The organism is Saccharopolyspora erythraea NRRL 2338 (assembly GCF_000062885.1).
Classification (GTDB): Bacteria; Actinomycetota; Actinomycetes; order Mycobacteriales; family Pseudonocardiaceae; genus Saccharopolyspora_D; species Saccharopolyspora_D erythraea.
Genome location: NC_009142.1, coordinates 4,002,972 through 4,056,958, shown reverse-complemented (window position 1 = coordinate 4,056,958; position 53,987 = coordinate 4,002,972). Strand labels below are relative to the sequence as shown.

Below are 53,987 nucleotides of genomic sequence, written 5' to 3'. Positions count from 1 at the left end.
AGATGATGGCGAAGGGGACTTACGCGGGCCTCCTGCTGGCGACCAAGGATCTCGACGGCACGTTCGAACGAGTTCAAGGCGGCAATGCCGAGGTCGTCCAGGAGCCTGCCGAGCAGCCGTACGGTGTGCGTGACTGCGCCGTCCGCGATCCCGCGGGCAACCTGCTGCGGATCCAGGAGCTGCGCTGAGTCGAGCTGCCGGATCGCGGGGAGAACCGGACATACTGCTCGATTCTGGTCGGATCGGGCCGGGCGATGCAGGCGGGCCCACGAGGGTGGCCTCGCTTCACAAGATGGAGAGACGATGAGCAAGGCCGTGAGGACCGACGAGGGGTCGCCTGTGCTGCACGCTGCTGACAGCCACGATCTGATCAGCGTTCGGGGCGCTCGTGAGAACAACCTGAAGGACGTCAGCGTCGAGCTTCCGAAGCGCCGGCTGACGGTGTTCACCGGTGTTTCGGGTTCGGGCAAGAGCTCGTTGGTGTTCGACACGATCGCCGCGGAGTCGCAGCGGCTGATCAACGAAACCTACAGCGCGTTCCTGCAGGGGTTCATGCCGACGCTGGCGCGGCCCGAGGTCGACGTGCTGGAGGGATTGACGACGGCGATCATCGTGGATCAGCAGCGGATGGGGTCGGATCCGCGTTCCACGGTCGGTACGGCGACCGACGCCAACGCCATGCTGCGCATCCTGTTCAGCAGGCTCGGGCAGCCGCACGTCGGTTCGCCGAACGCGTTCTCGTTCAACGTTCCGTCGGTTCGGGCCAGTGGTGCGATCACGGTCGAGCGGGGTGCGGGAAGGACCGTGAAGCAGACGTTCTCCCTCACCGGCGGCATGTGTCCGCGGTGCGAGGGCCGGGGTTCGGTTTCCGACATCGATCTGACTCAGCTCTACGACGATTCCAAGTCGTTGGCGGAGGGTGCTTTCACGATTCCGGGGTGGAAGTCGGACAGCTTCTGGACCGTGCGGGTGTACGCCGAGTCGGGGTTGCTGGATCCGGACAAGCCGATTCGTGAGTTCACGAAGAAGGAGATGCGGGACTTCCTGTACCGGGAGCCGACGAAGGTGAAGGTGGAGGGGGTGAACCTGACCTTCGAGGGGCTGATTCCCAAGATCCAGAAGTCGTTCCTGTCCAAGGACAAGGAGGCGATGCAGCCGCACATCCGGGCGTTCGTGGAGCGGGCGGTCACCTTCGCCGAGTGCCCGGACTGCGGTGGTACCCGGCTCAGCGAGGCGGCCAGGTCGTCGAAGATCGGCGGGGTGAACATCGCCGATCTGTGCGCGATGCAGATCAACGACCTGGCGGAGTGGGTGCGGGGGTTGGAGGAGCCGTCGGTCGCGCCGCTGCTGGCGGCGTTGGGGCACACGCTCGACTCGTTCGTGGAGATCGGGTTGGGGTATCTGAGCCTTGACCGGCCGGTGGGGACGTTGTCGGGTGGTGAGGCGCAGCGCACCAAGATGATCCGGCACCTCGGTTCGTCGCTGACCGACACCACTTACGTGTTCGATGAGCCGACCACGGGTCTGCACCCGCATGACATCCGGCGGATGAACGATCTGTTGCTGCGGTTGCGGGACAAGGGCAACACGGTGCTGGTGGTGGAGCACGAGCCGGAGACGATCGAGATCGCCGACCACGTGGTCGATCTCGGTCCTGGTGCCGGTGCGGCGGGGGGTGCTGTGTGCTTCGAGGGGACTGTCGAGGGGTTGCGGGCCAGTGGGACCGTCACCGGGCGTCATCTCGATGATCGGGCGGTTCTCAAGGAGGCGGTGCGCAGGCCTGCTGGGGCGTTGGAGATCCGTGGTGCGTCGACGCACAACCTGCGGGATGTCGATGTCGACGTTCCGCTCGGGGTGCTTGTGGTGGTCACCGGTGTTGCCGGGTCCGGGAAGAGTTCGCTGGTGCAGGGGTCGCTGTGCCGGCAGTCGGGGGCGGCCGGTGAGGGTGTGGTGTCGATCGACCAGACGGCGATCCGCGGGTCGCGGCGGAGCAATCCGGCGACCTACACGGGGCTGCTGGACCCGATCCGCAAGGCGTTCGCGAAGGTCAACGGTGTGAAGCCGGGGTTGTTCAGCGCCAACTCGGAGGGTGCCTGTCCGAACTGCAACGGTGCGGGTGTGATCTACACCGATCTGGGGATGATGGCCGGTGTGTCCACCACGTGCGAGGAGTGCGAGGGCAAGCGGTTCCAGGCGTCGGTGCTGGAGCACCGCCTGGGTGGTCGCGACATCAGCGAGGTGCTTGCGATGTCGGTGGACGAGGCGGTGAAGTTCTTCGGCGGTGGTGAGGCGCGCACGCCGGCGGCGCATCGCATCCTGGGGCGGCTGGCTGATGTCGGGTTGGGTTATCTCAGTCTTGGTCAGCCGCTCACGACGTTGTCCGGTGGTGAGCGGCAGCGGCTGAAGCTGGCGACGCACATGGGTGAGAAGGGTGGGGTGTACGTGCTGGACGAGCCGACGACCGGGCTGCACCTGGCCGACGTGGAGCAGTTGCTCGGGCTGTTGGACCGGTTGGTGGACTCGGGTAAGTCGGTGATCGTGATCGAGCACCACCAGGCGGTCATGGCGCACGCGGACTGGATCATCGATCTCGGGCCGGGTGCTGGTCATGACGGTGGGCGGGTCGTTTTCGAGGGCACGCCGGCCGACCTCGTCGCGGCGCGTTCCACGCTGACCGGTGAGCACCTCGCGGCTTACGTGGGGGCGTGACCGGGCCGCTCCCCTGCCCGATGTGCTGCTCCGGCGCCTGCGGGTATGCCTGTCGGGTGTCCTCTCGGTGGAGGGATCATGGCCAGGGCCGATGTCGATCCGCGGCGGCATCGCGCGGTGCTGGTGGACGGTGGACTCGTGGGCGGCCGGGGCCGGGCTGGTGAGGGTGGGGCCGATCTGATCGAGGCGCTGCGCCGCTGCGACGTGCGCATTGCCGTGGTGTCGGCGGTTCGCGACTCCCCTGTGCTGGAACGCTCGGGCACCACGGGGGCGCTCGACGCGTCGGGTGCCGGGCCTGATCCGGGGCCGTGGGTCGAGGCCGCTCGCCGGCTTGGGGTCTCTGCGGTGGAGGCCGTGGTGGTGGCGGGCGTTCCCGCTGCTGTCGAGGCTGTTCGGGCTGGTGGTTTCGGGCTTGTCGTCGGGGTCGGTGGTGAGCAGGATCGGTTGTGGCGTGCCGGTGCTGATGTGGTGGTGGGGGCGTTGCGGGAGATCTCGGTCGGTGGGGTGCAGCCGGGGGCGCGGCCGATGTCGGAGGTGCCCGATGCGCTGGAGCGGTGGGATGAGTTCGCGGCTCGGTTGCGGCGGGGGCGGGTGGTGTTGTTGTGCGACTTCGACGGCACGCTCGCCCCGATCGGCGATGTTCCGGGTGAGGTGGCGTTGCCGGTGCGCACGCGGGAGGTCCTGGAGGAGCTGGCCCGCCACTGCCCTGCCGGTGTGCTGAGCGGGCGGGATCTCGATGATGTCCGCGGCCGGGTCGGCATCGGTGAGCTGTGGTACGCGGGGAGTCACGGTTTCGAGATCGCTGGGCCGGCGGAGCAGGTTTTCGCGCATCCCGCGGGTGAGGCGGCGTTGGGTGATCTGGACGAGGCGCAGCGGCGGGTGTCGGAGAGCCTGGCGGGTGTGCCGGGTGTGCTGGTCGATCGCAAGCGGTTCGGGTTGGCGGTGCACTACCGGATGGTCGAGGCGGGGATGGCCGATCACGTGGTGTCGGTGGTGCGCGGGATCGGTGATGACCTGGCGCATTTGAAGATGAAGCACGGGCGGCTCGTGGCGGAGTTGTTGCCGGATGTGGATTGGCACAAGGGCCGTGCGTTGAGTTGGTTGCTCGAGGAGTTGGGCGCGGTGGGTGCTGAGGGGTTCGTGCCGGTGTTCGTGGGTGATGACTTCACCGACGAGGACGCGCTGCGGGTCGTCCGCGACGGTGGTGTGGGTGTGGTGGTGCGCAGCGGTGAGCACGGTGACCGGCCGACGTGGGCGCACTACGCGGTGGCCGGGCCGGAGTCGCTGGGTGCGTTGCTGGGGCGGGTCGCGGAGCTGGTGGGCGGGTCCGCCCGGTAGTGGGTGACACCATCGGGTGGAAGTGCGGGTTCCGCCGTGTCGTCGGTTCCGGGGCTGGTGAGGGTGGGACCAGTACCGAGCTGATTGCAGGAGGACACCATGGACATGCCGATCGTGAACAAGTGCACGGCTGACTCGTGCGCGTACAACCAGGAGCACACGTGTCACGCGCTGGCGATCACGGTCGGCGAGCCGACGCATCCCCAGTGCGACACGTTCACCACCGCTTCGGTGCGCGGGGGTGATGCGTCGGCGACGGGGCACGTCGGTGCGTGCCACATGGGCGACTGCCAGCACAACGTGGATCTGGAGTGCCAGGCTCCGGGCATCAGCGTGGGTTTCCACGAGAACACGGTGGACTGCCTGACGTATCAGCCCGCGTGAGGTCGGCCGGCGCGGCCGGGTGAGCCGGGTTTGGTGCCGATGACGACGGTGGCGTGCAGCTCGTCGCAGTGGCTGATGTCCGGTGTGAGGCCGTGGCGGGCGAAGGTGGCGGCGGCTTCGGGTGCCTGCTCGGTGCTGGTTTCGATGAGCAGGTGCCCGCCGGGCGCCAGCCAGGCGGGTGCCTGGGCGGTGACGCGTCGTTGGACGTCGAGGCCGTCGCCGCCGCCGTCGAGGGCGTGGCGGGGTTCGTGGATGCGTGCTTCGGGTGGCAGCAGGTCGAGTGCGTCGGTGGGCACGTAGGGCGTGTTGGCGACGAGGATGTCGATGCGGCCGCGCAGTGCGGTGGGCAGGGGTTCGTAGAGGTCGCCGTGGTGGACCTGTCCGCCGGCGGGTTCGAGGTTGCGGCGGGCGCAGCGGACGGCGGCGGGGTCGATGTCGGCGGCGTGCAGTTCGGTGCCGGGGTGGGCCGCGGCCAGTGCGGCGCCGACCGCGCCGGTGCCGCAGCACAGGTCGACCACGACGGCGTGTGGGCGGGTGAGGTCGGCGGCTTGGCGGGCCAGGTGCTGGGTGCGGCGGCGGGGTACGAACACGCCGGGGTCGACGGCGATGCGCTGGTGGCAGAACTCGGCCCAGCCGAGGACGTGTTCGAGTGGGAGGCCGGCGGCGCGGCGGGCGACCATCTCGTCGAGGTCGGCGGCGGTGGGTGCGGTGGCCAGCAGCAGGTCCGCCTCGTCCTCGGCGAAGACGCAGCCGGCGTGGCGGAGCCGGGTGATGAGGGCGGAGCGGGTGCGGGCGTGCGGGGATGCTGACATGGGCGCCTTTCGGGATGGCCGATGTGGGCGCTCTGCGGGTGGCCGCGTCAGCGTGTCGCGGGGCCGCGGGTGGTGAGCACCCAGCCGGGACGTGCGGGGATGGGTCTCACCTCCTCGGTCGGTTTGGTGTCGGGCATGGCCACGATATCGCTGCGCGGCCTCCGGGTGCTGCTCCCCCGGGTGCTCGCGCCTGCGCGGCGCTGTGCGCTGGGTTTCGCCGCGCTGCCGGTGTCGGTGGGCGCTGCTAGCTTCGCCGCATGGTCAGACGGATTTTCGTGAACCTGCCGGTGCGCGACCTGCGCAAGTCCATCGAGTTCTTCAGCGCTCTGGGGTTCGAGTTCAACCCGGACTTCACCGACGAGAACGCCACGTGCATGGTCGTCAGCGATGAGGCGTTCGTGATGCTGCTGGTGGAGGAGTTCTTCAAGTCCTTCAGCAAGCGTGAGATCGCCGACACCGCCGCGAGCAGCGAGGTGATCATGGCGATCTCTGCCGGTGGCAGGAGCGAGGTGGACGAGTTGGTCGACAAGGCGCTGGCCGCCGGTGGGCAGGCCGCGGGTGAGGTCATGGACGAGGGGTTCATGTACTCGCGGAGTTTTCGCGATCTCGACGGTCACCAGTGGGAAGTGGTCCACATGGACATGTCGGGGCAGTAGTTCCTTCTGCGCTGCCGCGTTGGACCGCGGTCTGGGTGGTGCGCGGGCGTGAGAGCAGCACGCTGGCGGTGTTGGCGGTGACGATGGCGGCGATGCCCAGCCACTGGCTCCACTGCAGCGACTGCCCGAGCACCAGCAGGCCGGCGCCGGCGGCCAGCACGGGGTTGACGCTCATGAAGATCCCGAAGAAGTGCGCCGGGACGCGGCGCAGTGCGAGCATGTCGGTCAGCATCGGTACCGCCGAGGACAGCATGCCTGCGGTGGCCGCGCAGGCCAGTGCGGCCAGTGTCGGCGGGTGCACGACCAGCAGGGTGATGCCGACCGGCAGGTAGAGCAGTGCGGAGACCCCGGCGGCCGCGGCGGAGCCCTCGGCGCCGGGCAGGCGGTGTCCGACGGTGCGGTTGAGCAGGATGTAGCAGGCCCAGCAGGTCGCGGCGAGCAGGGCCAGCGCGATGCCCGCGTAGTCGGTGCTGGGTTGCGGGCGGGTCAGGGCGAGCACGCCGACGGCGGCCACCGCGCCGCAGACGAGGTCCGGTGCGCGGCGTGAGGAGAGCAGGGCCACCGCCAGCGGTCCGAGGAACTCCAGGGTGACGGCCAGGCCGAGCCCGATGCGGTCCACGGCGCTGTAGAGCGAGAGGTTCATGGTGGCGAACGCCGCGGCCAGCAGCAGCACGGGGCGCCACTGGCGGCCGGTGAACGAGCGCAGGCGGGGGCGTCCGACGGCCAGCAGCACGGCGCCGGCGATCCATTGGCGCACGGCGACCACTCCGGTGGGGCCGAGCACGGGGAATGCCAGGGCTCCTACGGCGGCGCCGAGTTGGTTGCACGATCCGCTGGCCAACATCAGCGCGACACCGGCGGAGCGGGCGGTGTCGCGGCGTGTGTGCGGGGTGTGGGGCTCGCACTGGGTGTGCTGCATGTCTGCGAGCATGCGGTCTGCCGACGCATCCGCAAAATGCATAAAGCGCGCCATCTATACGCTGGGGTCATGGATCTGGAGTTGCGGCAGCTGAGGTGCCTGGTCGCCATCGTCGACACCGGCACGTTCACCGACGCCGCCATCGAGCTGGGGGTCTCGCAGGCCGCGGTGTCGCGGACGCTGGCCTCGCTGGAGTCGGCGCTGGGGGTCCGGCTGCTGCGCCGCACCAGCCGGGAGGTCGTGCCCACCGCTGCGGGGACGCAGGTGCTGGCGCGGGCGCGGCGGCTGCTGGCCGAGGTCGACGACCTGGTGCGTGAGGCCGCCAGCGGGCACGCGCGCCTGCGCATCGGGCACGCCTGGTCGGCGATGGGCCGTCACACCGTGGAGTTCCAGCGCCGGTGGGCCCAGCAGTGCCCGGACGTGGAGCTGCGGCTGGTGCGCACCAACTCGGCCACCGGCGGCCTGGCCGAGGGGGCCTGCGACATCGCCGTGGTGCGCACCCCGCCCGACGAGCGGCGCTTCGAAAGCGTGGTCGTGGGCCTGGAGCGGCGGTTCTGCGCGATGGCCGCCGACGACCCGTGGGCCCGCAGGCGCTCGATCCGGCTGGCCGAGTTCAGCGACCGCACGCTGGTCATCGACCGCCGCACGGGCACCACCACCACAGACCTGTGGCCGCCGGGCAGCAGGCCCGAGTTGGAGCACACCCAGGACGTCGAGGACTGGCTGTCGGTGATCGCCACCGGTCGGTGCGTGGGCATCACCACCGAGAGCACGGTCACCCAGTACTCGCGCCGGGGCATCGTGTTCCGGCCGCTGCGCGACGCCGCGCGCATCCCGGTGCGGGTCATCTGGTGGCGCGACGACCGGCATCCCGCGGCGACCTCGGCGGTCGCACTGCTCAGCGAGCTGTACCGCGAGCGGGACTGACCGCGCTCAGGCGGGGCGGGCGCGGTCGGTGGCCAGGTGCACGGCCAGCCCGGCCAGCACGCCGCCCATGACGTGGCGCTGCAGGCGCAGCCAGACCGGTCGGCGGGTGAGGAATGCCGCCAGCGTGCCCGCGGTGAGCACGATCGCGGTGTTGACGGTGAGCGCGACGCTGATCTGCACCAGCCCGAGCAGCAGGCTCTGGGCGGCCACCGCGCCGAGCGCGGGGTCGATGAACTGCGGCAGCAGCGAGACGTAGAGCACGGCGATCTTGGGGTTGAGCAGGTTGGTCACCAGGCCCATGGCGAACAGCCTGGCCGGGCGCTCGGCGGGCAGCGCGGCGGGGGCGAACGGGGTGGTCCCGCCGGGGCGCAGCGCCTTGCACGCCAGCCACAGCAGGTAGGCGGCTCCGGCCAGCCGCAGTGCGGTGTGCAGGGCGGGCACGGTGCTGAACACCGCGGCCAGTCCCGCGGTCGCGGCGGCCAGGTAGACCGCGAAGCCGGTGGCCACGCCCAGCAGGGAGACCAGTCCGGCGCGTCGTCCCTGGGTGATGGTGCGCGAGACGAGGTAGACCATGTTGGGGCCCGGGGTCAGGACCAGGCCGAGGGCGACCAGGGCGATCGCGGCCAGGGACTCGATGCTGATCATCGCACCTGCTCGGTTCGGTGGGATGGTGGACGAGCAGGACGTTAGGTTCGAGGACCGCGGTGGGAAACGGCCAATCCGCCGGCACTGGCCGCTGTGCTGTCTCAGCCGGGTGCGGGGCTTTTCAGGAGGACTGGCGGGCGCGCATGCGTTCGACGGCGGCGGTGACCAGTTCGGCGTTGTCGGCGGCGATCTGGCCGTCGGGCAGTTGCAGGGTGTCCTCCAGGCCGATGCGGGTGTCCAGGTCGCGGCGCAGCGCCAGGGCCAGCACCGGCCAGGCCCCGGCGGCCTCGCCGTGCAGCAGCACCGGCGCCGGGGCGGGATGCAGCCGCCGCAGCAGGGCCTCGGCGGTGCCCGCGGCGCCGCGGGCGGTGCGGTCGGAGACCTCGGCCAGCACCCGAAGCACGTGGTGGCGCAGCGGTGAGTTCAGGAACGGCTCCTCGGCGCCGGTGCCGGAGTAGATGCCGGCCTCCACCGCGACACCCCGCTCCAGCAGCGCCTGGGCGACCTGCTCGGCGCCGGGCTCGTGCCAGTTGACCGAGGCGTGGTCGGGCAGCACGCTCCACGAGCGGATCAGGCGGATGCGGTCCTGCGGGTCGGGGGTGGTCCAGGCGCCGGTGGTGATGCCGATCGGGGTGCCCGGCGCGGCCGCGCGCACCGCCCGCAGCGTGGCGGCCACGATGTGCGGGTCGAGGCTGTCGAACCCGCCCGGTGCCTTGGGGTGCAGGTGGATGTCCTCGGCGCCGGCGGCGACGCTGGCCGCGGCGGCCGCGGCGAGTTCCTCCGGGCGGACCGGGAGGTGGTGGTGCTCGCGGGGAGACCGGGCGCCGTTGAGGCAGACCTGCAGCATGCTGGGATTGTCTCCCGATCCGGGGCCCGGGGGTACTGCGGCGGAGGGGGTCGTTGGCGTCTCGTGATCATCGCCCTTTCGGCCTGCGCTGGGCCGACGGTGCGGGTCAGGCCAGCCGCCGCCACTCCTGGCGGGTCAGGGCGTGGACGTGGCAGGGGTGGCCGTCGTCGTCGGTGAAGTCCAGGCGGTGGGCCATGCCGAGCTTGGTCATCACTTTGCCGGAGGCGTCGTTGCCGCGCTGGTATCCGGCGTAGAGCAGGTCGGTGTGGGCGAAGGCGGCGTCGCGGGCCGCGCGCACCGCCTCGGTGGCCACGCCCTGGCCCCACGCCGCCGGAGCCACCCACCAGCCGAGTTCGATGGCCGGTTCGGCGAGTGCCGACTCCTCGGCCGTGCGGTGGGTGACCGACACCAGGCCGACCGCCTCGGGGCGGTCGTGGAAGCCGATGGTCATCCATCCGATGCCGTGCTCGGCCCAGTGGGCCAGCGCCGCGGCGTGGCGGCGGGCGACCACCTCGGGGCTCCACGGCCGGCGGTTGCCCACGAAGCGCACCATCCGGTCGTCACCGGCCAGGGTGCGCAGCAGGTCGTGGTCGCGGGTGCTCCACTCGGCCAGTCGCAGCCGCGGGGTGGTGAGGGTGAACGCCACGGTGGTCCTTTCGGGTCGCACTGGTGACGGCGCAACACGGTAGTCGGCCCGACCGCGGCGGTCGCGTGGTTTGTGCGCGAGAAAACGGCTTGCCACCGAGGCGCGGTGCGGTGAGGGTCGGCCGATGGCACCGAGTCGACTGGCCGAACTGCTGTGCGTGCGCGAAGGCCACTTCCGCTTCGAGTCCGGGCACCACGGCCGGCTGTGGCTGGATCTGGACCGGTTGTTCCTGCGCCCCGCGTCGGTGCGGCCGCTGTCGGCCGCGCTGGCGGGCCGGCTCGCCCGGCACGGCATCACCGCGGTGTGCGGGCCGCTGACCGGCGGCGCCTTCGTCGCCCAGCACCTCGCCGAGGCTCTGGACCTGCGGTTCTTCGCCGCGCAGCGCCACCAGCACCACGACCGCGTCACCTACCGGCTTCCCGCCGGCGTGCACCAGGTGCTCACCGGGCAGCGCATCGCGGTCGTCGACGATGTGCTCAACGCCGGGTCCGCGGTCGCCACGACCGCCCGCGAACTGCGCCACCGCGGCGGCGAGGTGGTCGCCGTCGGCGGACTGCTCGCCCTCGGCGACGGGGCTCGGCGCACCGCCGAGGACCTGGCGGTGCCGCTGGAGGTGGTCGAAACCTGGCCGCACGAGTTGTGGAGCGCCGAGCAGTGCCCCCGGTGCGCGCGGGGCGAGGCGCTGACCGATCCGCCGTGAGCCGCGTGCGGCCACCGGCTAGCGTGGGCGGGTGTTGTTGAGCAGCCGGGTCCTGCGCGGCGTGGTCGACGGCCGGATCACCCTGGCCTTCCGCCGCTGGGCCAGTCCGCAGGCCAGGACGGGTTCGCGGATGCGCACCGCGGCCGGGGTCATCGCCATCGGCGCGGTCGAGGCGGTCGAGCCCGAGACGATCACCGACGAGCAGGCCCGGCGCGCCGGTTTCGACACCGCCGCCGGACTGCGCAGCTCGCTGGACAAGCACGGCACCGGCCGGGTCTACCGCATCGAGATCGGCTACGCGGGCCCGGACCCGCGCGTGGCACTGCGCGAGCAGGCCGAGCTGTCCGCCTCCGAGCGCGCCGACCTCGACCGGCGACTGGCCAGGATGGACACCTCCTCGCCGCGCGGCCCCTGGACCCGCCGGATGCTGGAACTGCTGCGCGACAACCCCGGCGTGCGCGCCGCCGAGCTCGCCGCGACGCAGAACCGCCCGGTGGCGCGGTTCAAGTCCGACGTCTGGAAGCTCAAGGAGCTCGGCCTCACCGAAAGCCTGGAGGTCGGCTACCGCCTCTCGCCCCGAGGACGCGGCTACCTCGACTCCCCCACCTGAACCCCGCGGCCGATCTTGTGCGCACCCGTGGTGATGGCCAAAGCTGGCACGATCGACGAGTGCGAGGAGGCGGCGTTGCCGCAACAGCAGTCCGTGGCCGCGATCTACCGGGGATACCTCGACGGCGCCGCCCCGGCCGAGATGACCGATCAGGTCACCGGCGCCGACAGCGCCCTGCAGCTGGCCGTGTGGAGCCATGCGGTGGGTGACCGCGACACCGCGCACGCCTGCGCCGTGCGGGCCGCGGAGCTCGACCCCGCACGCGAGTTCGCCCGCCTGCTCGTGCGCTTCACCGCCGGGCCCGGCGCCGGCGACGTCTACGACTCCCCCGCGGCCTTCCAGGCCTTCATCCGCGGCGGCGGCAACATCGCGCTCTACGAGGCGACCTCCGCGGCATTGCGCCGCGCCCACCGGCGCCACAGCCCACGCCGGATTCTCGACATCGGCGCAGGCGACGGCCTGGCCCTGCTGCCCGCGCTCGACGACGACGCACCGCACGTCGACGTCGTCGAACCCAGCGCCGACCTGCTCACCCACACCCGCGACGCCTTGCGCGACCGGGGCATTTCCCACCAGGTCTGGAACGACACCGTCCAGGACTTCGCCACCGCCCACCCCGACCGGCAGTGGGACCTCGCGCAGTCCACCTTCGCGCTGCAAAGCGTCCCGCCCCACCAGCGGCCCGCCATCCTGGAATGGCTCGCCCAGCACACCCGGACCTTCGTCCTCGTCGAGTTCGACGCGCCCGAGGTCCCCGAACCCCTGGCGCCGGACTGGTTCGGCGAGTTCCTGCGGCGCGTCGAGCGCGGCGTGCGCGAATACGCCCACGACCGCGACCTGGTCGGACTCGGCTTCATCCTGCCCGTCGTGCTCGGCAAGTTCACCACCACCGACCGCACCAACCACGAACAGTCCATCCAGGACTGGACGGCACAACTGCGCGCCGCCGGATTCGCCCACGTCACCGCACACCAGCTCCACGACTACTGGTGGCAACCCGCCCACGCCGTCGAAGCCCACCACTGACCCACCACACCCGTGGTAGCAACGACCACGACCGTGGTGGTCGGCTCGCTGACCTGCACCAACACCACGGGAAGAGGCAATTGAGCTCATATGGTCAGCACACGGCCGGCAGCACCGTCAGCCACGTGTCGGTGATCTCGAACCCCAGCTTGCGGTAGAGGTGGCGGGCCGGGTTGGACGTGGTCACCGCCAGCCCGACCGCACCGTGGCCGTCGCGGGCCAGCTCGGCCATCGCGCGGCGCAGCAGCAGTCCGCCGAGCCCGGCGCACTCCGGCTCCGGCAGGCGGAAGACGTCGCCGACCCACGGCGTGCCGTCGCGGTCGTTGACCACCAGGCCGGCCACCACCCGGTCGCCGCCGTCGACGACCAGCGCGCTGCACGGCAGCAGCGGCCCCAGCACCCGCCCGGCCAGCAGCGGGGCGATCATCCCCGCCACCTGCTCGTCGGTTCCCCCGTGGGCGTCGGGATGTCCGGGCGGGAACGCCGCACGCCAGGCCGGCACCAGCTGGTGGGCCGGACGATCGCAGGCCACCAGCCGCAAACCCCGCCGCAGGGCCGCATCCGCCCACTGCGGCGGTGGCGGATCGGCACGCAGATCCCGGCGCATCCCGTGCGCCCGCCTGCCCGGCCGGCCCCCGCGTGCCACCAGCTCCTCGCCGAGCCGGACCGGGGCGATGACCGTGTGGTCCGACAGCCGTGACCACACCAGATCCGCCGCGCCGGGCCCCTCGGCGTCCAGGATGCGCACCCGTCCGGCTCCGGCACCGACATAGGACACCGTCGTGCCCCCGGCCGAGAGCACCGACACCTGCTCGCCGCTCACCACGCGTTCCCCGGTCCGCTCACAACAGCACACTCTCGGATCACCGCCGCTGCCGCGCAAGCACTTTCGCCGAAGCACCGTCCGATGTGGCCGACCGCTCCCGCCGGCGTCCTTGCGCCCGCCGGCGGGAGCGAGCTACCGTGAGCTTAGTTGTTTTAGAGCTAAAGGAGATTGTTGTGCGACAGATCGTCGTCACCGGAGCGGGCAGCGGCATCGGGTATGCCATCGCCGAGCACTTCGCCGCCTCCGGTGATGCGGTGACCATCACCGGACGGCGACCCGAGGTCCTGCACCGCGCCGCCGACACCCTCGGCGCCCGCGCGGTGCCCTTCGACGCCACCGACCCCGACGCGGTCGAGGCGGCACTGGAGTCGCTGCCCGACCACGTCGACGTCGTGGTCAACAACGCCGGCGCCAACACCGACTTCGAACGCCCCGAACCCGACGGGCTGCGCGCGCTGGCCCAGCAGTGGGAAGCCAACCTGGCCTCCAACGTCCTCTCGGCGGTGCTGGTCACCGCCGCGCTGACCCCGCGACTGACCGACGGCGCCCGCGTGGTCACCATCGGCTCGATCGCCGCCCGCCAGGGCGCCGGCTCCTACGGCGCGGCCAAAGCCGCCGTGGAAGCCTGGACCGCCGATCTGGCCGGACAGCTCGGACCGCGCGGCATCACCGCCAACGTCATCGCACCCGGGCTCACCGAGCACACCGGGTTCTTCCAGAACGGCCTGCCCGACCACGTGCGCCAGACGCTGGTGGCCGCCACCCGCAACCAGCGCGCGGGCACCCCGGCCGACATCGCCGCGCTGACCGGGTTCCTGGCCTCCCCGCAGGCCGGGCACATCACCGGCCAGGTCCTGCACGTCAACGGCGGCGCCTACCTCGGTCGCTGAGCCCACTTCGGCGCCGGCGACCGCTCACGGCCGGTCGTCGGCGCCGAAACGCCTGGTCAGATCGCTGAGCAGGATCCGCAGCAACCCGGTCAGCTGCTCGCGCTGAGCCGCATCCAGCGACGCCAGCAGCGTCTCCTCGTGGCGCAGCAGGTCATCGACGCGGTCCTCGATCAGCCGGTGGCCCTGCTCGGTCAGCTCCACCTGCACCGAACGCCCGTCGGCACCGCCCTTGGTGCGGCGCACCAGCCCCCGCTGCTCGGCCCGGGTCAGCCGCTGCGAGATCGCACCCGCGCTGACCAGGCACTGCCGCGCGATCTCCCCGGCCGAAAGCCGGTAGGGCGGCCCCGAGCGGCGCAGGGTGCTCAGCAGGTCGCGCGTCGGCGCGTCCAGACCGATGCGCGCGTCGGTGCGGCGGCGTTCGTCGTCGAGCAGCTTGGCGATCCGCCAGACCCGGGTGATCACCCCGATCGACTCCACCGGCATCCCCGGCCGCTCCCGCTGCCACGCCCGCTGGATCCGATCCACCCCGTCCTCGCTGGGCGGCACCGCACTGTCCGACATGGTCACTCAGCCTAACCCCGGACCATGTGGATCCGGAGAAAAAACCGGTGGACCTCCTCGCGGACGCGGTGGCTATACTCGGCGCCACTATGAAGAACTGACATCACCACCGCCCGCGTCCGCGGCCCGCGCGCCGATTCCGCATTCCGCGCGCCCCGAAGTGCCCGGCGGGCACCGTTTCCGGATTCCTCGGTGGGTGATGTCCTATTTCCGCTCTGCTCGCACGCGATCTCGTCAAGTCCTACGGCGACCGCCGCGTCCTCGACGGCGTCTCGCTGACCGCCTCCCCCGGCCAGCGCCTCGGCCTGGTCGGGGAGAACGGCGCGGGCAAGTCCACGCTCCTGCGGCTGCTGGCCGGCCGCGAGGACCCCGACGTCGGCGAGGTCACCGGCCCCGCGGATCTCGGGTTCCTGCACCAGGAAACGCCGTTCGCCGACCGGGCCACGCTCACCGGGGTGCTCGACGAGGCCCTGGCCGACATCCGCGCCGCCGAAGCACGCCTGACCGAGCTCACCGAAGCCCTGTCCCGGAACCCCGACGACACCGCCCTGCTGGCCGACTACGGCGAGGTGCTGGAGTGGGCCCACGACCACGACCTGTGGAACGCCGACCACCGCGCCGAAATCGTCCTCGACGGCCTCGGCCTGGGCGGCCTGCCCCGCGACCGGCGCGTCGGCGAGCTCTCCGGCGGGCAGCGGGCGCGGCTGAGCCTGGCGGTGCTGCTGCTGCGTCGTCCCCGCGCGCTGCTGCTGGACGAACCGACCAACCACCTCGACGAACCGGCGATCCGATTCCTGCAGGACCACCTGCGCGCACTGCCGGGCGTGGTCGTGCTGGCCAGCCACGACCGGGTGTTCCTCGACGAGGTCTGCACCGACATCGTCGACCTGGACCCCGCCGTGCACGGCATCACCCGCTACGGCGGCAGCTTCACCGACTACCTCACCGCCAAGCACGCCGAACGCGTGCGCTGGCAGCAGCGCTACGCCACCGAACAGGACGAGCTGCGCGACCTGCGCCACGCCGCCACCGTCACCGCCCACCAGCTCGGCCACTTCGCCCCGCGCGGCAACACCAGCAAGCTGGCCTACGACTTCACCGGCTCGCGGGTGCAGAAGCAGATCTCCCGCCGCGTGCGCAACGCCCGCCACCGCCTGGAGGAGCTCACCGGCAACCAGGTGCGCAAACCACCCGAGCCGCTGCGCTTCGCCGCCGCGGTCACCAGCACCACCAACACCGCCGAGGTCGTGGTGCAGATCCGCGACGCCACGATCCGCCAGCGGCTGCACGTCGGCGAACTCGACCTCGCAGCCGATGACCGGGTGCTGGTCACCGGCCCCAACGGCGCCGGCAAGTCCACCCTGCTGCACCTGCTGGCAGGCACCCTCGCCCCCGACACCGGAAGCGTGCAGCGCCGCGGCGGCGTGCGGGTGGGACTGCTCGAACAGGACGTGGTCTTCCCCGACCCCGCCCGCACCCCGCGGCGGATCTACCAGGCCGCCACCGCCGACCGCGCCGACGTGCCCGCCCTGACCGATCTCGGCCTGCTCGCCCCGGCCGACCTCGACCGGCCGGTGGGCGTGCTCTCGGTCGGCCAGCGGCGGCGACTGGCCCTGGCCACCCTGATCGCCGACCCGCCGCAGGTGCTGCTGCTGGACGAGCCGACCAACCACCTGTCGCTGACCCTGGCCGGCGAACTCGAGGACGCCCTGCGCACCGCGCCCGGCGCGGTCGTGGTCGCCACCCACGACCGCTGGCTGCGGCGCCGCTGGGACGGCCCCGCCCTGGCCGTCGACAACGGCCGCATCACCGCCTGACCCCGCGGCTTTCGCCCTGACCCCACGCCCTTTGCGAGGACCCGTGCCCGACGTGCCCGATCCCACCCGCCCCCACCCCAGCACCCGGCCGGAGCTGACCACGGTCAGCTTCCTGTCCGCAGTGCTCACTTCGCCCCACATCGAGGTCGGCGAGTACACCTACTACGACGGGCCCGGCGATCCCGCCGAGTTCGAAACTCGCAACGTCCTCCACAACCACGGGCCCGCCAAGCTGCGCATCGGCCGCTTCCGCGCCATCGCCACCGGAGCCCGGTTCATCATGCCCGCCGCCGACCACCCCATGATCGGCTGCTCGACCTACCCCTTCACCATGTTCGGCGGCGACTGGACTCGCGACACCCTCGACATCGCCACCGCGCTGCCCTCCAAGGGCGACACCGTCGTCGGCAACGACGTCTGGATCGGCCGCGACGCCACGATCATGCCCGGCGTAGGCATCGGCGACGGCGCCATCATCGCCACCGGCGCCGTCGTCACCGCCGACGTGCCCGCCTACGGCGTCGTCGGCGGCAACCCCGCCCGCCTGCTGCGCCGCCGCTTCGACGACGACAGCATCGCGCTGCTGCAACGCATCGCCTGGTGGGACTGGCCGATCCAGACCATCACCGCCCACGTGCGCACCATCATGGCCGGCCGCCCCGGCGGACTGGCGCACCTGGCCCGCCAGGAAGGACTGCTCGATGACTGAACGCCTGGTCACCACCCCCGACGGCACCCGCCTGTGGACCCAGGCCCTCGGCCCCGCCGACGGCGTGCCACTACTGCTGATCATGGGCGCCAACACCTCGGCGATGGGCTGGCCGCAGGAGTTCCTCGACCTGCTCACCGCGCGCGGACTGCGCGTCGTGCGCTACGACCACCGCGACACCGGCCGCTCCACCCACTACGGCATCACCCACTACGGCGTGCGCGACCTGGCCGAGGACGCCGTGGCCGTGCTCGACGGCCACGGCATCGGCACCGCCCACGTCGCCGGCATGTCCCTGGGCGGTGTCCTCGGGCAGCTGCTCGCCCTGGATTACCGCGACCGGCTGCGCAGCCTCACCCTGATGCAGACCGCGGCACTGGACGTCGACTTCGCCGGCGCCATGCGCCGCGCGCTCGAGGGCACCCCGGCACCCGGCGACCTGCCCACACCCACGCCCGAGATCGTGCGGGCCACGGCACAGCGCGCCGATCCCGCACCCGACCGGGAGACCGCGCTGCGCCGCCGCGTCGAGCAATGGCGACTGCTGGCCGGAACCGCACTGCCGTTCCACGCCGAGGAGTTCCGCCGCTGGGAGAACACCGCCATCGACCACGCCGGCACTCACCAGCAGCCCGCCGCGCACGCCGCCGCCACTCCCGTACCGACCAGCCGAGGCCGCGAACTGGCCGGGGTCAGCACACCCACCCTGGTGGTTCAGGGACCCGAGGACCCCGTCAACCCACCACCGCACGGCCGCCACCTGGCCTCACTGATCCCCGGCGCCCGCTGCCTGGAGATCCCCGGACTCGGCCACGCCCTGCCCTCCGCACTGCACCCCGCGCTGGTCACCGCGCTCACCGACCACATCGGAGCCCACCCGTGATCGACCCCCGCCTGCACGGCCGCGTCGCCCTGGTCACCGGAGCCAACAGCCCGCTGGGCATCGGCGCGGCCATCGCCGCCGCGCTGGCCCGCCAGGGCGTGCGGCTGCTGCTGACCGCCGTGCCCGAAACGCCGCCGCGGCACCCCGGGTCCGCGGCCGCCCGCACCTACGCCGAGGCCAAGGCCACCGACGGCAGCCAGGTGCGCGACGCGCTGCGCGCCGACGGCGCCCACGTCGAGTTCCGCACCGCCGACCTGGCCGACCCCGAGGCGCTGCCGAGGCTGTTCGACCACGCCGAAGCCGCCTTCGGGTCGGTGGAGATCCTGGTCAACAACGCCGCCCACTGCGTGCCCGACACCTTCGACACCCGCTCCCGCGACACCGTCGACGCCGCGAGCATCGATGCCCACCACGCGGTCAACACCCGCGCCCCCGCGCTGCTGATCGCCGAGATGCACCGCCGCCACCTGCGCCGCGGCGGCGACTGGGGTCGCGTGATCAACATCAGCACCGACGCCGCCCCCGGCGCACCGGGCCAGATCTCCTACTGGGCCAGCAAACACGCCCTGGAAAGCCTCAGCCGCTCCGCGGCGCTGGAGCTGGGCCCGGCCGGCATCACCGTCAACTCGATCGCTCCCGGACCGGTGCAGACGGGCTGGATCGACCAGGCCATGGACACCGAGTTCGCCGCCTTCAGCCCGCTGGGCCGGGTCGGCACCCCCGCCGACATCGCCGACATCGCCGTGTTCCTGGCCTCGCACCAGGGCCGCTGGATCACCGGGCAGACGCTGCTCGCCGGCGGCGGGAAACGACTGTTCTGACCCGGCACCGCCAAAAAACAGTGGCGTATTCAGATACAGTGGTGCATCTGGATATCGCACTGCGAGGAGGGGTGACGATGGCGGAGCAGGTGCACCGGGTGATCCTGCGCGGCAAGTTCGGCGGCCTCGACCGGCACGCCCGCGCGGCACTGCTGGCCGAGGCCGACGACCACGACGTGCTCGACGCCCGCTTCACCGGCCGGGGCAGCCTCACCTACGACCGGCGGCTGGCCGGGTTCACCTTCCGCTGCGAGCTGTCGGTGCCCGAGGACATCGGCCGCGCCGAGCTGCGCAAGCGAGCCGAGACCAAGCTCGCCGCGCTGCTGGCGGCCTTCGGCTGCGGCCACCGCGACCTCGAGCTCAGCTCCACCAACATGGCCCGGATCAAAATCCGCAGACGCTGACCCCGCGCCCCTGCCGGTCAGACGGCCTGACCGCCGGATCGCCGAGTCCCAGGATGTGGCCGATACTCGGCGGTGCGGGGGGAGTACTTCCAACGGGTCTGCCCGGTCAGGACGGACGCGCCGCACGCGTCCCCGGCAGACCGTCCACCGCGGACGGAGGAGACCCCGGACACGACCGGTGTTGAGGAGACCTCATGGCCACCCCCGCCGCGGTGCCTGCTGCCGCCTCCGAGTCGATCGGCACCCCCTGGCTGTGGGCGGTCAGCATCGCCGTGCTGCTCGCCCTGCTGGTCGTCGACTTCGTGGTCACCCGCCGCCCGCACGAGGTCTCCCTGCGCGAGGCGGTCGGCTGGTCGGTGTTCTACCTCGCGCTGCCCCTGGTGTTCGGGGTAGGGCTGTGGCTGGTGGTCGGCACCGACCAGGCACTGGAGTTCATCACCGGCTTCGTGGTCGAGAAGTCGCTGTCGGTGGACAACCTGTTCGTGTTCATGCTCCTGCTGACCGGCTTCGCCGTCCCCGCCGAGCTCCAGCAACGCGTGCTGCTCTACGGCATCGCCGGCGCGCTGGTGCTGCGAGGGGTGTTCATCGCCGCCGGTGCCGCCCTGCTGCAGGCCGGGACCTGGGCGTTCCTGGTCTTCGGCGCCATCCTGTTCGCCACTGCGATCAAGATCCTGCACGAAGCCCTGCGCGGCGAAGTGTTCGACCGCGACGTCTCCCAGCTGCGCTCGGTGCGGCTGCTGCGCCGGCTCATGCCGATCACCGAGGACTACCAGGGCGCCCGGCTCACCGTCCGCCAGGACGGCAGGCTGGCGCTGACCCCGTTCACCGTCGTGGTCGTGGCCGTCTTCGCCACCGACGTCGTCTTCGCCGTGGACTCGGTGCCCGCCGTCTACGGCATCACCGAGGACCCCTACCTGGTGTTCACCACCAACGCCTTCGCCCTGCTGGGTCTGCGCGCGCTGTACTTCGTCCTGCACACCGCGCTGGCCAAGCTCGCCCACCTCAACCACGGCCTGGCCGTCATCCTGGCATTCATCGGGGTCAAGCTGGTGCTGCACTGGGCGCACGGCATCTGGCCCGCCGTGCCGGAGATCCCCACCCTGCTGTCGCTGGCGGTCATCGTGCTGGTGCTGGCCGTGGTCACCCTCACCAGCTTCTACGCGAACCGACGCGCCGAAGCCACCCCCGGGAGCTGACCGTGCTCACCGCCCTGCTCGTCGAAGCCGCCGTCACCGCGCTGGTGCTGCTCGCGCTGCTGGTCACCTGCGCGGTCCTGCTCGACGCACACCCGCCCCGCAGACCCCGCCGGTAGACCAGGCCGGGCAGGACCGGCCGCGGGCGACGACCTCGCGCTCGAAGTCCAGCAACTGCCGCTTGCGTTCCAGCCCACCGCCGTAGCCGGTCAGAGCGCCCGAGGAACCCACCACGCGGTGGCAGGGCACGACGATCCCGACCGGGTTCCTGCCGTTGGCCAGGCCCACCGCCCGCGCCGCCGCGGGCCGGCCGATGCGCTCGCGGCGCCCGGCGAAGTAGCCCTCCAGCTGCCGGACGCACTCGGCGAAGGGCCCCGCGTCGGGTGCCCCGAAGGTCTCCTGCGGGGGCCGGTGGCGCTGCTGGTCCATGTAGACCCCGCAGAGCACCCCGTCGGTGGCCACCAGCGTCAAGGGGCCGACCGGGCTGTCGATCACGGTGTGGGTGCGCATGGGTTCCTCTCCTCACGCCGCGGGCAGCCGGTTGATCGCATGGTCACCGGTGGCCCACAGGTACTGCACGGCATAGGCGCGCCACGGCCGCCAGGCCGCGGCGCGGGCGGTCAGCGCCGCCGGGGTCCGCGGCAGCCCGAGCTGCCGGGCCGCCAGGCGCACGCCCAGATCGGTGGCGATGAAGGCGTCCGGATCGCCCAGCGCGCGCATCGCGATCGACTCCACGCTCCAGGGCCCGATGCCCGGCAGCGCCGCCAGACCGGCGCGGGCCCGCCGCCAGTCGCCGGAGACGTCGAGATCGATCTGGCCCTCGGCCAGCGCGTTGACCAGCGCCAGCAGCGCGCGGCGGCGCGACTGCGGGAACGCCAGCGTCGCCGGGTCCACCGCCGCCAGCGCCTCGGGCTCGGGGAACAGGTGCGTGAGCCCGCCTTCGGCGTCGGCGACCTCGGCGCCGTGCTCGACCACCAAGCGGGCGGCCAGCGTGCGCGCCGCGGCGGTGGAGACCTGCTGGCCCAGTACCGTGCGCACCGCGAACTCGGCGGAATCCGCAGTGCGCGGCACCCGCCTGCCGGGATTCTTGTCGACCAGCTCCCTCAGCAGCGCATCCGAGCGCAGCAACTCGTCGACGGCCGCCGGGTCGGCGTCGAGGTCCAGCATCCTGCGGCACCGGTTGATCGCCACCGGCAGATCCCGAAGGTCGCTCAGCGAAAGCCGGCAGCCGATGTGGTCGGGCATCGGCCGCAGGGCGACCACGCCGTGTCCGTGCGGCAGGCGCAGCGTGCGCCGGTAGACCCCGTCACGCCACTCCTCCACCCCCGGCACCGCCGTCGCCGCCAGGTGCCCGAAGAGGTTGTCCGGGCACAACGGCGCGCGGAAGGGCAAGCGCAGCGACAGCGGACCCGACGGCGCCGGCGCACCCGGCGCACGGCGCCGCAGCTCGCTCGGCGCGACGGCGAACACCTCGCGCACCGTGTCGTTGAACGCGCGGATGCTGCCGAAACCCGCCGCCAGCGCCACCTCGGCCATCGGCAGCGCGGTGGTCTCCACCAGCACCCGCGCGGTCTGCGCCCGCTGCGCGCGGGCCAGCGCCAGGGGACCGGCCCCCACCTCGGCCAGCAACTGCCGCTCGACCTGGCGGGCGCTGTAGCCGAGCCGGGCGGCCAGTCCCGGCACGCCCTCCCGGTCCACCACGCCGTCGGCGATCAACCGCATCGCCCGCCCGACCAGGTCCGCGCGCTGGTTCCACTCCGGCGAGCCCGGGCTGGCGTCGGGACGGCAGCGCTTGCACGCCCGGAAACCGGCCTGCTGCGCCGCGGCCGAGGTCGGGAAGAACCGCATGTTCTCCGGCTTGGGCGGGGCCACCGGACAGCTCGGCCTGCAGTAGATCCCGGTGGTCAGCACCGCGGTGAAGAACCACCCGTCGAAGCGGGCATCCCGGGAGCGCACCGCCCGCACGCACCGCTCAACATCATCATGCACACCAGCAGCATCCACCGCCGGAGCACCGCGGTCTAGCAGAAATCCGACATCGTGGGCCCGCACAGGCGATTCCCGACGGAACCCGCGCAGTCAGACCAGGCGCTGTTCGAGGACCTGACCCGGCCAGCCGTCGCGGTCGAACCGCTCTGTCGGGCTGAACCCCGCCTCGACGTAGTAGCGCACCAGCCGGCCGTCACCACCGGCCCAGCAGTCCACCCGCAGCAGCCCGATCCGGCGCCGCGTCGCCTGCCCCCGCGCGTGCTCCAGCAGCGCGGTGCCGATCCCGCGCCCCCGCAGGCGCCGCGAGGTCAACAGCAGTCGCACGTAGAGCTCGGGCTCGGCCACGGCCGGCACGTAGGACGGCGGCTGCTCGCCCAGCACCAGCGCCCCCGCCACCTCCCCGTCGACCTCGGCGATCCACAGGGCACCGCTGTCGAGGGTCGAGCGCACCCCCTGCACCCGCTCGGGCACCGCCGACCACGGCACGCTGCCCCACTGGTCCTGCCTGCCCAGCCCGCTCAGCCATGCCACGGCCTCGTCGAACATCCCCAGGATCTCCGAGAGGTCGCCGTGGTAGCCCAAGCGCAACATCGTCATGATCGACATCATGCTGCCCGCAGCCTCGGCCGGGCAGCCCCGCGGCGGAAATCCGCCACGGTCGTGTGGCCCGGCTCTCGAGCTGAATCGGTCCGGCACCACGTCCACTGTGATCCGTGGCGGGCACGCGCGGCAACCGGCCCAGGGCCGATAGCATCGCCACCGCAACCACCCGGCGAGCAGGAAGTAAATTCAGATGACCCAAGCTCCCGTCACCGTGACCGTCACCGGCGCGGCAGGCCAGATCGGCTACGCCCTGCTGTTCCGGATCGCTTCCGGCCAGCTCATCGGGCCCGACACCCCGGTCAGGCTGCGGCTGCTGGAGATCCCGCAGGCGGTCAAGGCGGCCGAGGGCACCGCCATGGAGCTCGACGACTGCGCCTTCCCGCTGCTGCAGGGCATCGAGGTCACCGACGACGCCCGCACGGCCTTCGACGGCACCAACGTCGCGCTGCTGGTCGGCGCGCGCCCCCGCACCAAGGGCATGGAGCGCGGCGACCTGCTGGAGGCCAACGGCGGCATCTTCAAGCCCCAGGGCGAAGCCATCAACGCCGGTGCCGCCGACGACGTCCGCGTGCTGGTGGTCGGCAACCCCGCCAACACCAACGCCCTGATCGCCCAGGCCCACGCGCCCGACGTCCCCGCCGAGCGGTTCACCGCGATGACGCGCCTGGACCACAACCGCGCCCTGACCCAGCTCGCGCAGAAGCTCGGCGTGTCGGTCAACGACATCAAGAAGCTGACGATCTGGGGCAACCACTCGGCCACCCAGTACCCGGACCTGTTCCACGCCGAGGTCAACGGCAAGGTCGCCGCCGAGCAGGTCGACCAGGCCTGGCTCGCCGACACCTTCATCCCCACCGTGGCCAAGCGCGGCGCGGCCATCATCGAGGCCCGCGGCGCGTCCTCGGCCGCCTCGGCCGCCAACGCCGCCATCGACCACATCCACACCTGGGTCAACGGCACCCCGGAGGGCGACTGGACCTCGGCCGCGGTCGTCTCCGACGGCTCCTACGGCGTGCCCGAAGGCCTGATCTCCTCCTTCCCGGTCGTCGCCCGCGACGGCCGGTACGAGATCGTGCAGGGCCTGGAGATCGACGAGTTCTCCCGCCAGCGCATCGACGCCTCGGTCAACGAGCTCAGCGAAGAGCGCGACGCGGTCCGCAAGCTCGGCCTGCTCTGAACCCACTGTCCTGCGGGCCGCACCCGAACCGGGTGCGGCCCGCAGTGCTGTGCACCGCCGGTGCCGACGCGAGTGGCCGATCCGCCCGGTCGTGCAAGACTCGGAACCGCACCAGCCGACAACGCCCCTCTCACGCTCGGAGGACGGCAATGTCTGAGCACATCGGCGGCACTGACCAGGCCAGCACCGCGAAAGCGGACTACGAGCGACTGCGCACCGGCCACCTCAGCGCGGTGCACGCCGCACTCGAAGACCACACCGCACGCCTGGACTGGACACGGGAACAGATCGAGCACTACCGCGACCAGCGCCTGCGCGCCCTGCTCACCTACGCCCAGCAGCGCTCCCCGTTCCACGCGGCACGAACCCGCGGCCTGGACCTGTCCACGGCCACGACCGCAGACCTCGCTCGGCTTCCGGTGATGACCAAGCAGGACGCCCAGGAGCAGTGGGACGCCATAGTCACCGTTCCCGGCCTCGACCGTGACCAGGCCGAGCGCACCCTGGCCGAACAAACCTGGTTTTCCTACACCCCAGGCGGCCAGCAGATCTTCAGCTCCGGCGGATCGACCGGCGTGCGCGGTGTCTACGTGTGGGACTGGGACCTGTTCGTGTCCCTGGCCTGCCTCGCCTGGCGCACGCAGGCACGAGAAGAACGCCGCGCCGGTGGGCAGCGCCCGGCCCTGCTCGCCGTGCTGGAAGCCGGCGAGCCACCGCATGCCAGCACACCGTTGTTCGACGTACCGAGCACAGCAGGCATGGACACCGTCGTGATACCGGCCGGCGAGCCCTTCGACGACGTCCTCGAAGCGGTCGCCGCCGCCCGCCCCACCCACCTCGTCGGCTACGCCACCGTCATCGGACGACTCGCCCGCGCCGCCTCCACAGGCGCACTCGACATCAAGCCGGTCCGGGTCAGCACCAACTCCGAACCCCTCTTCGACGAAGACCGGAAGGCGATCGCTGAGGCCTGGAACGTGCCGGTCCACAACCTCTGGGGCTCCACCGAGATCGGTGTGCAGGCCGTCGGATGCGGCCACGGCGAGGGACTGCACGTCTGCGAGGACGAAGTCGTGCTCGAACGGGTCGACGAGCACGGCACACCGGTCGCCCCCGACGAGCCCGCCGCGCGGACGCTGGCCACCGGTCTGGCCAACCACACCTTCCCGTTCATCCGCTACGACCTCGGCGACGAAGTCACCACCCTGCCCGGCAACTGCCCGTGCGGCAGCCGGTTCGCACGCCTGGCCGACATCGCCGGACGACGCGACGACGACTTCCACTACCCGGCGTGCACGGTGCCCGCGAGCGTGTTCCGCCACGTCCTCGGCACCGATCCGCACATCGCCGAGTACCAGGTCCACCAGACCCCGGCCGGCGCCGAGATCCTCGCCGTCGGCTCACCCGACGCGACCGCGCTGACCGACTCGGTCGAAGCCGCACTGCGCCGCCACGGACTGCCCGACCCGCGGGTGAGCATCCGCACGGTCGACCACCTCGCACGCCACGAGGCGACCGGAAAGCTGCGGCGGTTCATCGCACTGCACTGAACGACCGTCGGCAATTCCGACCAGTGCTCGGAAATGCTGACTGCGCCGGCGAATTCCCGCTGGCGGCGGTGGCCGACGACGAGGAAGGGGGCCCGCGCGAAAACCCGCCGCCGGGGCCATTAGCCGGTGTCACCCGCACGCGCTGCCCGAGGACCAGTATCCGGTGGGGAGGCTCAGCTTCCGAGGATCTCCGCCACGGGTTGTTGCGGGTCGTAGGCGGCCCAGCCCGGGTCTCCGGTGCCGGCGAACGCGACCCAGGCGGTGTGCACCCGGGCCGCGAGGCCGCCTGGGGCGGGGTCGGGGCCGAGCAGGCCTGTGTCACCGTGCAGCCACGGCTCGTCGGCGATGTCGAAGACGAAGGGCAGCTCAACGGTGTGGGTGGCGCCGAGTCGTCCGTTCAGGGCCGTCGAGCGATACCCGAACGAGTAGACGTGTGTGCGGCCGCCCGAGATCTGTGCGTGGGCTTGCGCCATGCCCGTCGTACCGGCCCCGAACAGGGCCTCCCCGAGCACCGCAGAGCGCAGTTCGCCCGGTGTCGCGTTCGACAGCGCCGCGCGGTGCGCGGCGACCTTGGTCTCCGGGTCCGAATACACCCTGGCGGCGATGGCGAGCACGTCTGCCGTCGTGGAGGACTCCAGGTTGCCCTGCGGCACGAGATAGAGGTGCCCCTCTTCGGTGTTGGTCCCGATCAGCAGGTCGACGTCGCAGGCCGGGCCATCGGCGAGACCGTCGGCGGGCTGGACAGCCAGGACCAGGCTGAACGGGCTGAGGCCGGCCAGCGGGTCCGTGGCGGTGCTGGTGCGCAGGTCGAGTCCGGCCAGTGCGGGCAGGATCTCCAGGAAGCGCTCGTCCGGGATCGCGGCGAATGCTTTGGCGGTCGGTTCGACGCCCAGCGTGGCGGCCGCCCTGGCGGTGACCCGTTGCGCCTGTTCCGGGGTGAAGGCGCCGGTGCCGCTGCCGCTCTGGATGATCGCCCGCCGGAACAGGCCTTTGGCCTCCGGCGTCGCGAGTAGCGCTCCGACGAGTGTGGCGCCAGCGGACTGGCCGAAGATCGTGACGTTGTCCGGATCACCACCGAACGCCGCGACGGTGGCGCGCACCCAGCCGAGCGCGGCGAGCACGTCGAGCAGCCCGCGGTTGGCCGGAGCGCCGTCCAGGTCGAGGAAACCGGGGATGCCGAGGCGGTAGTTCACCGTCACCAGAACGATGCCGTCGCGGGCGAACGCGCTGCCGTCATAGAGCGCGGCGCGGGTTGAGCCAGTGACGAATCCGCCGCCGTGCACGAAGACCATGACGGGGCGCTTGCCGCCGTCGGTGGCAGGCGTGCGGACGTCGACGGTCAGGTACTCCTCGCCCCGCACCCAGCCCGGCCCGAAGTAGGGGGTCATGTCGAGCCTGCCGAAGCCGCGGACCGGTTGGGGAGCTGTCGGCGAGGGTCGCGTGCCGTCGCGGACGCCGGACCAGCCCGGGTGCTGCGCGGGCGGGGCGAATCGGCGGGCGCCGACCGGCGCTGCCGCGTAGGGGATGGCACGGTAGAACTCGCCGGAATCGTCGCGGATGCCGCGCACGGCGCCCGCCGAGGTTTCGACGACCGGGTCTGCATGCTGGATCACGGGACACGCCTCCTTTCCGGGAGTATCAGGACAGGCGGGAGAAGGCCGCCCACTGCTTGATCGCGAACTTCGACCCGTTGCGTTCGACCTCCGCGGCGCCCTGGCCGCCGAAGTGCGCGGGGAAAACGAGCGCGTTGTTCTCGGCGGCGTGGCCGAGCAGCTTGTGCCGGGTGGCCCGGGACTCGGCCGGGGCCTCGCAGAAGCAGGAGTTGGTCTCCGGCTCCGCGATCTGCAGCGCGGTGTGCACCAGGTCCCCGACGAACAGGGCCCGGTCGCCGCCGGACTCCAGGGCGAGTACGGACGAGCCGGGGGTATGCCCGGGAGCGAGATCGAGCCGCAGGTTCTTGTCGATCCGGTACGACCCCTCCCACAGCTGGGTCAGGCCGGCCTGGTGGACCGGCGCGACGCTGTCCTCGAAGACGTTCTGGTTCCCGCGGCCCAGCACGGACTTGTTCTCGTTGGCCGGGTCCCAGAACTCGAAGTCCCGCCGCGTCATCAGGTACGTGGCGTTCGGGAAGGTCGGCACCCAGCTACGGCCGTCGAGCCGGGTGTTCCAGCCGACGTGGTCGACGTGCAGGTGCGTGTTGACCACGATGTCGACGTCCTCGGGACGCACCCCGGCGGCGGCGAGGGTGTCGAGGTAGCTCGTGTCCAGACGGCTCCACACCGGCGAGTACGGCCGGTCCTTGTGGTTGCCCACGCCGGTGTCGACGAGGATCGTGCGCCCCTCGCTGCGCAGCAGCCAGGACTGGATCGCCGAATGGCACTCGTCCGCCTCAGGATTCCAGAAGTCGGGCGCCAGCCAGCCACGGTGCTCGTCCCACGAGCCGTCAGGACTGTCCGGGAAGAACTCGCCCGGAGTCATCTCGACCGAGCCGTAGAACTCCTTGATGCGGGTGACGGTGACATCGCCCAGGGTGATCTGCTCGGGGTTCTGCTCCATGTGGTCCGTCCTTGGGTTCGGGGCATGTGTACGAATGAGACCGAGCCTGGTCACGCGGGCGCGCACGAACCACTCCCGCGTTGTCCTACCCCTCGCAGGGTGTGGCTGGGACCGGGCCGTGGCCCGGATACTGAGGACATGGACGGACCTGGCCCACTGGGCGATTTCCTGCAGGCCAGAAGGGCGTTGCTGCGACCGGAAGACGTCGGTCTGCGCGACCTCGGACCCCGCAGGCGGGTGGCCGGGCTCCGGCGCGAGGAACTGGCCCAGCTGGCGGGCGTCAGCGTTTCGTACTACACGAGGTTGGAGCAGGGCTTGTCCCGCGGGGCCTCGGCCGAGGTGCTCGAGGCGATCGGCCGCGCCCTGTTGCTCGACGACCACGAGCGCGAGCACCTCAACCGGCTCGCCGAGGCCGCACGCCGCACGCCCCGCGCCCGCCGCCCCCGGCCCGAGAAGCTCGCCGACGAGACGCGGGACCTCCTGCGCGCCGTGGACGGCGTCCCGGCGCTGGTGCTCGGCCGGCGTACGGACGTGCTGGCGTGGAACACCCTCGGGCACGCCCTGCTGGCCGGCCACCTGGATTTTCACAGCCCGGACAACCTGGCGGAGCGGCCGAACATGAGCCGGATGCTGTTCCTGGACCCACACTGCCGGGAGCTGTACAAGGACTGGAAGCGCAAGGCCCGTGCGGTGGTCGGCAACCTGCGGATCACCGTCGGCAGGCACCCGCAGGACCCACTGCTCGCGGAGCTGATCGGCGAACTGACGATGAAGAGCCCGGAGTTCGTCGCACTCTGGGGCGACCACCGCGTGGCACCCTGCGACGCCGCGTCCTACGAACTGCACCACCCCGTCGTCGGCCCGGTGACCGTGACACAGCAGACACTGTCGATCGCCCGCTCACCGGAACAAGTGCTGATCGTGTGCACGACCCCCGCCGGCTCCCCCTCCGAGGCGGCTCTCGCACTACTCCGACAGACGAGCAGCGGCCAGGCGCCTTGCACCGACAACGTCAGTGCTCCCATCGCGGCGAGCTGGCGATGACCGCGACGATTACCGACGGGTTCCCCACCGGACTCCCCGACACCGACCCCGCATCCTGATCGAGGCCGGAGGCAACCGGAACCACCACGCCCCTGGTCGGCCCGCGAGCATCCTTGGACCACGGGACGGCTTCACTCAGATCCAGCCGTGCCCGGCGGCGATGCGCGCGGCCTCGTGCCGGTTGGCGGCGTCGAGCTTCGCGATGGCGGCCGCGAGGTGGTTGCGCACGGTCCCCCGGGAGAGCGAGACGCGCCGAGCGATCTCTTCGACGGGCGCGCCGTCGCGTGCCAGGGCGAGGACGTCGGCCTCGCGCGGGCTGAGCGGGGAGTCGCCCGCGCTGATCGCCTCGGCCGCGAGCTCGGGGTCGACGTGGCGGCCGCCGCCCACGACCGTGCGGACGACCTGCGCGAGGGTCCGAGGGGAGACGGTCTTGGGCAGGAAGCCGCGCGCGCCCGCCGCGAGTGCCGACTTCAGATACCCGGGCCGAGCGTGCGAGGTCACGATGATGCTCCGGCACTCCGGCAGCTGCGCCGCGAGCCGCCGGGCGACCTCGATGCCGTCGGGCCCGGGCAGCTGCAGGTCGAGCAGGGCCACGTCGGGACGGACCCGCAGGGCCGTGGCCAGCGCCTCGTCACCGGACGCGGCCTGGCCGACGACCTCGAAGCCGTCCTCGAGCTCGAGCAGCCCGGCGATGGCGTTGCGGATGAGGTGTTCGTCGTCGGCGACGAGGATGCGGGTCATACGGGCTCTTCCTTCGCAAGCGGGATCGTGGCCTCGAGCAGGAACCAGGTGCCGTCGCGGCGCGCGGTGACCTGCCCGCCGAGCGCGCGGATCCGCTCGGACATCGAGCGCAGCCCCATTCCCTCGCCGATGTCGGCGGCAACGGGCCCGCCGGCCTCGCTGGTCTGCGCGGAGCCTCAGGACGGGCCCCGTCGTTGGCGATCGTGAGGAGTACCTCCCCGTCCTGGTTCGCGGTCGCGAGGGTGACCTGGTTCGCCGCGGAGTGGCGCAGCAGGTTCGTGACGCCCTCGCGCACGACCCACGCGAGAGCCTCCGCGCACTCCTGGGGGACGGGGTCGCCGGTCACCGTGCAGCGGATGCCGGCGGACTCCAGCAGTGATCGCGCGCCCGACACCTCGCCGTCCCAGGTCGTGCGCGGCTCGCCGCGCACGATGTGGCGGACCTCGGTGCCCGCCTCCTCGGCGAGCTGCCGCACCGCGGTGATCTCGGCTGCGGCCCGTTCATCGTGGCGGCGGCGGACGAGTTCCGACGCCAATGAGCTCTTGACCGCGATCGTCGCCAGGGTCCGGCCGAACACGTCGTGGAGGTCGCGTGAGATGCGCAGGCGTTCGTTCGCGAGCGCGAGCTCGGCACGCATCTCGTGCGCCGCCTGCAGTTCGCGTAGCACCCTTAGCATCCACGCGCTCGACCAGCACGCCCACAGGACGGCGCTGATCACGATCGCGCCGGTCACCCGCGTCGGAACCTCCGAGCCCCCCGTGAACAGCGCGACCGTCACCAGAATCGCCGCGTTGAGCAGGAGCGCCCGGCGTGCGTCGAGTGCGGGTACGAAGCTCGCGGCGGCCGAGGCGATCGCCGCTGCGACCGCCAGGCCCATCGCGGGCAGGGGGATTCGCGGGGCCACGACGACGAACGCTGCCAGCGTGAGTGCCCACACGGCGACCGCGCCGACGGGAAACCGCCGTGCGCGGCCGACGATGGTGTCGATGCTCCAGTTGACGACGACGATGTTCCCGGCGGTCAGGCCGAGTGCGAGGACGAGCCCGAGCGCCGCCGCCGGTGCCGCGGCGTGCGCTCCGGTGCTGCGCCCGGCCATCAGCGCGGCGCCGAGGAGGGTGGTGACCGGGAACGTGACGGCGCTGTAAGTCGACCAGCGCACGTATGCCTCGAACTTGCGCGCGCCCACCAGCGGCGAATCACTCATGGCCGTCATTGTCCCGTCACACCCGCACGGACCGTGGGTCCACGGGGGTCAGGGCGGGTCCCGTCGTGCGTGTGCGCAGCCACACCACCGCCGTGATCGAGACGAGGGTGAGGCAGGGGATGAGCAGGGCGGTCGACCCGGCACCCGCCGACCGGTCCAGAAGAGGGGCGACGAGGTCGACGTGCACGGCGGTGGCGAGAAGGAGGCTGAGCGTGTTGTTCAGCGCGTGGACGACGACCCCGGTCTCGATGCCGCCGGTGCGCCAGGTGATGACGGCCGGACCGGCACCGAGGGTGAAGTACCAGAGGTTGAGCCACGGGTCGGTCGAGAGGTGAACGGCCATGAACACCAGGCTCGAGGTGAGGACGCCGATGATCAGCGCCGTGCGCGGCCCGCGGCCCCAGCTCCCGGCGACCCGGAAGACGAGTCCGCGAAAGCCGTACTCCTCGCCGGCCGCCTGCACGGGCGTCAGCAGGAGGGTGACAGCGACCATGCCGACCAGGTCGGCGAACGACCAGTAGGTCTGCTTGCCGGGCATGGCGACGGCCAGGAAGACCGAATTGACCAGCCAGACGGGGCCGATGAACAAAAGCGCCCGGCCGAACACGTCCAACCGGAAGCGCGATACCACGGAGTGCGTCGAGGCGCCCCGCACGCCGTAGAGCCACCGCTGGATGAGCATGCTCCACGGAATGAGCAGGGCGACCGAGAACAGACCCGCGCCTTGGTACAGGGGTGTGAAGTCGGTGCCGCCCAGGGTCGGATTGGTCCTGCCCATCCGCGTGTCAATGGAGGCGGCCGCCTGGGCGATGATGAAGCTGAAGACGAACATCCCGGCCACCAGCAGCACGATCGCGAGGATGCCGCGCCCTATGCGGCGCTTCTCACCGGCGAGCACGCGGTGGTACTCCACACCCGGCGGGAGCGGCCGCGGACCGCGACGGCGCGGGTGCGGCGCGGCCGGATCGGCCGGTGCGTGCGGAGGTGTCCGCACCGCTGCCATGTCCGGGGCCGTGCGGAACGCGTCGGCCGATCGCGAGGTCGGAGGCGGAGTGAAACGGTCGTAGTTGGGGTTCATGCTCCGAACCTAAGGCGGAGCGGGTTCGTGACAGAGTGTCACCGATCATGGGTTTTCCCCGTGCCCCGCACGGGTCAGGCATGACAGATGTCATGGGTGCCAGGCTCAAGCCCCAATCCGTCCTGGTGGACCGAACGGAACTCGGTTGCCGCTCGTCGTTTCCGCGCGGGAGCATGGCCCGGTGGAGCATCCGAGGGAGGAACTGGCCACCGGCCCGGTGACGCTGCGCCGCTGGCGCGCCGACGACCGCGACCCGTTGCACCGCGCGGTCAACGAAGCCATCCACACCCTGCGCCCCTGGCTGCCCTGGGTAGCCAACGGCTACGACCTCGACGCCGCCGAGCAGTTCCTCGCCCACGCCGAAGCCGGCTGGAACAGCGGCGAGGAGTTCGACTACGCCGTCACCCTCGACGGCGCCATCGTCGGCGGCGTCGGACTGATGCGCCGCATCGGCCCCGGCGGCCTGGAGATCGGCTACTGGCTGCACCCCGACCACACCGGCCAGGGCATCATCACCCGCGCGGTCGCCGCGCTCGTCGACGAGGCGTTCGCGCTGCCTTACGTGGACCACCTGCAGATCCGCCACGACCGCGCCAACACCGCCAGCAGCGGCATCCCCCGGCGCCTGGGCTTCACCGAGGCCGAGCACCGACCCAAGGCCCCCGAATGCCCCTCGCAGAGCGGCGTCGAGGTCGTCTGGGAACACAGAAAACCGGACGCACTCAGCTGATCGGCCTTCCCGCCCGGTGATCGCCCGATCGAGTCCGGTCGAGGGGCGCTAGCGTCGGCCACCGACGAGCACCCCGCGGGGCCTCGCGGTCCCCACCGTCCTGACAGGAGCCCCCGTGCGCGTTCTGTGCACCGCGATGGGATCGCCCTCGCACGCCCGAGCCGTGCTGCCCTTCGCCCGCGCGCTCGCCACCCGAGGACACCACGTCCTGGTGGCCACCCCCGCCCACCTGACCCACGTCTTCGACTGCGAGCCGTTGCACACCGCCGCGGTGCTGCCCGACATGGCGGCCACCGCGCGCGAACTGACGCACCTGATGCGGGAGGACTCCGCCGATCCGCGCACCGCACACACCAAGCTGCTCGTCGCCCTGGCCACCGGTCCGCACGCCACCGGCGCCGCCCGAGCCCTGCTGCCGCTGGCCGAGGACTTCGCCCCGGACCTCGTGCTGCGCGACGGCGCCGAACTCGGCGGATTCCTCGTCGCCGAGGAGCGCGGCATCCCACACCTGCCGGTGCCCTCCGGCAACGCCAACCTGCTCACCCCCGAACGCCTGGCCCCGGTGCTGGACCGCCGACGCGCCGAAGCCGCCCTGACCACCCCCGTCGAACCCGAAACCATCTACCGCTACGGGCGCCTGGACTGCATGCCCGCGTCCTGCTCTTTCGCCGACCCCGGCATGCCCGGCGCACGCCGATACCGGCAACCCGACCTCGTCAGCCGCGACGAGGTGCTGCCCACCTGGATCGCCGAACTGCCCTCCGACCGGCCACTGGTGCTGGCGGCACTGGGCACCGCGCTGCCCATGCTCACCGGGATGCGCAGGCACGGCGTCGCACTGCCCGACCACCTCAACGACCCCGCCACGCTCCTGCGCACGATCACCACCGCGCTCTCACCGCTGTGCTGCGAAGCCATCGTCGTCACCGGCGGCATCGACCCCGGACCGCTCACCGCGCCGGCGCACATCCGTCTCACCGACCGCGTCCCGCAACCGCTGCTGCTGCAATGCAGCGACCTGTTCCTCACCCACGGCGGCTACAACGGCATCCGCGAAGCCGTGCGCGCCGGTGTCCCCATGGCGGTCCTGCCCCAGTTCGGCGACCAGCCCCACAACGCCGACCGCGTCACCGAACTCGGCCTCGGCCGCCGTTGCGAACCCGACGCCGACGACATCACCGCGGCCTGCGAACAACTCCTCACCGACGACAAGACCCAGGCGGCCGTCCGACAGGCCCAACGCGCCATGCTCGCCCTGCCCGACGTCACCACAGCAGCCGACGACCTGGCCGGTCTCGTCGAGGAACACCGCACGGCGGGCTGACCCGCGGTCGGTCTCGCGCTCAGCGAAGGCCGCGGACGAAGCGGGCGAACACCGCAGCCTGCACCGTCAGCACCGGTCCGCGCGGGTCCTTGGAATCGCGCAGCGCCACCCGGTCCGAGGCGAACGCCACCTCGACGCAGTTCTCCTCCGTGCTCCGTGAACTCTTGCGCCAGCTCGGAGACTCCGGCTTCTCGCGGTTCATGCGGTGCTCGCTTCCCTGCCCAGACGTCGCGCCAACTCGGCGATGAACTTCACCGATTCTGGCTCATCCAGGGCGACCGCCAACAGTCCGCGCAGCAGCGAGCCGTACATCTCGATCTCGTGCCGTTCCTCGAGGAACAGGCTGGAGCCCAGGTTCTCCAGGAACACCACGGTCGGCGCGCCGGCCCGCTCCAGGATCTGGAAAGCCTTCGCCGAAGCGGCGGGTGTGCCGATGTTCGGCACCACGCGCACGGAGATGTTGGGCCGCAGTGTGCTCTCCACCAAGTGTTCCAGCTGTCGGCGCAGAACGTCGCGCCCACCGACGATCCGGTGCAGCGCGAGTTCGTCGACAACCGCCAACAGCCGGGGCGCGAACTCGCCGCGCAACACAGCGTGCCGCCGAAGCCGCACCACCATTCGCCGTTCGATCTCCTCGTCGCCGAGTTCCCCGCGAGCCGCCAGCAGTGCCCGGGTGTACTCGCCGGTCTGGAGCAGGCCGGGGATGACCATGCCCTCGAAGTTGACGATGCGGTCGGCTTTGGCTTCCAGCGAGACCAGGGTGCGCTGGCGTTCGGCGAAGCCCGGGCGGTCGCGCTGCCACCACCCGCGTCGCTGTGCTTCGCGGGCCAGTGCCAGCAGTTCCCGGCGCTGCGTGCCGTTGACGCCGTAGATGGCCAGCAGCGCGGCGACGTCCTCCACGGCGATGGCGCGGCGCCCGGTTTCCAGGCGGCTGAGCTTGCTGGCCGAGGCGTCGATCCGCTTGGCGACATCGGCCAGGCTCAGGCCGCTCGCCTCGCGCAGCCCGCGCAGTTCTTCCCCCAGTTCCTGGCCTCGGACGGTGGGGTCTGGTTCGGACATGGTGCTCCCGCGGTGAGTCGAAGCCGCCATGTTCCCGGCCTCCGAGCCGCCGAATCCACCTCCGTCACCGGATTTCGCACCCGACCACCCCAAGGCACGACGGGTTGCCGGGCCCGCAACGACTCAGAACGCCGACTCGATGGCTTCCTCCAGCGCCATCATGCGGTGCGGGCCGCTGAGATAGCGGGTGAGGTAGGCGCACGAGTAGCCGTGCCGCAGCGACACCCACGCCACGCAGCCGCCGAGGCCGCCCATGGCGATCTCGGTGTCGCTGCGTTGCAGGCCCAGCGTCCAGGTGAGGTCGTAGCCGAGGAAGAGGTCGCGCCCGCTGACCTGCGGGGCCAGGAATTCCTTGTGCAGTTCGCGGCCCAGCAGGGCGGCCACCGGGCCGTCCGGGCTCGGCAGGTCGGCGAAGAACCGCGCGAGCGCGTCGGCGCGGGCGTGCAGGCCGATCGCGGGGAACTCCGCGCGCCGCCACCGCTCGCTGTTGAGCACCCACACCTCCCGCGCGTCCGACGGCACCGACAGCGCGCGGTCGACGGGGTTGCCGTCACTGCCGAAACGCCAGCTCTCCGGGGCGGCCGGTTCGAGGTCCGCGACGCGCGCGAGGCCGGATTCCGGGACGCCGAAGTGGGCGTCCATCCGCAGCGGTCCGGCGACGTCGTCGCGCCAGACCGCGCCGAGGGACCGGCCGGTGACCGCCCGCACAACACCGTCGAGCAGGTGCCCGTAGGTCAGGGCGTGCTCGGCGATGGCCGTGCCGGGCTCCCACTCCGGCGGGGCCGCCGCCAGCGCCGCGCGCAGTTCTTCGTCGTCGAACAGCCCCGCCGTCGTGGCGGGGAAGGTGGGCTGGCCGGCCTGGTGGCTGAGCACCTGCCGCAGGGTTGTGGCGGCCTTGCCCGCGGCGGCGTAGTCCGGCCACAGGTCGGCGACCGGAGTATCCAGGGCGATGTCGTTGCGGGCCAGGACCACCAGCGTCGCCAGCGCGGCGAACGGTTTGCTCACCGAGAAGGTGTGCACGAGCGTGTCGGACTGCCACGGACGTGTCCGCGCGGTGTCGGCCCATCCGCCGTGCAGGTCCACGACCCGCCTGCCCTCGAACCACACCGACAGTCCGGCGCCGGTTTCCTGGCCGGAGTCCAGCAGTTCGGCGAACACCTCGCGCACGCGGTCGAAGCGCGGCTCCACGGTTCCTCGCGGTTGCATCGTCCCCCTGTCTACGACGGGGCGTGCGACTGCCATCCACCAGAGCCGCTCGCCGCATCGAGGCTAACCGGGCTCATCAAGCGGATTTTTCCTTCCGACACCGCAGGTCGATCTTGTGTAGCGTCGAGGAGGTGTCCGATTCCTTCAGCCTCGTCCGCAGCCCCGGACTGTCCGATGTAGCCGAGTACGCCTACGCCGCGCGGGTCGACCCCTCCGCGCGCCTGGTTTTCGCGGCGGGCGCGTGCCCGCTGGACAGCGAGGGCGCCACCGTCGCGGTCGGCGACCACGTCGGCCAGGCCCGGCAGGTGATGGCGAACCTGCGGGTGGCGCTGCGCGACGCGGGCGCGGAACTGGGCGATGTCGTCAAGTGCACCGTGTACGTGGTCTCCCAGCGCCAGGAAGACCTGGTCGCGGTGTGGGAGGTCGTGCGCGACGCCTTCGGTGAGCACGAACCGCCGAACACGCTGCTCGGCGTGAGCGTGCTGGGCTACGACGACCAGCTCGTGGAGGTCGAGGCGATCGCCGTAGGCCACTAGCGGCCTGCGTGGTGCCGCTGAGCCGGCTCAGCGACGGGGCGGCCGGAGCCGGTCATCGCTGCCGGCGTGGTGACGGCGGGTTGTTCCAGCAGCAGGGTCGCGTTCCCGCAGTCGCTTGCGGCCATCCAGTCGTCGAGGGTGGCTTCGGCGGTGTCCAGGCCGAGCCCGGCCAGATCGCCCCGGACCCGCAGTCCGGTTCCGGCCGCGCGGTCAGCCGGCAGCAGGGCGTTCCACCACAGCCGGTGGTTGGTCAGCGCCGCGGCCACGACCAGCGCTCCGCGTCCGCCGTGCTGGCCCACGATCCAGTCCACGCTGTCGCCGGTTACGCCGACGACCACGGGCACCCCGCCCGCCGGGCAAGCGGGCAGCGCTACGAGCCGGGCGCGCAACCGGGCGTCGGCCAGGGCTTCCAGCAACACCCGCGTGGTGTGCTCGCGCTCCAGGACTCGGTCATCGAGCGCCTCGCGAACCCACAACCCCTCCCAGGTGGAGTGCTCGGTGTGCTCGTACCGGTGCGAGCACGCGGTCGCCGACGCCATGAGCTGCTGGGCCCGTCCGAGCGTGTCGGCGCGGACGGGCAGGTCTGCACCGCCGGGCTCATAGCCGCACCACCGGAACCGCCGGTCCAGTTCGCACCGGTACACCACGTGCCGCGCTGCCATCTTCCGCACCACCTCTCACCGATGAAGACTTCCACCACCCACAGATGACATTGGCACGGCGGACCACACTTGAAAATCTGTGGTGGCAGTCACAGAATAAGTGGTGTGCGACCTGCTGCCAAGTCTTCTACCAGCAAGAACAGGGAGGTGAGGTGGCTGTCGGCAGCAGTGGCGCGACACGGTGCGCGGGCGTCCGGGCATCGGATGAGCCCGCGCCGACCACGTTGGTCGTCCGCGAACACCTGGAAGGAAGTGGTGGGTGATGACGCTGGCGTTCGACCCGTTCTTCCGCGATCTCAACCGGCTGGCCACCGAGGTGCTCGGCAGCTCCCGCGCGCCGCAGGCGATGGCCATGGACGCCTACCGGGACGGGGAGAACTACGTGGTGGAGTTCGACCTGCCCGGCATCGACCCGGACTCGCTGCAGGTCGACGCCGAGAACAACACCCTGACCGTGCGGGCCGAGCGGCGCGCCCGCCCCGCCGGTGAGGGCGAGGTCAGCTATCTGATGACCGAACGTCCCCGGGGTGCGTTCTCCCGGCAGCTGTCGCTGGGCACGGGTCTCGACCTGGAGCACATCAGCGCCGACTACACCGACGGCGTGCTGACGGTGACCCTGCCGGTGGCCGAGCGCGCCAAGCCCCGGCGGATCGAGGTCGGCCACGGTGGCGGCCGCAGGGTGATCGAAGGCTCCAGCGGCTGACCATCCCGCGCGGGCCCGAGGACCGTTCTCCCTCCCGGTCCCCGGGCCCGCGCTCATTCGTTCGCGACAGGCAGGACGGGGCATGACCGAAAACCGCACGACCAGCCGGGCGTCCAGGGCGTTCGACGACGCCGACTACCCCGCTTACACGATGGGCCGCGCCGCCGAGATGCTCGGTGTCACCCCCGACTTCCTGCGCAGCCTGGACGCCGCGGGCCTGCTGGCCCCCGAGCGCTCCGACGGCGGGCACCGCCGCTACAGCCGCACCGAACTGACCCTCGCCGCGCGGGTGCGGGAGCTGCTCGACGCGGGCCACACCGTGCTGTCCGCGGCGTGCCGGATCGCCGAGCTGGAACGCGACCTGGCCGCCGCCCGCGCCCGCCTCGCCGAACTGGACAGCGGCCACGACCGCGACCAGCACGGGCGGCGGTGAAGCTCGGTCTCAGCGCCGGCTTCCCAGTGCACCGCGGCCGCGGTGTTCTGCATGCCGCAGACCCACCGGCCGACATCAGACCTCGGCTGTACTCGGGCGCACCCACCAGTGCACCGAGGTCTGGTGCCGCAATCCGCTTGCGGCACAAGGCACTCCGGCGCAGAGTGCTACGGCAGTGGACCTGGAGACGATCATCGAGTCAGGGCGGGTGCGGGGCAGGCCGGTCGCCGGCGCGACCGCGTTCCTCGGCATCCCCTACGCCGCGCCACCGTTCGGCCCCCGCCGCTTCCTGCCCCCACGGCCCCCGCGCTCGTGGTCCGGTGTGCGCGACTGCCACCGCTTCGGGCCGATCGCACCGCAGTCGGCGCGGCTTCCCGGTGCACCGGTGTGGTCGCCGCAGGACGAGGACGTGCTCACCCTCAACGTGTGGACCCCGCACGCGGCCGAGCGCCTGCCGGTGCTGGTGTGGATCCACGGTGGCGCCTACAGCTTCGGGTCCTCGGCGCAGCCGGACTTCGACGGCGCCGCGCTGGCGCGAGCCGGGCTCGTCGTGGTGACGTGCAACTTCCGGCTCGGCTTCGAAGGTTTCGGACGCTTGGAGGACTTCCCGGACAACCGCGGGCTGCTCGACCAGGCGGCCGCACTGCGCTGGGTCCGCGACAACATCGCCGGCTTCGGCGGTGATCCGGCCGCGGTCACCGTCGCCGGGCAGTCCTCGGGAGCGGGCTCGATCGTCTGCCTGATGGACCTCGCGGCGGGACTGTTCCGGCGCGCGATCCTGCACAGTGTCCCGGACGCCTACTGCTCCTCGGACTTCGCCACCGCGATCGCGCAGGAGGTGGCGGCGCAGTCCGGTGTCGCACCGGACCTGGCTTCGCCGCGGCAGCTCGTGGCCGCATCCGACCAAGTCGCGGCGTCCTCGCTCGGCAGCGCGCCGGGCCGTCGCGGCTACGACCCGGTGCTCTACGGCCCGGTCCTGGACCACGACCCGCGCCCCGATCCGGCCGTGGAGCTGCTGATCTGCCACACCACGCGGGAGTACTGGTTGTTCGACGAGGTCGGCGGCCTGGCCCGCGTGCAGGACGACGACGGGCTCGCCGATTTCGCCCGTGCGCTCGACATTCCCGCGTCCGTGCTGACCGGCTACCGCGATGCGATGCCCGGGGCCACGGTGCACGAGCTCCACCTCGCGCTGTTCGGCGACCGGATCTTCGGCGCGCACAGCACGCGGCTGGCGTTGCGCCACGCCGATGCGGGCGGACGGACTCACCTGGCGCGCTTCGCGCGGCAACGCCACCGCCCGGACGGATCGGCGGTGCACCCGTGGCATTGCGCGGACGTGCCGTTCTGCTTCGGCAACATCGAGTCGCCCGAAGCGGAGTTCCTCATCGGCGGCCCGCCCGACGACGCCGACCACGCGCTGTCGCAGCGCATGGTGCGGGCGTGGGCGGATTTCGCCGCGACCGGTGACCCGGGCTGGCGTCCGCTCGGCACGCCGGCACGACCGGTCCGGGTCTGGGACGTCGAGGACGCCGACCCGCAGCACGTCCAGGCACCGCCCCTGGATCATTGGTTCCGGTGATCTCCTGGCAGTATCGCCCGGTGCGCTATTACGCCGATCTGCACATCCACTCGAAGTACTCCCGCGCGTGCAGCAAGGACTGCGACATCGAGCACCTGACCTGGTGGGCGCGGCGCAAGGGGATCAGCCTGGTGGGCACCGGCGACTTCACCCACCCGGCGTGGTTCGCGCACCTGCGCGAGGTGCTGGAACCGGCCGAGCCCGGGGTGTTCCGGCTGCGCCCGGAACACGACCGCGAGTTCGCCCGCACCATGCCGCCGACCTGCTCCGGCGAAGTCCGGTTCATGCTCTCGGTCGAGATCTCGACGATCTACAAATGCGGCGACTTCACCCGCAAGGTCCACCACCTGTGCTACGTGCCCGACTTCGCCGCGGCCGAGAAGTTCAACCAGCGGCTGGGCCGCATCGGCAACCTCGGTTCCGACGGCAGGCCGATCCTGGGACTGGACTCCCGCGACCTGCTGGAGATCACGCTGGAAAGCGGCGACGGCGCCTACCTGGTGCCCGCCCACATCTGGACGCCGTGGTTCGCGGTGCTGGGTTCCAAGGCCGGGTTCAACAGCATCGAGGAGTGCTACCGCGACCTCTCCGAGCACATCTTCGCCCTGGAGACCGGCCTCTCCAGCGACCCGGAGATGAACTGGCGGGTGTCGATGCTCGACCGCTACACGCTGGTCAGCCACTCCGACGCGCACTCCCCGCCGATGCTGGGGCGCGAGGCCAGCGTCTTCGACACCGACCTGGACTACTTCGCCGTGCGCGACGCGCTGCGCACCGGTGCCGGCTACGAGGGCACCGTGGAGTTCTTCCCCGAGGAGGGCAAGTACCACCTCGACGGGCACCGCAAGTGCGAGGTGCGGATGGATCCCGGCGACACCCGCGCCCACGGCGGACGGTGCCCGAGCTGCGGCAAGCCGCTGACCGTCGGGGTGCTGCACCGCGTGGACGCGCTGGCCGACCGGCCCGCGGGTGTGCGCCCGGACGGCGCCGCCGGCTACCGCAACCTCATCCCGCTGCCGGAGATCGTCGGCGAGATCCTGGGCGTGGGCCCCAAGAGCAAGAAGGTCCGCGGTGAGATCGACCGGCTCACCGCCGCGCACGGACCGGAACTGTCCATCTTGGAACAGGTTCCCCTCGACGACCTGCGCCGCAGCTCCGAGCCGCTGGCCGAGGCGATCGACCGGCTGCGGCGCGGCCAGGTCATCCGCGAGTCCGGCTACGACGGCGAGTACGGCGTGATCCGGCTGTTCGAACCGGGCGAACTCCAGCGGCTGCGCAGCGGCCACGCCTCAGCCCTGTTCGACGACGCGCTGTTCACCCCGGCCCCACCCGCGCCGACCCGCCCCGCACCGGTCGAGCCCAGCGCTGCGGAACCCGCCGACGAGCCGGAAACACCCGCGGTCCAGGCGAATGCCGCCGACGGGGTGCTCGCCGGGCTCGATCCCGACCAGCGCGCCGCGGCCTCGGCGGAGGCCGGACCGCTGCTGATCGTGGCCGGCCCCGGAACCGGCAAGACCCGCACCGTGACCCACCGCATCGCGCACCTGGTGCTGGAAAGGCAGGTCCCGGCGCGGGAGTGCCTGGCCATCACCTTCACGCGGCGCGCGGCGGAGGAGATGACCGAGCGGCTGCACGCGCTGGCCGGGCCCACCGCCGCCGAGCTGACCGTGGCCACCTTCCACTCCTTCGGACTCCAGCTCCTGCGCGACCACCACGACAAGGCGGGGCTCAGCGCGGACTTCGGCCTGGCCGACGCGAGCGTGCAGCACGAGGTCCTCACCGAGGTCGCCGGTGACGAGCGCGCCGCGAAGGCGCTGCGCGCGGAGCTGTCGCGCGCCCGCCGAGGCGGCGACACCGATGAGGACACCGCAGCCGCCCTGCACCGCTACACCACCGCACTGCGCGAGCGGAACCTCATCGACTTCGACGACCTGGTCGTGCTGCCGGTGCGGCTGCTGGAGTCCGACGACGAACTGCGCGCGGCCTACCGCGACCGGTTCCGCTGGATCACCGTCGACGAGTACCAGGACGTCGACGAGATGCAGTACCGGCTGCTGCGCCAGCTCGCCCCCGCCGGGGCGAACCTGACCGCCGTCGGCGACCCCGACCAGGCGATCTACTCCTTCCGCGGCGCCGATGTCGGGTTCTTCCTGCGCTTCCAGCAGGACTGGCCGCAGGCTCCGGTGGTGCAGCTGACCCGCAACTACCGCAGCGGACGCCACATCCTCGACGGCGCGGTGCGGGCCATCCGCCCCGGCACGCTGGTGCCCGACCGCGTCCTGCTGCCCGCCGGTGACCGGCCCGCGCAGCGCATCACCGTGCACGAGGCCACCGACGAGCACGCCGAAGCCGCGTTCGTGGCCCGCAGCATCGACCGGCTGCTCGGCGGCGCCTCCTTCCACTCCCTCGACAGCGGCCGCGTCGACGGCGATGGCCACGGCGGTATCGGGTTCGCCGACATCGCGGTCCTCTACCGCACCGACTCGCAGTCGCGGGCCGTGCTCGACGAACTGGTGCGGTGCGGCCTGCCGGTGCAGAAGCGCTCGCACGACCCGCTCTCGGCCCGTCCCGGCGTCGACCACCTCATGCGGGAACTCGCGCTGGTGCCCGCGCGGAAGGGCTCGGTGCCCGAACGGGTGCGGTGGGCCGCCGATGCGGTGCTGGCCGCGATGCCCGACGCCGTCCAGGAGCAGACCGCCGAAATCCACGCGGCCGCCGAGCTGCTGATGCCGCTGGCGCAGCGCTGCGGCGACGACGTGCAGCGCTTCCGCCGCGAACTGCTGCTCGGCGCCGAGGTCGACGCGCTGGACCCGCGCGCCGACGCCATCTCGCTGCTGACCCTGCACGCGGCCAAGGGCCTGGAGTTCCCGGTGGTGTTCGTCGTGGGATGCGAGGACGGTCTGCTGCCGCTGCGCTGGCCGGGTGCGACGCCCGAGAACGACGACATCGCCGAGGAGCGCCGGCTGTTCTTCGTCGGGATGACCCGCGCGCAGGACCACCTCCACCTCACCCGCGCGGCCCGCCGCACCCGGCACGGCACCGAACGCGACACCCGCCCCTCACCGTTCCTGGAGGGCTTGGGCGAGGACATCGTCGAGCGCATCGCCGCGCCCGCCCGCCGCCGCACTCGCGCGACCCAGCTCAGCCTGCTGTGACCGCGCAGGGGTCCTCGGCAAGACCGCCGAGAAACTCGGCGAGCATCGGCCGCTGGCGACGGTGGCCGACGACGACGTCGGCGAGGTCCTGGAGTCGCTGTGGGGACGGGCGGCCGTGGGCACCTGGAACGCCCGCCGCGCCGCGGTGGGGTCGTGGCTGGCCTGGTGCCGCGACCCCGGATTCGGAGACCCCGCTCCGTTCCCGGCTGGCGATCGACCGGCTGGTGGCCCGCCGTGAGGTGGCACTCCGGGAGAAGACGCTCTACCGGATGCTCTATGAAACCGCCGGTCGTGCCGAGGAGATCCTCGGTCTCAACATCGAGGACCTTGACCTGGCCGGGCGCCGGGCGGCGGTGAAGGCCAAGGGAGCACGGGCAAAAACCTGCCGCCGCGGGCAGGCCCGCGAGGACGTTGTGCTGGAGACCGTCTACTGGGACGCCGGTACCGCCCGCCTGCTGCCCCGGTTACTCAAGGGGCGCACCCGAGGCCCGGTGTTTGTCACCCATCGCCGTCCCGGACCTGGCAAGGTCCTCGGTCCCCGCGATGTGTGCCCGGACACCGAGTTGGCGCGGCTGTCCTACGGCCGGGCCCGTGCTCTGCTGGATGCCCACACCGCGATGCGCGGGCCCGGTACCGGGTGGGATTTGCACGAGTTCCGTCACTCGGCGCTGACTCACCTCGGCGAGGCCGGCGCGTCGTTGCTGTTGTTGATGGCGAAGTCGAGGCACAAGAAGCCGGAGAACCTTCGCCGCTACTTCCAACCCTCGGGCGAGGCCATCGCCGAGGTCACCAGCCTGCTCGCGCCCGGCGATGCCCACACCTGAAGGCTGGAAGTGGGCTCAGCGCAGGGCGTGGATGAGGGTGCCGACGTTGTGGTGGGCTTCGAGGGGGTGCCGCAGGGGGCCGTTGGGGTTGACGGTGTAGCTGTTGCGGCGTCCGACGCGGGTGCGGGTGAGGTATCCGCCGGCGATGAGGTCGCTGATGATGGCCTGGGTGGCGCGTTCGGTGATGCCGACGCGGTGTGCGAGTTGGCGGATGGTCAGGTCGCCTTCGGCGGCCAGGCACAGCAGGACGTGGCCGTGGTTGGTCAGGAACGTCCAGCCCGGCGATGCCCGCTCGCCTGCGGCCGGGCTCGTGTTGGTGGGCTTGGCGGGGGTACTCATAACCTCATGATAGGTCAACTTGGTTTCGTGTATCAGTGTTCTGGTGTTGTGGCCGGGGCCTGGCGCCACCAGCTTGCGGCGATGGCGCCGCCGATGAGAGCGATGATCACCGACAGGGAGATCCAGATGGGGATTTTGTAGAGGTCGGTGAGCAGCATTTTCGCGCCGACGAAGACCAGGATCGCGGCCAGCCCGTAGCGCAGGTAGGTGAAGCGGTGCATGGCTCCGGCCAGCAGGAAGTACAGCGCCCGCAGGCCGAGGATGGCGAAGGCGTTGGAGGTGAACACCAGGAAGGGGTCGCTGGTGACGGCGAAGACCGCGGGGATGGAGTCCACGGCGAAGACCAGGTCGGTGGTTTCCACCGCGACCAGTACCACCAGCAGCGGGGTGGCCAGCCATCGGCCGGCCTGGCGGATCCAGAACCGCTGGCCGTGATACTCGGTGGTCATCGGCACCAGCCGGCGGGTCAGCCGCACCATGGGGTTGCGGTCGGGGTGGACTTCGAACTCCCGGTGGCGGGCCATCTTGATCCCGGTGAGCAGCAGCAGGGCACCGAAGACGTAGATGATCCAGTGGAAGCGTTCCAGCAGGACCGCTCCGGCGGCGATAAAGCCCGCTCGCATCACCAGGGCGCCGAGCACGCCGTAGAACAGCACCCGGTGCTGGTACTGCGGGGGCACGGCGAAGTAGGAGAACAGCAGCGCGAAGACGAACACGTTGTCCACCGCCAGCGACTTCTCCACCAGGTAGGCGGCGAAGTACTCCCCGCCGGCCGTGCCGCCCTGGCTCAGCCAGACCACGACACCGAATCCCAGCCCCAGGCTCAACCAGATGCTCGACCAGCCCAGCGCCTCGCGGATCGAGACCACATGCGCCCGCCGGTGCGCCAGCAGATCAATCACCAGCATGACCACGATCGCAGCCAGCACCCCGACCCATGCCCACCAGGGCGTACCCGCGATCATCGCCGCCTCCCCGCCTCGCCGCGCACCGGTAAGCCGTGTCGGCCTGGGGTCGGTGCGGGCATGTCCGGCATGGCACCCGGGTCACCGACCACGGCCTGGGCTCGGCAGCAGCGCGCCGCTCGCCGCAGAGCGGCCCGCCGGCGGGCGGCATACCAGTGTGACCCCGCTGGTGGCCACCACCGGACCCGCACGACGAGCACGCGCAGGCCGTGCCGGGCCGCCTCGGGCGCTGCCACGGGCCACACCTGCGCCAGCACCCGAGCGTGCTCGGCGGCGACCCGGTCAGCGCGTCTGGCCACCACGACCGCATCGGTGGAGATCACCGGCCACCCCGCCCTGGTCACTGCCAGCACCACCACGCCTCCTGGTGAGGCTTGTCGGCAGGCCAGCCGCACCGCCCCCGGCGTCCACACCGAGTCCGCGACCTCGACCAGTACCACCGGCACTTGATGATCATTCATGGCTCCCCCTCTTACAAGCGCAGCATGAATGAGGAAACATAATTCGTCAAACATGCTTTACCTGCGAAGATAGGATCATGTGGGTTTCCATTGACGAACTTGAAATCGTCATTCATGCTTCAGGTGACAAGGCAGAGAGGGAGGGCATCATGCGAGTGCGCGACATCATGCAGCGCCCGGTGGTCTCGGTGCGCACATCCGACAGCGGACATCAGGCGGCGGTGCTGCTGGCCGAGCACGGCTACGCCGCACTGCCGGTGCTCGGCGGCGAGCACACCGTGGTCGGCATGGTCAGCGGCGGCGACCTGCTCCGGGCCCAGGCCGAACTGCGGGCGGTCGCGGTGGCCGAGGTCATGAGTGCTCCCGCCGTGTCTCCGGGCGGCGCAGCCTGCCGGTCCTCGACAACGATGCCGGGCTGCTGGGCATCCTCAGCCGCGGCGACCTGCTCCGGATTGCCCTGACCCCGGACGGAATCCTGCAAGCCCGCGCCCAGGCGATCCTCGACGGCTACACCGGCACCCCACGCTGGCAGGCCAGCGTCACCGAAGGGGCCGTGACCGTGCACGGCCCCTTCGCCGACGAAGCCGAACGGCGTCTCGCGCTGGCCCTGGCCCGCACCGTGCCCGGCGTCCGCACCGCAACCCTGGGCCCCACGCTCCACCCGCATGGCCAGCCCGGCCAGTCTCCTGTCGAGGCCGCCCCATGATTCCCACCCAGCGACAGGCGCTGAACATCACCCTGACCCGGCCGCACCGTGACACCACGATCGTGCACCTGACCGGTGATCTCGACGACCGCAGCGTGCCGGGACTCGAGGAACTACTCATCCACCGCCTGCGTTCCTGTCTGCGCACCGTCGTCGTCGACCTCACCGAACTGGCCTACCTCAGTCCCCGCGCGACCGACATGCTCGCCCGGCAAGCCGGCCAGGCCCGGCGCAACCACACCCACCTCGTCATCGTTGCCTGCAGTCCGGGCCGCCGAGTACAAGCCGATGGTGGTCACGCCCGCGTCCTACCGTGCGGCGATTCAACTGCTCACCCACACCGAGCCGCCCGGTCGTAGCCGCAGCGGACGTGGTCAGGCGATCTCCTCCTCGTCGGGTTCGGATGGGTCGCGCAGCGGGCGAAGGCCGCCGGCCAGTTCCGGAGTGAGGAAGGAGTAGCGGCCGAGCATGTTGACGTGGTGCCGGACGAACGGCGACAACCGTGCGGCGTCGGCGTCGCGCACCTCGTAGCCGGCGGCACGCAGCTCGCTGATCGCGGCATCCAGGTAGCGGGTGGTGAACAGCACCAGCGCATTCAACACGAGGCCGAGGGCGCCGAGTTGGTCTTCCATGCCTTCGTAGTAGCGCTGGCGCAGTTCGCCGCGCTGGCCGTGGAAGATCCGCCGTGCGAGGGCGTGGCGGCCTTCTTGGAGGTTGGCCTGGGCTTTGATGTCGCGGCGGTAGCCGGTGTCGTCGACCAGGCGCAGCACGTGCAGGGTCTTGTGGATGCGCCCGTAGTGGGCGATGGCCTCCCCGAGCGGGGTCGGATGCCCGTCGCGGGAGAGCATCCGGATCACATCGTGCGCGCGGACCGCGCCAGTGTGGATCGAGGCCGTCACCCGCAGGATGTCCTCCCAATGCCGCCGCACCCGCTCCAAATCGATCCGGCCGCGGGCCGCCGTGGCGAACGGCCCGTAGTCGGCGCGGGTGTCGATGCGCCACAGCTTCTGATCGGGCAGGTCCGCCAGCTGCGGGGCGTAGGTGAATCCGGCGAGGGTGAGCAGTCCGAAGACGATGTCGCTGTAGGAGGCGGTGTCGGTGACGATCATCTGCGGTTTCTGGCCGCCGTCGCGGTCGTAGAGCACGTCCAGGACATGCAGGGAATCGCGCGGGGTGCCGGCCACGACCTTCCCGGCCAGCCCAGCCGCGTGGTCGTTGATCATGTTCAGCCAGGTCGCGCCCCGTTTCTGGCCCCAGTAGTGCGAGTTGTGGCGGGCGTTGATGGTCTGCACCGGCACGACGAACCGCATCCCGTCCACACTGGCCACATGCCCGCCACCCCAGGTCTGCGCGAGCCCGATGCGGGCCTGGTGGGCGATGAGGGTGGCGTTGGCGGCCTTGATCGTGTCCATCCGCATGTAGGTGGCGTCGACGTGGGCGAGCCGGTCGCGGGTCAACGCAGGGACGCCAGGCTTGATCACCGGGGCCCAGCCGATGTTGCACGCCTCGGACACCAGCAGTGCGGCGATCGAGATGTGCAGGTCGGCCAGGCGGGCGTCGCCGCCGGTGATCGAGGTGAACGCCGCATCGGCGCCGGTCCAGGCAAAGACCTCCAGCAGCACCTCGGGCAGATCGACACGGGGCAACATGCGGTTGGTCAGCACCCGCAGGTTCTCCACGCTCGGCGGCTCCGCTTCGGCCGGAAGTGCCGCCAGGTGCAGGTGGCCATGTTCGTCGAAACGCACCGCGGTGTTGTCCGGCAGCCCGACGGTGACCTCGCGGAAGGTGGCATCCAGCGCTTCAGCGCGTTCGTCGAGGTGATCGTCCGGGTCGGCCGGCAGGCCGAGGCTGGCCAGCACCACCGGCTTCGCGGTGGTCCACGCGCTGCCGGCGAGGAGCTTGGCGCGCGGGTCGCCCCACTTGCTGGAGTTGACCGCGAAGATGTCCCGGCGCCGCAGGCACCGGTGGAACTGCTCCAGCACGCAGAAGGTGTAGGCCCGCCAATCGATCGCGCCGGGCTCCAGCCCGGGGGCGTGCAGCACCAGGCGGCGCCAGGAGCCGATCAGCAGCTGCTCGTCGATCTCCGAACGGTCGACCTTGTTCCGGCCGCCGCCCCACAACCTGGGCAGATCCCGTAACGCCGCGAGAACCCGCTGCCCGTCGGGTGCGGCGCCGAAGCGGATCACCTCGCACAGCAGCGGCAGGAACGGCCGCACCGTGGCGAAGCGTTTCACCAGCTCTGATCGCCATGCCTCATCGGCGTCCGAGTCCGGCGACCCGGCCAGCTCGACCACCGCTGTGAGGGCGTCGGCGAGCTCGGAGCGGGGCACCACGGCCTCGATCTCGGCCCACACCTGCGCCAAGCTCACCGGCTCCACGGCGTCGCCGTCGTCGGCGGCCTGCTCAGCGAGGTCATCGTGCGCGCCGGTGACCTCCAGCAGAACCCCGAGCGCGGCCGCGAGCTTCGCCGATGCCTTGCCCAGCTTGGGCAGGGTGCGCAGCTTCTCCTTCGCCGACTCCCGCTCCGCGCGGGCCAGCAGCTTCGAGGCGATCAGCACATCGAGGAGGTCCAGGGCGTCATCGACCGCCCGGGTCTGCAAGTAGGTAACCGTCGCCAACAGCGTCGCCGCCCGCCGGGAATCCCCGTGACGGCGCAGCAGACTCGCCTTGCCCTGCACCCCATACCGCGATAACTCCGCCAACCGGCGCGGCGGCACCACCTCGGCATCAACCTCGGCGAATCCCAGCCCGAGGATCTCCGACGCGCGCTGGAGCGCGTCGACCATCGCCGGGCCCGACACCCGCACCGGCGGGCGCCGCAGCCGATCCAGGCGTGAGTTCCGGTGCCCATCCGGCACTTCCAGCAGCCCATCCAGCGCTGTGCGCTGCCCGTCGTCGAGCAGATCGTGCAGCGTCTCCCACAACCGCTGATTCGCCGCCTCCCGCCGCGACGCCACCAGTCGCACCAACGTCGTCACCCCGGGCAGCAGCACCTTCCGTTCACGCAACCACCCCACAGCGGCGTCGAACAGCGCCTTCGGCCCGTCCCCGGTGGTCCAAGCGCGGGCCTCGACCCACTCGCCCAGCTCGCCCTCGACGTCGGAGAATTCCCGCCACACCTCCACGCTGCGGATCTCCCACTGGTGTTCCAGCCGGGTCATCGACCGCTCACCATAGGACTTCACACACGAGGCATCCGCGATACCGAGCTGCTCGGCGAGGTAGTCCACCAACTCCGCCGGCACCCCCAGCGGCTCCTCAAGGAACGCCCCGGCGTTGCGCACCGTCACCAACTGCAGCGCGAAACCCAGCTTGTTGTGGTCACGCCGCTTGGCCTCGACCAAGCCGCGGTCGACGTCATCGAGGAAGAAGAACCGCTCTAACTCCGCCCGGGACAACGACTCCGGCAACCGCCCGTAAGCCGCGGCCTGCTCATCGGACAAGAACTCAACGGGCACCCCAGCGCCTCCTGCTGCTCACACCGCCCACCGTGGCGGCACCGCGGCGTACATCAGCAGCAACCGACAACCAAGGTCAACTCGGCGAACCCACTGGTCAAGGCTTAGCGCTGTTCTCCGTTCCGATGTTCCTCACGCCCCGATCCGGTTTCCCGGAGCCGGTCGAACCAGCGGTGCATCAAACCGTCGGCGGCGCCGGTTCCCCGTGCCAGAGGTGCGACGTTGATGTGCAGGTGGGCGGGCCAGCGCGGGTCGTGGAAGTCGCCCGCGGTGGGTCGGCGGCGGATCGCCGTCGAGGCCATGTCCACCAGTGCGCGACCGAAGAAGCCCGCGGTAGCGGGGCGCAGCATCAGCCGGTACTTCCTGATGGCCTGGTCCATGCGCTTGCTCTCGCTGGGGAAGGCCGCGGTGTCCAGGCAGCCGGCGAGGTAGCCGACCAACGCCCCGTCGGCGGTGGCGACCAGCAGCGACTCCGGCTCCAGATCCATGTACGGATCGAGGTAGACCGCCGCCTCGGATTCCTGGTGTCCCCACAGCGACACCGACGGTGCTCCCTCACCGGCGCGGCCGAACAGCTCCCGCAGCTCCGCACGGTCGGACTCGGCGAAAGCACGGATCTCCATCACGCCCGGCAGCTCCCTTCCTCGTCGGACGCGCACAGTCTTGCAGTTCCCGGCGCGCGATCGGGGAAAACCGGTGGCGCGGCCTCGTAGTGTCGCGGTGATGAAGGCGAATGCCGCGGAGTCGGTCCTGGTCAACTTCGTCTACTGCCATCCGGTCGGGCATGCGGTGGAGGCTTTGCAGCACTGCCTGGGCTTCCGCCGGGCCGATCCGTCGCGCCGCATCGGCGTGGTGCTCAAGTCCAACACCGCGGTCGATCTCGCCGGGTTGTGCCCGTTCATCGACGAGGTCTACACCGTCGACGTCGACGTGTTCGCGCACGTGCCTCGGGACTGGGACTGGGTGCTCGACGACCCGCGCGGTCGCATGGACTGGCAGCGCGAGATCTTCCCCGGCCTGGCGTCCTACTACGACCGTGCGGCCCAGCACTTCCGCGCCGCCCGGGAGCACCTCGTCGTCGGCGCACCCCGGCCCGCCTACCAGCCCGGACATCGGCTGGAGCTGGAGCTGCCGGCCGAGGCCCGCGCGGTCGCGGCCGAACGCATGCCGCACTCCGACGGCTCGCCCACCATCGCCGTCCTGCCCGCCGGCAGCGACCAGCGGTGGATGTATCCGTCGCTGGAGTCGTGGAAGCGGATGCTCTCGGCCCTCGCGCGGCGCCACCCCGACGCGCGGTTCTGCTTCGTGGGCAAGCTCGTCGACGACGGACGCAGCACCACGGGGTTCAGCCGCGAGGAATTCGACGAGCTGAGCGCGGTGGTGCCCACCACCGGCTCTGCTGTGGACGTGCCGCTGGCAGAGCAGCTCGCGGCGGTGCAGCGATGCGATCTGCTGCTGTCGCCGCACACCGGGTTCGCGTTCGCGGCGATGGCGGTCGGCACACCGTGGCTGGCGCTGGCCGGCAACAAGTGGGCGGAGTACTACTTCAACCCCGGCGTGCCGTTCTACTCCGTGCTTCCCGACATCGACCGCTTCCCCTGCTACGTCATGCTCGGCAACGATCCCGAGCCGGTGCAGGACGACGGCCCGCGTTCACCGAGCATGTCGGCCGAACGCATCGAGGCCGACCTCGACGAGCTCGTGGCGGGCGCGAGCCGGCTGCTCAGCGGCGAAGCCGACTTCGACACCGCCATGACCGACCACTTCGCCCGCATCCACCGCATGTTCAAGGGCCGCACCGACCTCATGTACAGCGTGGACAACCTGCACGTGCGCTACCTGCCCGAAACCGGTCACCGCGCGACCGAGGGCGCCCGGTAGACCAGCGAGTACCGCCAGAACAGGTGCCGGCGCAGCACGGCCCCGGGTAGCACTGCCCGCGCCTGCGCGGTGATCTCGGTGAAGGTCATCGACGCCGGTTTCGTCGAGGCCGTCATCGAGGCAGGGCGTCCCGTCTCGCCGCGACGCCGCCGTGCGCGGGTTTTCAACCACCCCACCACGAGGTTCGTCGGAGCCGCTGCCGCGCTCAACAACCGGTCACCCGCGGTCTGCTCGCGGTAGACGCCCAGCACGACCAGCGTGCCGCCGGGCGCGAGCGCGCGGCGGAACCGGCGCAGCGTCGCGGTGAACGGCAGGTGGTGCAGGGTCGCGACGCAGGTGATCACGTCGTGATCGCCGGGGAGTTCGACCTCGGTGATGTCGGCGGCGACGACGTCGATGTTGGTGCGGTGTGAGGACAGGCTGCGGGCGTGTTCGACGATCGAGGGGTCCTGATCCACCGCGAGCACCTCGTCGGCGCGCCGGGCGAGCAGCCGGGCGAGATCGCCGCTGCCGCACCCCACGTCGAGCGCGCGGGAGAATCGTGCGGGCAGCTGGCGCAGGATCCAGGCGTGGTAGTGGGCGTTGTGGTCCCACGGGTGCGCGGCGTTGAAGCGATCCACCTTCTCCAGAAGCCTCATCCGCACCACGGGCTCAGGACTGGTCGGCCAGCGTCCAGTTGAGTTCGGTGCGCAGTGCGCTGGGATCCATGTCCGGGGCGGGTTCCACCAGGTAGACCTCCCACATCACCGGGCCGGGGGTCAGGCCCTGCCGCTGGATCCACTCGCGCAGGCGTTCCCACGAGGAGCCCAGGCCGTCGAAACCGCCCACGTGGATGCTGCGGGCGACCCGGCCACCGGGCAGGGTGCCGACGAAGACCGGCCCTTCCGGCTGCACGGCGCGGTCGGTGGGGAAGCCGACCTCGATGTCGAGGGTGTCGCCGGGCGGCTGGTGGTAGAGGCCGAACGCCGCGCCCGTCGGTGCCACGGACTGGGCAGCCAGCACACCGGCGATGGTGCTGAAGGAGGTGTCGAAGAAGTCCCGGATCGCGCTCATCGGCACGACGTCGCGGACCGCGGCGGTGGTCACCGGTTCGACGACGAGCAGTTCCGGCTCGGTGGCGGCGTTGACCTCGGACATGGTTCGTTCCGTTCCCCCGGCGATGGTGGGCGGGCAGGGCCGGTGGCCCGTTCCGCCCACGCAACTACAGATGCCACCCGAGCGCAAGACGCGGCACCCTCACGCGCTCACCCCGACCGCATGACCGATGGTGGCGGGGTCGCCGAGGAAGTCCAGCATCGCGCGGGCGACGTCGGCCCGGGCGATCTCGTTGCCGGGCGGGCCGGTCTCGACGGTGTGGCGGTAGTGCCCGCGACCGGGCTTGTCGGTCAGCTTCGGCGGCCGCACCGACGTCCAGTCCAGGCCGCTGTCGCGCAGCACCTGCTCCATCCGTTCCAGGTCGCGGTAGAGATCGCCCAGCACCGCCCACAGCAGCGGCGAGAACACACGACGGGCGAGCCACGTCTGACCGACGCCCGACCGGTTGAGCGGGGCGGCGCTGACGACGACCAGCCGCCTGACCTCCGTCGCGGACATCGCCTCCACCACGGCCCGCGCCGAGGTCGAGGCCGGGTTGAGCGGGTCGCGGCGTCCGGCCGCGCCGATGCCGGAGACCACGGCGTCGGCACCGGCGATGGCCGA

58 protein-coding genes (2 of these 58 cut by a window edge) are annotated in these 53,987 nt (G+C 71.5%); 31 read left to right on the top strand and 27 right to left on the bottom strand.

Annotation, left to right across the window (positions count from 1 at the left end; all coding sequences use genetic code 11):
* From SACE_RS17950 to SACE_RS17935, 4 genes are all read left to right on the top strand, one after another.
* Positions 1 to 188: the end of a VOC family protein gene (locus SACE_RS17950; protein WP_009946818.1), read on the top strand. It extends 223 nt beyond the left edge of the window; only the last 188 of its 411 coding nucleotides appear in the window; its start codon lies beyond the left edge, outside the window; it ends in the stop codon at positions 186 to 188.
* A 115-nt stretch (positions 189 to 303) separates the two neighbouring features.
* On the top strand, positions 304 to 2,709 hold the full coding sequence (locus SACE_RS17945; protein WP_021342018.1) for an ATP-binding cassette domain-containing protein: 2,406 nt from the start codon (positions 304 to 306) through the stop codon (positions 2,707 to 2,709).
* A 78-nt stretch (positions 2,710 to 2,787) separates the two neighbouring features.
* The gene (gene otsB / locus SACE_RS17940; RefSeq protein ID WP_029621624.1) at positions 2,788 to 4,047 is read left to right on the top strand and encodes a trehalose-phosphatase; all 1,260 of its coding nucleotides are present in this window, start codon (positions 2,788 to 2,790) and stop codon (positions 4,045 to 4,047) included.
* A 99-nt stretch (positions 4,048 to 4,146) separates the two neighbouring features.
* Entirely contained in the window at positions 4,147 to 4,431 is a 285-nt protein-coding gene (locus SACE_RS17935; protein WP_011874115.1) for a DUF1540 domain-containing protein, read from the top strand.
* Here the strand turns inward: SACE_RS17935 and SACE_RS17930 are convergent.
* Complete coding sequence (locus tag SACE_RS17930) at positions 4,419 to 5,243, bottom strand: putative protein N(5)-glutamine methyltransferase (protein WP_009946822.1); 825 nt, start codon at positions 5,241 to 5,243, stop codon at positions 4,419 to 4,421. The genes SACE_RS17935 and SACE_RS17930 overlap by 13 nt on opposite strands.
* A 257-nt stretch (positions 5,244 to 5,500) precedes the next feature.
* On the opposite strand from SACE_RS17930, the gene SACE_RS17925 reads away from it, so the two are divergent.
* Entirely contained in the window at positions 5,501 to 5,899 is a 399-nt protein-coding gene (locus tag SACE_RS17925) for a VOC family protein (RefSeq protein WP_029621625.1), read from the top strand.
* On the opposite strand, the gene SACE_RS17920 is transcribed toward SACE_RS17925, so the two are convergent.
* Positions 5,823 to 6,818, bottom strand: a complete 996-nt coding sequence (locus tag SACE_RS17920) for an EamA family transporter (protein WP_173401313.1) — start codon at positions 6,816 to 6,818, stop codon at positions 5,823 to 5,825. The two genes, SACE_RS17925 and SACE_RS17920, sit on opposite strands and share 77 nt — an antisense overlap.
* 69 nt (positions 6,819 to 6,887) lie before the next feature.
* Between SACE_RS17920 and SACE_RS17915 the strand changes: the two genes are divergently transcribed.
* Positions 6,888 to 7,745: a LysR family transcriptional regulator gene (locus tag SACE_RS17915; protein WP_011874112.1), complete on the top strand. Its 858-nt coding sequence runs from the start codon at positions 6,888 to 6,890 to the stop codon at positions 7,743 to 7,745.
* A gap of 6 nt (positions 7,746 to 7,751) precedes the next feature.
* Here SACE_RS17915 and SACE_RS17910 read toward each other — a convergent pair whose 3' ends face one another.
* The 3 genes from SACE_RS17910 to SACE_RS17900 all read right to left on the bottom strand — a co-directional run bounded on the left by SACE_RS17910 (position 7,752) and on the right by SACE_RS17900 (position 9,883).
* Positions 7,752 to 8,390 carry a LysE family translocator gene (locus tag SACE_RS17910; protein ID WP_009946830.1) on the bottom strand — a complete coding sequence of 213 codons (639 nt, stop codon included), beginning with the start codon at positions 8,388 to 8,390 and terminating at the stop codon, positions 7,752 to 7,754.
* A 121-nt stretch (positions 8,391 to 8,511) separates the two neighbouring features.
* Complete coding sequence (locus SACE_RS17905) at positions 8,512 to 9,237, bottom strand: 3-keto-5-aminohexanoate cleavage protein (RefSeq protein WP_009946831.1); 726 nt, start codon at positions 9,235 to 9,237, stop codon at positions 8,512 to 8,514.
* A 106-nt stretch (positions 9,238 to 9,343) separates the two neighbouring features.
* Positions 9,344 to 9,883 (bottom strand): GNAT family N-acetyltransferase, encoded by a 540-nt coding sequence (locus SACE_RS17900; RefSeq protein ID WP_009946832.1) that lies wholly within the window; start codon positions 9,881 to 9,883, stop codon positions 9,344 to 9,346.
* 124 nt (positions 9,884 to 10,007) lie between these two features.
* Here SACE_RS17900 and SACE_RS17895 point away from each other — a divergent pair, with 124 nt between their 5' ends.
* The 3 genes from SACE_RS17895 to SACE_RS17885 are packed head-to-tail and all read left to right on the top strand — an operon-like array spanning position 10,008 to position 12,219.
* Positions 10,008 to 10,583 (top strand): orotate phosphoribosyltransferase, encoded by a 576-nt coding sequence (locus SACE_RS17895; protein ID WP_009946833.1) that lies wholly within the window; start codon positions 10,008 to 10,010, stop codon positions 10,581 to 10,583.
* Positions 10,584 to 10,617: 34 nt separating this feature from the next.
* Positions 10,618 to 11,193: an ASCH domain-containing protein gene (locus SACE_RS17890; protein WP_011874111.1), complete on the top strand. Its 576-nt coding sequence runs from the start codon at positions 10,618 to 10,620 to the stop codon at positions 11,191 to 11,193.
* 33 nt (positions 11,194 to 11,226) lie between these two features.
* On the top strand, positions 11,227 to 12,219 hold the full coding sequence (locus tag SACE_RS17885) for a methyltransferase domain-containing protein (protein WP_231850023.1): 993 nt from the start codon (positions 11,227 to 11,229) through the stop codon (positions 12,217 to 12,219).
* A 94-nt stretch (positions 12,220 to 12,313) separates the two neighbouring features.
* On the opposite strand, the gene SACE_RS17880 is transcribed toward SACE_RS17885, so the two are convergent.
* Complete coding sequence (locus tag SACE_RS17880; RefSeq protein ID WP_011874110.1) at positions 12,314 to 13,042, bottom strand: GNAT family N-acetyltransferase; 729 nt, start codon at positions 13,040 to 13,042, stop codon at positions 12,314 to 12,316.
* Between the two features lie 176 nt (positions 13,043 to 13,218).
* On the opposite strand from SACE_RS17880, the gene SACE_RS17875 reads away from it, so the two are divergent.
* Positions 13,219 to 13,935, top strand: coding sequence for an SDR family NAD(P)-dependent oxidoreductase (locus tag SACE_RS17875; protein WP_009946840.1), 717 nt, complete (start codon positions 13,219 to 13,221; stop codon positions 13,933 to 13,935).
* A gap of 24 nt (positions 13,936 to 13,959) precedes the next feature.
* Here SACE_RS17875 and SACE_RS17870 read toward each other — a convergent pair whose 3' ends face one another.
* Entirely contained in the window at positions 13,960 to 14,496 is a 537-nt protein-coding gene (locus SACE_RS17870; RefSeq protein ID WP_011874109.1) for a MarR family winged helix-turn-helix transcriptional regulator, read from the bottom strand.
* 206 nt (positions 14,497 to 14,702) lie between these two features.
* Between SACE_RS17870 and SACE_RS17860 the strand changes: the two genes are divergently transcribed.
* The 6 genes from SACE_RS17860 (at position 14,703) to SACE_RS17835 (ending at position 20,326) form a co-directional block, all read left to right on the top strand.
* Entirely contained in the window at positions 14,703 to 16,313 is a 1,611-nt protein-coding gene (locus SACE_RS17860) for an ABC-F family ATP-binding cassette domain-containing protein (protein WP_029621627.1), read from the top strand.
* A 16-nt stretch (positions 16,314 to 16,329) separates the two neighbouring features.
* Positions 16,330 to 17,022, top strand: a complete 693-nt coding sequence (locus SACE_RS38340) for a CatB-related O-acetyltransferase (protein ID WP_372491182.1) — start codon at positions 16,330 to 16,332, stop codon at positions 17,020 to 17,022.
* Positions 17,015 to 17,905 (top strand): alpha/beta fold hydrolase, encoded by an 891-nt coding sequence (locus tag SACE_RS17850; RefSeq protein WP_009946847.1) that lies wholly within the window; start codon positions 17,015 to 17,017, stop codon positions 17,903 to 17,905. The genes SACE_RS38340 and SACE_RS17850 overlap by 8 nt, the downstream gene beginning before the upstream one ends.
* Positions 17,902 to 18,726, top strand: coding sequence for an SDR family NAD(P)-dependent oxidoreductase (locus SACE_RS17845; RefSeq protein ID WP_009946848.1), 825 nt, complete (start codon positions 17,902 to 17,904; stop codon positions 18,724 to 18,726). Before SACE_RS17850 ends, SACE_RS17845 begins: the two co-directional genes overlap by 4 nt.
* Before the next feature lie 77 nt (positions 18,727 to 18,803).
* Positions 18,804 to 19,130 carry a DUF6204 family protein gene (locus SACE_RS17840; protein ID WP_011874106.1) on the top strand — a complete coding sequence of 109 codons (327 nt, stop codon included), beginning with the start codon at positions 18,804 to 18,806 and terminating at the stop codon, positions 19,128 to 19,130.
* A gap of 194 nt (positions 19,131 to 19,324) precedes the next feature.
* Positions 19,325 to 20,326: a TerC/Alx family metal homeostasis membrane protein gene (locus SACE_RS17835; protein WP_009946850.1), complete on the top strand. Its 1,002-nt coding sequence runs from the start codon at positions 19,325 to 19,327 to the stop codon at positions 20,324 to 20,326.
* Positions 20,327 to 20,389: 63 nt separating this feature from the next.
* Here the strand turns inward: SACE_RS17835 and SACE_RS17830 are convergent, their stop codons facing one another.
* The 3 genes from SACE_RS17830 to SACE_RS17820 all read right to left on the bottom strand — a co-directional run bounded on the left by SACE_RS17830 (position 20,390) and on the right by SACE_RS17820 (position 22,921).
* Positions 20,390 to 20,833, bottom strand: coding sequence for a methylated-DNA--[protein]-cysteine S-methyltransferase (locus SACE_RS17830; protein WP_009946853.1), 444 nt, complete (start codon positions 20,831 to 20,833; stop codon positions 20,390 to 20,392).
* 12 nt (positions 20,834 to 20,845) lie between these two features.
* Entirely contained in the window at positions 20,846 to 22,312 is a 1,467-nt protein-coding gene (locus SACE_RS17825; protein ID WP_029621628.1) for an AlkA N-terminal domain-containing protein, read from the bottom strand.
* Between the two features lie 90 nt (positions 22,313 to 22,402).
* A complete protein-coding gene (locus SACE_RS17820; protein ID WP_009946855.1) occupies positions 22,403 to 22,921 on the bottom strand; it encodes a GNAT family N-acetyltransferase in 519 nt (172 codons plus the stop codon).
* A 184-nt stretch (positions 22,922 to 23,105) separates the two neighbouring features.
* Between SACE_RS17820 and SACE_RS17815 the strand changes: the two genes are divergently transcribed.
* Together SACE_RS17815 and SACE_RS17810 are read left to right on the top strand one after the other, a co-directional pair.
* Entirely contained in the window at positions 23,106 to 24,092 is a 987-nt protein-coding gene (locus tag SACE_RS17815; RefSeq protein ID WP_009946856.1) for a malate dehydrogenase, read from the top strand.
* A 149-nt stretch (positions 24,093 to 24,241) separates the two neighbouring features.
* Positions 24,242 to 25,642 (top strand): phenylacetate--CoA ligase family protein, encoded by a 1,401-nt coding sequence (locus SACE_RS17810; protein ID WP_009946857.1) that lies wholly within the window; start codon positions 24,242 to 24,244, stop codon positions 25,640 to 25,642.
* Positions 25,643 to 25,815: 173 nt separating this feature from the next.
* Here SACE_RS17810 and SACE_RS17805 read toward each other — a convergent pair whose 3' ends face one another.
* Both SACE_RS17805 and SACE_RS17800 read right to left on the bottom strand, forming a co-directional pair.
* Entirely contained in the window at positions 25,816 to 27,255 is a 1,440-nt protein-coding gene (locus SACE_RS17805) for a carboxylesterase/lipase family protein (RefSeq protein WP_009946858.1), read from the bottom strand.
* A gap of 25 nt (positions 27,256 to 27,280) precedes the next feature.
* Positions 27,281 to 28,198, bottom strand: a complete 918-nt coding sequence (locus SACE_RS17800; RefSeq protein ID WP_009946859.1) for an MBL fold metallo-hydrolase — start codon at positions 28,196 to 28,198, stop codon at positions 27,281 to 27,283.
* Positions 28,199 to 28,336: 138 nt separating this feature from the next.
* On the opposite strand from SACE_RS17800, the gene SACE_RS17795 reads away from it, so the two are divergent.
* On the top strand, positions 28,337 to 29,242 hold the full coding sequence (locus SACE_RS17795; protein WP_029621629.1) for a helix-turn-helix transcriptional regulator: 906 nt from the start codon (positions 28,337 to 28,339) through the stop codon (positions 29,240 to 29,242).
* Between the two features lie 135 nt (positions 29,243 to 29,377).
* On the opposite strand, the gene SACE_RS17790 is transcribed toward SACE_RS17795, so the two are convergent.
* From SACE_RS17790 to SACE_RS17780, 3 genes are read right to left on the bottom strand one after another with little or no spacing between them, the layout of a single operon-like run.
* Positions 29,378 to 29,983 (bottom strand): response regulator transcription factor, encoded by a 606-nt coding sequence (locus SACE_RS17790; RefSeq protein ID WP_009946861.1) that lies wholly within the window; start codon positions 29,981 to 29,983, stop codon positions 29,378 to 29,380.
* Complete coding sequence (locus tag SACE_RS17785) at positions 29,874 to 31,187, bottom strand: sensor histidine kinase (protein WP_011874104.1); 1,314 nt, start codon at positions 31,185 to 31,187, stop codon at positions 29,874 to 29,876. The genes SACE_RS17790 and SACE_RS17785 overlap by 110 nt, the downstream gene beginning before the upstream one ends.
* A gap of 16 nt (positions 31,188 to 31,203) precedes the next feature.
* On the bottom strand, positions 31,204 to 32,265 hold the full coding sequence (locus SACE_RS17780) for a CPBP family intramembrane glutamic endopeptidase (RefSeq protein WP_009946864.1): 1,062 nt from the start codon (positions 32,263 to 32,265) through the stop codon (positions 31,204 to 31,206).
* A gap of 181 nt (positions 32,266 to 32,446) precedes the next feature.
* On the opposite strand from SACE_RS17780, the gene SACE_RS17775 reads away from it, so the two are divergent.
* Both SACE_RS17775 and SACE_RS17770 read left to right on the top strand, forming a co-directional pair.
* Positions 32,447 to 32,995, top strand: coding sequence for a GNAT family N-acetyltransferase (locus SACE_RS17775; protein WP_009946865.1), 549 nt, complete (start codon positions 32,447 to 32,449; stop codon positions 32,993 to 32,995).
* Positions 32,996 to 33,110: 115 nt separating this feature from the next.
* Positions 33,111 to 34,319 (top strand): glycosyltransferase, encoded by a 1,209-nt coding sequence (locus tag SACE_RS17770; protein WP_009946866.1) that lies wholly within the window; start codon positions 33,111 to 33,113, stop codon positions 34,317 to 34,319.
* Positions 34,320 to 34,338: 19 nt separating this feature from the next.
* Here SACE_RS17770 and SACE_RS17765 read toward each other — a convergent pair whose 3' ends face one another.
* From SACE_RS17765 to SACE_RS17755, 3 genes are all read right to left on the bottom strand, one after another.
* Positions 34,339 to 34,521, bottom strand: a complete 183-nt coding sequence (locus SACE_RS17765) for a DUF397 domain-containing protein (protein WP_009946867.1) — start codon at positions 34,519 to 34,521, stop codon at positions 34,339 to 34,341.
* On the bottom strand, positions 34,518 to 35,378 hold the full coding sequence (locus SACE_RS17760) for a helix-turn-helix domain-containing protein (RefSeq protein WP_009946868.1): 861 nt from the start codon (positions 35,376 to 35,378) through the stop codon (positions 34,518 to 34,520). Before SACE_RS17760 ends, SACE_RS17765 begins: the two co-directional genes overlap by 4 nt.
* Before the next feature lie 123 nt (positions 35,379 to 35,501).
* On the bottom strand, positions 35,502 to 36,584 hold the full coding sequence (locus SACE_RS17755) for a serine hydrolase domain-containing protein (protein ID WP_011874101.1): 1,083 nt from the start codon (positions 36,582 to 36,584) through the stop codon (positions 35,502 to 35,504).
* 131 nt (positions 36,585 to 36,715) lie between these two features.
* Here SACE_RS17755 and SACE_RS17750 point away from each other — a divergent pair, with 131 nt between their 5' ends.
* On the top strand, positions 36,716 to 37,120 hold the full coding sequence (locus SACE_RS17750; RefSeq protein WP_009946870.1) for a RidA family protein: 405 nt from the start codon (positions 36,716 to 36,718) through the stop codon (positions 37,118 to 37,120).
* Here SACE_RS17750 and SACE_RS17745 read toward each other — a convergent pair.
* Entirely contained in the window at positions 37,117 to 37,782 is a 666-nt protein-coding gene (locus SACE_RS17745; protein WP_011874100.1) for a hypothetical protein, read from the bottom strand. The genes SACE_RS17750 and SACE_RS17745 overlap by 4 nt on opposite strands.
* Positions 37,783 to 38,044: 262 nt before the next feature.
* Between SACE_RS17745 and SACE_RS17740 the strand changes: the two genes are divergently transcribed.
* The 6 genes from SACE_RS17740 to SACE_RS17720 all read left to right on the top strand — a co-directional run bounded on the left by SACE_RS17740 (position 38,045) and on the right by SACE_RS17720 (position 44,479).
* On the top strand, positions 38,045 to 38,485 hold the full coding sequence (locus tag SACE_RS17740; protein ID WP_009946872.1) for an Hsp20/alpha crystallin family protein: 441 nt from the start codon (positions 38,045 to 38,047) through the stop codon (positions 38,483 to 38,485).
* A gap of 82 nt (positions 38,486 to 38,567) precedes the next feature.
* Positions 38,568 to 38,918, top strand: a complete 351-nt coding sequence (locus SACE_RS17735) for a helix-turn-helix domain-containing protein (protein ID WP_009946873.1) — start codon at positions 38,568 to 38,570, stop codon at positions 38,916 to 38,918.
* A gap of 175 nt (positions 38,919 to 39,093) precedes the next feature.
* Positions 39,094 to 40,500: a carboxylesterase/lipase family protein gene (locus SACE_RS17730; RefSeq protein WP_009946875.1), complete on the top strand. Its 1,407-nt coding sequence runs from the start codon at positions 39,094 to 39,096 to the stop codon at positions 40,498 to 40,500.
* Positions 40,497 to 43,655 carry a UvrD-helicase domain-containing protein gene (locus SACE_RS17725; protein WP_009946876.1) on the top strand — a complete coding sequence of 1,053 codons (3,159 nt, stop codon included), beginning with the start codon at positions 40,497 to 40,499 and terminating at the stop codon, positions 43,653 to 43,655. The genes SACE_RS17730 and SACE_RS17725 overlap by 4 nt, the downstream gene beginning before the upstream one ends.
* A gap of 61 nt (positions 43,656 to 43,716) precedes the next feature.
* Positions 43,717 to 43,893, top strand: a complete 177-nt coding sequence (locus SACE_RS38765) for a hypothetical protein (protein WP_009946877.1) — start codon at positions 43,717 to 43,719, stop codon at positions 43,891 to 43,893.
* Positions 43,880 to 44,479 (top strand): site-specific integrase, encoded by a 600-nt coding sequence (locus SACE_RS17720; protein WP_009946878.1) that lies wholly within the window; start codon positions 43,880 to 43,882, stop codon positions 44,477 to 44,479. The genes SACE_RS38765 and SACE_RS17720 overlap by 14 nt, the downstream gene beginning before the upstream one ends.
* 15 nt (positions 44,480 to 44,494) lie before the next feature.
* On the opposite strand, the gene SACE_RS17715 is transcribed toward SACE_RS17720, so the two are convergent.
* From SACE_RS17715 to SACE_RS37700, 3 genes are read right to left on the bottom strand one after another with little or no spacing between them, the layout of a single operon-like run.
* Positions 44,495 to 44,818, bottom strand: coding sequence for a helix-turn-helix transcriptional regulator (locus tag SACE_RS17715; RefSeq protein WP_009946879.1), 324 nt, complete (start codon positions 44,816 to 44,818; stop codon positions 44,495 to 44,497).
* 32 nt (positions 44,819 to 44,850) lie between these two features.
* A complete protein-coding gene (locus SACE_RS17710; RefSeq protein WP_009946881.1) occupies positions 44,851 to 45,783 on the bottom strand; it encodes a TerC family protein in 933 nt (310 codons plus the stop codon).
* Positions 45,780 to 46,244: a hypothetical protein gene (locus tag SACE_RS37700; RefSeq protein ID WP_143538159.1), complete on the bottom strand. Its 465-nt coding sequence runs from the start codon at positions 46,242 to 46,244 to the stop codon at positions 45,780 to 45,782. The genes SACE_RS17710 and SACE_RS37700 overlap by 4 nt, the downstream gene beginning before the upstream one ends.
* A 149-nt stretch (positions 46,245 to 46,393) precedes the next feature.
* Here SACE_RS37700 and SACE_RS38760 point away from each other — a divergent pair, with 149 nt between their 5' ends.
* Complete coding sequence (locus SACE_RS38760) at positions 46,394 to 46,705, top strand: CBS domain-containing protein (protein ID WP_011874097.1); 312 nt, start codon at positions 46,394 to 46,396, stop codon at positions 46,703 to 46,705.
* A gap of 241 nt (positions 46,706 to 46,946) precedes the next feature.
* Positions 46,947 to 47,309: an STAS domain-containing protein gene (locus tag SACE_RS40185; protein WP_081468311.1), complete on the top strand. Its 363-nt coding sequence runs from the start codon at positions 46,947 to 46,949 to the stop codon at positions 47,307 to 47,309.
* A gap of 15 nt (positions 47,310 to 47,324) precedes the next feature.
* Here SACE_RS40185 and SACE_RS17695 read toward each other — a convergent pair whose 3' ends face one another.
* Together SACE_RS17695 and SACE_RS17690 are read right to left on the bottom strand one after the other, a co-directional pair.
* The gene (locus SACE_RS17695) at positions 47,325 to 50,408 is read right to left on the bottom strand and encodes a Tn3 family transposase (RefSeq protein ID WP_021341948.1); all 3,084 of its coding nucleotides are present in this window, start codon (positions 50,406 to 50,408) and stop codon (positions 47,325 to 47,327) included.
* Between the two features lie 104 nt (positions 50,409 to 50,512).
* A complete protein-coding gene (locus tag SACE_RS17690) occupies positions 50,513 to 51,031 on the bottom strand; it encodes a hypothetical protein (protein ID WP_009946887.1) in 519 nt (172 codons plus the stop codon).
* Positions 51,032 to 51,131: 100 nt separating this feature from the next.
* Between SACE_RS17690 and SACE_RS17685 the strand changes: the two genes are divergently transcribed.
* Positions 51,132 to 52,289, top strand: coding sequence for a glycosyltransferase family 9 protein (locus tag SACE_RS17685; RefSeq protein ID WP_009946888.1), 1,158 nt, complete (start codon positions 51,132 to 51,134; stop codon positions 52,287 to 52,289).
* Here the strand turns inward: SACE_RS17685 and SACE_RS17680 are convergent.
* The 3 genes from SACE_RS17680 to SACE_RS17670 form a co-directional block, all read right to left on the bottom strand.
* Positions 52,262 to 52,927 carry a class I SAM-dependent methyltransferase gene (locus tag SACE_RS17680; protein WP_009946890.1) on the bottom strand — a complete coding sequence of 222 codons (666 nt, stop codon included), beginning with the start codon at positions 52,925 to 52,927 and terminating at the stop codon, positions 52,262 to 52,264. The genes SACE_RS17685 and SACE_RS17680 overlap by 28 nt on opposite strands.
* A 13-nt stretch (positions 52,928 to 52,940) precedes the next feature.
* The gene (locus SACE_RS17675) at positions 52,941 to 53,426 is read right to left on the bottom strand and encodes a GyrI-like domain-containing protein (protein ID WP_009946891.1); all 486 of its coding nucleotides are present in this window, start codon (positions 53,424 to 53,426) and stop codon (positions 52,941 to 52,943) included.
* A gap of 99 nt (positions 53,427 to 53,525) precedes the next feature.
* Positions 53,526 to 53,987, bottom strand: partial view of an NAD(P)-dependent oxidoreductase gene (locus SACE_RS17670; RefSeq protein WP_009946892.1) — the 3' portion only. Its footprint extends 174 nt past the window's final position; only the last 462 of its 636 coding nucleotides appear in the window; the start codon falls outside the window, past its right edge — the gene reads right to left on this strand; the stop codon is at positions 53,526 to 53,528.

What these genes read in the sequence shown, in the direction of transcription:
- SACE_RS17945 (WP_021342018.1), top strand. Translation starts at nt 304, where the DNA reads ATGAGCAAGGCCGTGAGGACCGACGAGGGGTCGCCTGTGCTGCACGCT.
- otsB (WP_029621624.1), top strand. Translation starts at nt 2,788, where the DNA reads ATGGCCAGGGCCGATGTCGATCCGCGGCGGCATCGCGCGGTGCTGGTG.
- SACE_RS17935 (WP_011874115.1), top strand. Translation starts at nt 4,147, where the DNA reads ATGGACATGCCGATCGTGAACAAGTGCACGGCTGACTCGTGCGCGTAC.
- SACE_RS17930 (WP_009946822.1), bottom strand. Translation starts at nt 5,243, where the DNA reads ATGTCAGCATCCCCGCACGCCCGCACCCGCTCCGCCCTCATCACCCGG.
- SACE_RS17925 (WP_029621625.1), top strand. Translation starts at nt 5,501, where the DNA reads ATGGTCAGACGGATTTTCGTGAACCTGCCGGTGCGCGACCTGCGCAAG.
- SACE_RS17920 (WP_173401313.1), bottom strand. Translation starts at nt 6,818, where the DNA reads ATGCAGCACACCCAGTGCGAGCCCCACACCCCGCACACACGCCGCGAC.
- SACE_RS17915 (WP_011874112.1), top strand. Translation starts at nt 6,888, where the DNA reads ATGGATCTGGAGTTGCGGCAGCTGAGGTGCCTGGTCGCCATCGTCGAC.
- SACE_RS17910 (WP_009946830.1), bottom strand. Translation starts at nt 8,390, where the DNA reads ATGATCAGCATCGAGTCCCTGGCCGCGATCGCCCTGGTCGCCCTCGGC.
- SACE_RS17905 (WP_009946831.1), bottom strand. Translation starts at nt 9,237, where the DNA reads ATGCTGCAGGTCTGCCTCAACGGCGCCCGGTCTCCCCGCGAGCACCAC.
- SACE_RS17895 (WP_009946833.1), top strand. Translation starts at nt 10,008, where the DNA reads ATGGCACCGAGTCGACTGGCCGAACTGCTGTGCGTGCGCGAAGGCCAC.
- SACE_RS17885 (WP_231850023.1), top strand. Translation starts at nt 11,227, where the DNA reads ATGGCCAAAGCTGGCACGATCGACGAGTGCGAGGAGGCGGCGTTGCCG.
- SACE_RS17870 (WP_011874109.1), bottom strand. Translation starts at nt 14,496, where the DNA reads ATGTCGGACAGTGCGGTGCCGCCCAGCGAGGACGGGGTGGATCGGATC.
- SACE_RS17850 (WP_009946847.1), top strand. Translation starts at nt 17,015, where the DNA reads ATGACTGAACGCCTGGTCACCACCCCCGACGGCACCCGCCTGTGGACC.
- SACE_RS17840 (WP_011874106.1), top strand. Translation starts at nt 18,804, where the DNA reads ATGGCGGAGCAGGTGCACCGGGTGATCCTGCGCGGCAAGTTCGGCGGC.
- SACE_RS17835 (WP_009946850.1), top strand. Translation starts at nt 19,325, where the DNA reads ATGGCCACCCCCGCCGCGGTGCCTGCTGCCGCCTCCGAGTCGATCGGC.
- SACE_RS17830 (WP_009946853.1), bottom strand. Translation starts at nt 20,833, where the DNA reads ATGCGCACCCACACCGTGATCGACAGCCCGGTCGGCCCCTTGACGCTG.
- SACE_RS17820 (WP_009946855.1), bottom strand. Translation starts at nt 22,921, where the DNA reads ATGATGTCGATCATGACGATGTTGCGCTTGGGCTACCACGGCGACCTC.
- SACE_RS17815 (WP_009946856.1), top strand. Translation starts at nt 23,106, where the DNA reads ATGACCCAAGCTCCCGTCACCGTGACCGTCACCGGCGCGGCAGGCCAG.
- SACE_RS17810 (WP_009946857.1), top strand. Translation starts at nt 24,242, where the DNA reads ATGTCTGAGCACATCGGCGGCACTGACCAGGCCAGCACCGCGAAAGCG.
- SACE_RS17800 (WP_009946859.1), bottom strand. Translation starts at nt 28,198, where the DNA reads ATGGAGCAGAACCCCGAGCAGATCACCCTGGGCGATGTCACCGTCACC.
- SACE_RS17795 (WP_029621629.1), top strand. Translation starts at nt 28,337, where the DNA reads ATGGACGGACCTGGCCCACTGGGCGATTTCCTGCAGGCCAGAAGGGCG.
- SACE_RS17790 (WP_009946861.1), bottom strand. Translation starts at nt 29,983, where the DNA reads ATGACCCGCATCCTCGTCGCCGACGACGAACACCTCATCCGCAACGCC.
- SACE_RS17785 (WP_011874104.1), bottom strand. Translation starts at nt 31,187, where the DNA reads ATGAGTGATTCGCCGCTGGTGGGCGCGCGCAAGTTCGAGGCATACGTG.
- SACE_RS17780 (WP_009946864.1), bottom strand. Translation starts at nt 32,265, where the DNA reads ATGAACCCCAACTACGACCGTTTCACTCCGCCTCCGACCTCGCGATCG.
- SACE_RS17765 (WP_009946867.1), bottom strand. Translation starts at nt 34,521, where the DNA reads ATGAACCGCGAGAAGCCGGAGTCTCCGAGCTGGCGCAAGAGTTCACGG.
- SACE_RS17760 (WP_009946868.1), bottom strand. Translation starts at nt 35,378, where the DNA reads ATGTCCGAACCAGACCCCACCGTCCGAGGCCAGGAACTGGGGGAAGAA.
- SACE_RS17755 (WP_011874101.1), bottom strand. Translation starts at nt 36,584, where the DNA reads ATGCAACCGCGAGGAACCGTGGAGCCGCGCTTCGACCGCGTGCGCGAG.
- SACE_RS17745 (WP_011874100.1), bottom strand. Translation starts at nt 37,782, where the DNA reads ATGGCAGCGCGGCACGTGGTGTACCGGTGCGAACTGGACCGGCGGTTC.
- SACE_RS17740 (WP_009946872.1), top strand. Translation starts at nt 38,045, where the DNA reads ATGACGCTGGCGTTCGACCCGTTCTTCCGCGATCTCAACCGGCTGGCC.
- SACE_RS17735 (WP_009946873.1), top strand. Translation starts at nt 38,568, where the DNA reads ATGACCGAAAACCGCACGACCAGCCGGGCGTCCAGGGCGTTCGACGAC.
- SACE_RS17715 (WP_009946879.1), bottom strand. Translation starts at nt 44,818, where the DNA reads ATGAGTACCCCCGCCAAGCCCACCAACACGAGCCCGGCCGCAGGCGAG.
- SACE_RS17710 (WP_009946881.1), bottom strand. Translation starts at nt 45,783, where the DNA reads ATGATCGCGGGTACGCCCTGGTGGGCATGGGTCGGGGTGCTGGCTGCG.
- SACE_RS37700 (WP_143538159.1), bottom strand. Translation starts at nt 46,244, where the DNA reads ATGAATGATCATCAAGTGCCGGTGGTACTGGTCGAGGTCGCGGACTCG.
- SACE_RS38760 (WP_011874097.1), top strand. Translation starts at nt 46,394, where the DNA reads ATGCGAGTGCGCGACATCATGCAGCGCCCGGTGGTCTCGGTGCGCACA.
- SACE_RS40185 (WP_081468311.1), top strand. Translation starts at nt 46,947, where the DNA reads ATGATTCCCACCCAGCGACAGGCGCTGAACATCACCCTGACCCGGCCG.
- SACE_RS17690 (WP_009946887.1), bottom strand. Translation starts at nt 51,031, where the DNA reads ATGGAGATCCGTGCTTTCGCCGAGTCCGACCGTGCGGAGCTGCGGGAG.
- SACE_RS17685 (WP_009946888.1), top strand. Translation starts at nt 51,132, where the DNA reads ATGAAGGCGAATGCCGCGGAGTCGGTCCTGGTCAACTTCGTCTACTGC.
- SACE_RS17680 (WP_009946890.1), bottom strand. Translation starts at nt 52,927, where the DNA reads ATGAGGCTTCTGGAGAAGGTGGATCGCTTCAACGCCGCGCACCCGTGG.
- SACE_RS17675 (WP_009946891.1), bottom strand. Translation starts at nt 53,426, where the DNA reads ATGTCCGAGGTCAACGCCGCCACCGAGCCGGAACTGCTCGTCGTCGAA.